A 52,420-nucleotide genomic window follows, 5' to 3' on the forward strand; every position below is an offset into this window, starting at 1 on the left:
GCGAACTCGTCCACGTGGACATCAAGAAACTCGGGAACATCCCCGACGGCGGCGGACACAAGACCCTCGGCCGCCAGGCCGGCCGCAAGAACCGCAGGAACGTCGGCTACAGCTACATCCACACCGCCGTCGACGACCACTCCCGCCTCGCCTACAGCGAGATCCTCACCGACGAGAAGAAGGAAACCGCCACCGCGTTCTGGCAACGGGCCCAGGCCTACTACGCCAGCGTTGGGATCACCGTCGAACGCGTCCTGACCGACAACGGCGCCTGCTACAGGTCACACCCCTGGCGTGACGCCCTCTCGGCAGCCGGGATCACCCACAAGCGAACCCGGCCATACCGGCCCCAGACCAACGGCAAGGTCGAACGGCTGAACCGGACTCTGCTGGACGAGTGGGCCTACGCCCGCCCCTACCGGTCAGAGCAGGAACGACGAGACGCATTCCCACAGTGGCTCCACACCTACAATCACCACCGCGGACACACCGCGCTCGCAGGCAAACCACCCGCCAGCCGCGTCACCAACCTCACTGGGCAATACACCTAGCAGTCGACCCGTCACGGATCAGGACGGCAGCAGCATCGTGGCCGCCGCGGCCGCGCCGATCAGGCCCGCGTGGGTGCCGAGCGCGGCCGGCACCACCGTGAGGTCCCGGACGAAGGACAGGGCCGCGTACGAGGCCAGGTGCCGCCGGATCGGCTCGAAGAGGGTGTCCCCGCTGGCGGCGACCCCGCCGCCGATGACCGCGATGTCCGTCTCGACGAGGGTGGCCGTGGCCGCGATGGCGGCGGCCAGGGCGCGGCCCGCGCGGTCGAAGGCGGCCAGCGCGACCGGGTCCCCGGCCCGAGCGGCGACGGCCACTCCCGCCGCGGAGGCGTCCTGCGTCGGGGTCCAGCCCTGTGCCAACGCCCAGCGGGCGATCGCCGTGCCGGAGGCGATGGATTCCACGCAGCCGTGGCCGCCGCACGCGCACGGCTCTCCGTCGAAGGCCACGCTGATGTGGCCGATGTGGCCCGCGTTGCCCGTGGGGCCGGGGTGGAGCTGGTTGTTCAGGATGAGGCCGCCGCCCACGCCCGTGGAGACGACCATGCACAGCGCGTTCGCGTGGCCCTGGGCCGCGCCCAGCCAGTGTTCGGCGGCGGTCATCGCCACGCCGTCCCCGGCCAGCACCGTCGGGAGCTCCGCCCCGCGCGCCGCGAGTTCCGCCTCGATCCGGGCCTGGACGGGGAACTCCCGCCACGCGCCGATGTTGACCGGGCTGACCGTGCCCCGCGAGGCGTCCACGGGGCCGGCGCTGCCGATCCCGCAGCGGACCGCCGTGGTCCACAGCGGTGACTCGGACAGCTCTGCGACGACCTCGGTCACCGCCGCCATGACCCCGTCCGCGTCGGTCCCGCGCGGGGTCGGGCGGCGGGTCGTGGCCGTCATGGTGCCGTCGGGGTGCACGAGCGCGCCGGCGATCTTCGTGCCGCCGATGTCGATGGCCACCGTCAGCCCGTCGGCCGCCGCGGCGGCGGCTCGCGGTGCGGGGAGGGGGGCGGTGGGGATGATCACTGTGGCGGCTCCAGGAAGGGGTCAGGATTCAGTATGCGCCGGGCGGCGGCGCCGGACTCCCGCGCTGCCTCGGACGTTCGCGCTGCGCGGGACTCCCGCGCGGCGCCGCACCTCCGCGGGGCGCCGCACCTCTGCGCGGCCCCGGCCGGCGCACTCCCCCCTGCCCGACCCGGCCGGCCTGTGCCCAGCCCGGCCGGCTCAGCCGCCGTGGGGTTCGGTGCGCGGGACGCTGACCGTCACCCGCAGCCCGTGCGGCGGGTTCGTCTCGTACGCGAGCGATCCGCCGCCCGCGGCGAGCAGGGCTCGGGAGATGGACAGGCCGAGCCCGGAGCCCTTCACGTTCTGGTGGCGGCCGCTGCGCCAGAACCGGTCGCCCACGCGGAGCAGCTCCTCCTCGGTGAGCCCCGGCCCGCGGTCGGCGACGACCACCTGCACGAGGCTTCCGGCCGCGGAGACCGACACCTCGACCTCCTCGTCCGCGGGCGTGAACTTCAGGGCGTTGTCGATGACCGCGTCCAGGGCGCTGGACAGGGCGACGGGATCCGCCCAGCCGGTGATGGCGCTGCGGCCCGTACCGGTGAGCCGGACGCCCTTCTCCTCGGCGTACGGGCGCCACGCGGTCACCCGTTCGGCCGCGAGCGCGCCGATGTCGGTGAGGCTGATCTCGGCGGAGGCGTGCTCGGCCAGCGCCAGGTCCAGCAGGTCGTCGAGGACCCGGGTCAGACGCTTGCCCTCGGCCCGCACGGAGGCGATCTCCTCGTTCCCCTCGGGCAGTTCGAGGGCGAGCAGCTCGATCCGCAGGAGCAGCGCCGCGAGGGGGTTCCGCAGCTGGTGGGAGGCATCGGCGACGAACGCCCGCTGCTGCTCCAGCACCTCTTCGACGTTGTCCGCCATCTCGTTGAACGAACGGGCCAGTCGCTGGAGTTCCGGCGGCCCGCCCGCGGCCGCGACCCTGGACTGCATGCGCCCGGTGGCGATGCCGTGGGCGGCCGCGTCGAGGGTCCGTACGGGCTTGAGCACCCAGCTGGTCAGCCTCAGGGCCGCGCCGAAGGCGACGAGCATGGCGGCGGCGAGCCCGGCCGCGATGAGCAGCCAGCCCCTCAGGATCCGGCCGCGCATCAGATCGGTGGGTGATTCGGTGGCGACGACGGCGACCACGTCCCCGTCGAGGACGACCGGTGAGGCGACGAGGAGTTTGCCGTGGGTCTGCCAGGGCCACACCTGCGGCGGGTCGTGGCTGCGCCGCCCGGCCAGCGCCGAGTCGAAGGCCTTGCGGCCCTCGCCGGTCTCGGGGAGCTGCCACCAGCCGGGCGCCCTGACCATGGCGTTGTCGTCGCGGTAGAAGATGCCGACGCGGATGCCGTAGAGCTCCTGGTAGCGGGCCAGTTCGAGCTGGAGGGTGTCGCGCCGCTCGTCGGCGCCGGTGGCCCCGGAGCCCTCGGCGTCGATGACGAACTGGGCGAGGGCCGCGAAGCGGGCGCTGTCGTCGATGCGGTCGACGACCACCCGCTGCTGCTGCGCGGCGGCCAGGCTCACGGCCAGCGGCAGACCGAGCGCGAGCAGTACGCCCGCCATGAGGATGACGAGCAGCGGGAGCAGTCGGGCGCGCACGGAGGGGTACCGCTAGGGGGCGGCCGGGGTGACGAGCCGGTAGCCCACCCCGCGGACGGTCTCGATGAGCGCGGGCATGCGCAGCTTCGAACGGAGCGAGGCCACGTGGACCTCCAGGGTGCGCCCGGTCCCCTCCCAGCTGGTGCGCCACACCTCGCTGATGATCTGCTCGCGGCGGAAGACGACCCCGGGCCGCTGGGCGAGCAGGGCCAGGAGGTCGAACTCCTTTCGGGTGAGCGGCACGTCGGCCCCGTCCACGCTGACCCGGCGGGTGGGCAGCTCGATGCTGACGGAGCCGAGGCGGACCAGGCCGGGGGTACCGCCGGCGACGGACTCCTCGGAGGCGCCGGTGCCGGTGCGCCGGGCCACGGCGTGGATGCGGGCGAGGAGTTCGCCGGTGTCGTACGGCTTGACCACGTAGTCGTCGGCGCCCATGTTGAGGCCGTGGATGCGGGAGCGTACGTCGGCCCGCGCGGTGACCATGATGACGGGCGTGGCGGTGCGCTTGCGGATCTTGCCGCAGACCTCGTAGCCGTCCTGGTCCGGCAGGCCGAGGTCGAGCAGGATGACCCCGTAGGGAGTGGCGCAGGGCGGGGCTCCGGCGGGCAGCAGCGCCTGCAGGGCCTCTTCGCCGTTGCGGGCATGGGTGACCTGGAAGCCGTGCCGGGCGAGGATCGCGGACAGGGCGGCGGCGACGTGGTCGTCGTCCTCGACGAGCAGCAGTCTCATGTCGTCCCCCTCTCCTTTTCTCGATCTTCACTTTCCGTGAGGGCCACCCTGCATCCCATGCGGATGCGGAGCCCCGCGTCAAGGGGGTTCCGCTCCGGCGCGCCTTCCGTTATCCACCCGGTACGAGCACATCACCGGCCACGCCGGTGCGGCACACGGAGCGTATCCGGGCGAGGCCGGATCGTTATGCTCAATTCTCCCTCAGATGTGATGACGGTGTGCTCGAGACGTCACTACTGTCCTGCCAACCGAGGAGGACGGAGCAAGAAGCCGATGAGCGGAGTATCAGTGGCCAAGGACGTGCAGGACGCGGTCCCCGCCGCGAACGACCTGGTCGTACTGAGCAACGTCAACAAGCACTTCGGCGCGCTGCACGTGCTTCAGGACATCGATCTGAGCATTGCCCGCGGTGAGGTCGTCGTGGTGATCGGTCCTTCGGGATCGGGCAAGTCCACGCTGTGTCGGACCATCAACCGCCTGGAGACGATCGACTCCGGCACCATCACGCTCGATGGCAAGGAACTGCCCTCGGAGGGCAAGGAGCTGGCCCGGCTGCGCGCCGACGTCGGCATGGTCTTCCAGTCGTTCAACCTGTTCGCGCACAAGACGGTGCTGCAGAACGTGATGCTCGGTCAGGTCAAGGTCCGCAAGACGGCCGCGGCCGCGGCCGAGCAGAAGGCCCGTGAGCTGCTGGACCGCGTGGGTGTCGGCTCGCAGGCCGACAAGTTCCCGTCGCAGCTCTCGGGTGGTCAGCAGCAGCGTGTGGCGATCGCCCGCGCCCTGGCCATGGAGCCGAAGGTGATGCTGTTCGACGAGCCGACCTCGGCGCTCGACCCGGAGATGATCAACGAGGTGCTGGAGGTCATGCAGCAGCTCGCCCGGGAGGGGATGACGATGGTCGTCGTCACGCACGAGATGGGCTTCGCCCGCTCCGCGGCCAACCGCGTCGTCTTCATGGCGGACGGGAAGATCGTCGAAGAGGCCGCGCCCGAGCAGTTCTTCAGCAACCCGCGCAGCGACCGGGCGAAGGACTTCCTGTCCAAGATCCTGCACCACTGAGGGTCTTCTCTGGTAGGCATCCCTAGGCGGATCCCTGCCGGAACAGATCCTGACCGGCCGTCATGCGCCGTTCGCGTCGCTCGTCGTTCAACAACGTCTCATCCGAGGGAAGTTCACATGAAGATTTCCAAGGCCGTTGCGGCCGCGGCCGCCGCCGTCGCTCTCGCCCTGACCGCGACCGCCTGTGGCGGCGGCAGCGACAAGTCCGCCAGTGACGCCGGCGCCTCCGGTGGCACCAAGAAGGACAAGATCGTCATCGGCATCAAGTTCGACCAGCCGGGCATGGGCCTCAAGACCCCCGACGGCAAGTTCACCGGTTTCGACATCGACGTCGCGAAGTACGTGGCCAAGGAGCTCGGCTACGAGCCCGACCAGATCGAGTTCAAGCAGGCCGTCAGCGCCGAGCGCGAGAACCTGATCAAGAACGGCGACGTGAAGCTGGTCGTCGGGACCTACACGATCAACGACAAGCGCAAGACGCAGGTCGACTTCGCCGGCCCGTACTTCCTGGCCCACCAGGACCTGCTGGTCCGCGCCGACGACAACTCGATCACCAAGGCCGAGGACCTCAACAAGAAGAAGCTCTGCTCGGTCACCGGCTCGACCTCGGCGCAGAACGTCAAGACCAAGCTGGCCCCCGAGGCCGACCTGCAGGAGTTCCCCGGCTACTCCGAGTGCCTCACCGGCCTGGAGAACAAGGCCGTGGACGCGCTGACCACGGACGACTCGATCCTGGCCGGCTACGCCGCGCAGGAGAAGAACAAGGGCAAGTTCAAGCTGGTCGGTCTGAAGCTCAGCAACGAGCCCTACGGCATCGGCCTGAAGAAGGGCGACACCGAGCTCCAGACCAAGGTCAACGCCGCCATCAAGAAGATGGTCGCGGACGGCGCCTGGCAGAAGGCCGTGGACTCGAACCTCGGCCCCGCCGGTTACAAGGCCGAGCCTGCCCCGCAGATCACCGAAGGCAGCTGATTCATCGGTGAGGAGCGTCGCCGCCCGCCTGTCACGGGCGGCGGCGCACCTCGCCGGCCATCCTGGGGAGAGCGCAGGGCAACGTGTTCGATTTTCTTGAGTCCGGGCAGTACGACGTGCTCGGAGCCTTCTGGGTGACGGTTCAGCTCACCCTCTACTCGGCCGTCGGGTCCCTGATCTGGGGCGTGCTGCTGGCCGGCATGCGGGTCAGCCCGGTCCCGCTGATGCGAGCCTTCGGCACCGGGTACGTCAATACAGTGCGCAACATCCCGCTGACCCTCCTGATCCTCGGCTGCGCGCTGGGCCTTTACCAGACCCTGGGAATCACGCTCGCCGGCGACGGCTCCAAGGAGATCAACTTCCGCCTCGCGATCCTGGGCCTGATCGCCTACACCGGCACGTTCGTCTGCGAGGCGCTGCGCTCGGGCATCAACACCGTGCCCGTGGGCCAGGCCGAGGCCGCCCGCGCGCTGGGGCTGAGCTTCTTCCAGGTGCTCCGGCTGATCGTGCTCCCCCAGGCCTTCCGGGCGGTCGTCGGACCGCTCGCCAACGTACTGATCGCCCTCACCAAGAACACCACGGTGGCGGCGACCATCGGCGTGGCCGAGGCGGCCCTGCTGATGAAGGAAATGCTGGAGAACGAAACGCAGGCGCTCTTCGCGGTCTTCGCCGTCTTCGCCTTCGGCTTCGTCGTGCTTACCCTGCCCACCGGCCTGCTGCTGGGCTGGGTGGCCAAGCGAGTGGCGGTGAAGCGATGAGCTCCGTTCTGTACGACGCCCCCGGCCCCAAGGCCAAGATCCGCAACTGGATCTACACCGTCGTCTTCGTGGTGGTCGTCGGCCTGGTCCTGTGGTGGGCCCTCGGCCTCATGGCCGAGAAGAACCAGCTCGACGCCGACAAGTGGAGCCCGTTCGTCACCGACAGCCAGGTCTGGACGACGTTCCTGCTGCCCGGCCTCGGTGAGACCCTCAAGGCCGGCCTGATCGCCATGGTGATCGCGCTGCCGCTCGGCGCGCTCCTCGGCATCGCCCGGCTCTCGGACCACGCGTGGGTGCGCGTCCCGGTCGGCACGGTCGTGGAGTTCTTCCGCGCCATCCCGGTCCTGATCCTGATGATCTTCAGCTCCGCGCTGTACGTCATGCTCGGCACGGTCAGCTCCGACCTGCGGCCCCTGTACGCGGTGGTCACCGGCCTGGTGCTGTACAACGCCGCGGTCATCGCCGAGATCGTCCGGGCCGGCATCCTGTCGCTGCCCCGCGGCCAGACCGACGCGGCCAAGGCGATCGGCATGCGCAAGGGCCAGATCATGACGTACGTCCTGGTCCCGCAGGCCGTCACGGCGATGCTGCCCGCGCTGGTCAGCCAGCTCGTGGTGATCCTCAAGGACACCGCGCTCGGCGGCGCCTTCCTGGGCTTCGCCGACCTGATGTCGATGAACCGGCAGATCTCCGCGAACTACAGCAACACCATCGCGACCATGGTCGTGATCGCGCTGATCTACATCGCCGTGAACTTCACCCTGACCACCCTGGCCTCGTGGCTGGAGAAGCGGCTGCGTCAGTCGAAGAAGGGCACGGGCGCCGTGGTCGAGGCCGACGTGGCCGAGGTCGACGCGGGCGGCGCGGCGGGCGTGGGCAAGGCTCCCTGACGCCCGGTCAGTACACTGGCGTGACATGTGTGGTGCGGCGGAAGTCATCCGCCGCACCACACGGCGTTGTCCCGACCTGTGTCACTTGACGCAGGCACCTCCAGTGGGTTGCATACGTTCTGTGATCACATACCGGACACCGGGAGCCACATCATGGACCCGGTGATCGTCGTCGGCGCGGGCCCCGTCGGGCTGTCCCTGGCCCTCGCCCTGGCCGGCCAGGGCGTGCCCTCCGTCGTGCTCGACGAAGGCCCCGGCAAGGAGGAGATCCGCCCCGCCCGCACCGTCGTCCTGCACGCGGACACGGCCGCCATGGCGCACCGGCTGGGCTGTACGACGCTGCGCGACGAAGGGGCGTACTACGCGGCCTGGCGCACCGTGCGCCGCGGCCGGCCCGCCCAGCGGGTCACCTTCGAGGAGCACCCGGCGCCCCTGCACGTGCCGCAGCACGCCCTGACGCGTGGACTGCGCGACTCCGCCGCCGCGCACCCGCTCGTCCAAGTGGTCACCGACAGCAAACTGGACTCCCTGGAGCAGGACGGGCGGGGGGTCACCGCGCACACCCGGGGCGCCGAGACCACGTGGTGGCGCGGGAGTTACCTGGTCGGCTGCGACGGCGCCCGCTCCACCGTCCGCAAGCTCCTCGGCATCCGCTTCCCCGGCCGCACCGCCGTGGAACGGCACGCCGTGGCCGCGCTGCGCACCGAACTGCCCTGGCCCGGCGAGGCCCTGCTGCACCGCAACCCGCCCTCCGGCCCCGCCGAGGTCACCTCGCGGCCGCTCGCCGACGGGGTGTGGCGGCTGGACTGGCTGCTCCCGGCCCGCGGCGAACTCGTCACCCCCGACGCACTCGTGACCCTGATCCGGGACACCCTCGCGGTGTGGTGCGGCGGCACGACTCCCCCGTACGACCTCCTCGACACGGGCGTCCACACCCTGCACCACCGCCTCGCCCGGCGCTGGCGCGACGGCCGCGCCTTCCTCGCCGGGGACGCCGCGCACCTGCTGGGCGCGCTCGGCACCCAGGGCGTCGAGGAGGGGCTGCGGGACGCGGAGAACCTGGCCTGGAAACTGTCCCTGGCCTGGCACCAGGGTGCCTCCGAGGAACTCCTCGACAGCTACGAGGGCGAGCGGCGCACCGCGGTCGCCGCCCGGCTGCGCGCGGCCGACCAGGCGATGCCCACGCTGCGGGCCGGGGGCGCGCTGCGCACCTACCTGCCGGGGGCCGCGCGTTCCGCCGAGACCCTGCTCACCGACGGCCACCTGGGGCGGGGGCCGCTGGGCGCGGAGCCGACGTACGCCCCTCCGATGGCCGTACGGGAGGTCCCGACGGCCACGGAGCCCGGGGGCCCGGTCGCCAACGTCCCGGTGACCGCGCCCGACGGCTCGACGGTGCCGCTGCGCGACCTGCTGGGGCAGGGCCGACTGCTGGTGGTGCTTGTCGCTCCGGGCACCGGGGTCTGGGACCGCCGCCACTGGCTGGGCGCCGGGCTGATGCCCCGGCTCGCGGCGGCGGTGAGCGCCCTGCCGGTCCGCACCGATCTGCTGGTCGCGGACGGCTACCCGGGGGCGCCGGCGCACACCGTGCTCCTCGTACGACCGGACGGGCACCTGGCCGCGACCTTCGCGGGGGTCCGCCCGGCGGAGCTGTACGAGGCGGCGGACGCGGTCCGCGCGGGTGCGCCCTCGGCGCGGCCCGCGCCTCCCCAGGCGACGGCTCCTGCCACGACACCGACATCCGTGGTCGATTGACCGTTTCCGGGACCGCGTGGTTCACTCGCCAAATGACCGGCAACGACGTACGCCTGTGGCGGAGGGTCCATATGGACCTGCTCCGCTATGCGGGCTGCGTGTGTCGCCCTTCCTGCTGATTCGCCCTTACGCCCCTGCGCGCCCCGTGCCGTCCACCGGCCCGCGCGCACTTCCGCGAACCCAGGAACGGTCAACCTCCATGTCTGCACCCTCGTTCTCCCCTGCCTCCACCGAAGTGGCCGGCCCGACGGCCGCCGAGCTCCTCGCGTTCGCGCTGCGCACCGCGGCCGACCGCGATGTCGTCGCCGCGCTCCCCCTCGACCCCGAGGGGCGTACCTGGATCCGGCTGGACGGGCCGGGCGGCAGCGAGGCCTGGCTGATCGGCTGGCCGCCGGGCACCGGCACCGGCTGGCACGACCACGCCGAATCGCGGGGCGCGTTCGCCACCGCGCGGGGCCGGCTGACCGAGCACTCGCTGTCCGTACGGCTCCCCTCGGAAGGCTGGCAGTCCCTGCACCTGGCCTCGGGCGTGGACCGCAGTCGGCGGCTGGGCGCGGGCGCCGGGCGGGCCTTCGGGGAGCACCACGTGCACGAGGTCCTCAACGAGTCCACGACCGAGCACGCGATCTCCGTACACGCCTACTACCCGCCGCTCCCGCTGATCCGCCGCTACAGCCGCAGCGGCCCGGTGCTGCACCTGGAGCACGTCGAGCGCCCGGCGGACTGGCAGTGAGCGCCCCGGTCGGCATCGACGAGCTGCTGGAGCGGGTCCGCGCGGGCTACACCCGTGTCGACGCGCAGGAGGCGTACGAGGCCTCCCGCGCGGGCGCGCTCCTCGTGGACATCCGCTACCAGGCGCTGCGCGAGCGCGACGGCCTGATCCCGGGGGCGCTGGTGGTGGAGCGCAACGAACTGGAGTGGCGGCTGGACCCGCAGGGCAGCCACCGCGCGGCCGAGGCGACGAGTCACGACCTCCAGGTGGTCGTGATCTGCAACGAGGGCTACGCGTCCAGCCTCGCGGCGGCCTCCCTGCACGCGCTTGGGCTCCACCGGGCGACGGATCTGACCGGCGGTTTCCAGGCCTGGCGCACGGCGGGCCTGCCGGTCACTCTTCCCTGACGCCCCCTCCGCGCCGGCCGCGCCGGGGCCTGGCCGGCGGCGGGTGCGGGTCCCGCTGCGCGGAGCGGGTCCCCTACCCGCCCTTCCACCGTTCCCCGGGGCTCCGCCCCGGACCCCGCGCCTCAAACGCCGGCGGGGCTGGAATTGCCCTGCGGGCAATCCAGCCCCGCCGGGCGGGAACTCCAGCCCCGCCGGCGTTTGAGGCGCGGGGGTCCGGGGGCAGCGCCCCCGACAACGGTGCCGCACCCGGACCGGCACCGGCACCCCCCGGCCGGCTACGCCTTGGCCGTGGCCACGTCCACCGGCCGCACCCGGAGCGCCACCCTCCCCGGGAGGGAAGTCGCCACGAGGGCCAGAAGCCCGGCCACCCCCACCACCACCGCGTAGGCCACCGGCAGGACCGCCGGCGCGGCCACGCCCGTCATGCCCACGCTGAACGCGGTCAGCACGGCCAGCGCGATTCCGGACCCCAGCACCGCCCCGATCAGCAGTACGGAGAGGGCCTCCGTCCGCAGCATCCGCAGTACCTGCCGCCGCTGCGCCCCCGCGAGCCTCAGCATCGCGAACTCCCCCACCCGCTCGGCGGTGGACATCGCGAGGGTGTTGACCACCGCGATCGCGGTGAAGGCCAGCACCAGCCCCATAGCCAGCAGGTTGATCTCGGCTCCGGCGTCCTGCCGCTCGGCGCGTGCCGCGTCGGCGTCCGCCGCGGACAGCACGGCCACTCCCGGGTAGGCCTTCACCGCCCCGGCGAGCCGCTCGCGCCCCGTACCCGCTCCCGGCTCCGTCGCCACCAGCACGTTGCTCGCGAGCGGGTTGTCGACGTGCGCGGCGACGAGGCCGTGCGGCAGCGTCAGGTCCCCGAAGCCCAACCCCCGGGCGTACACGGCGGCGACCTTCAGCGTGACCGGGGTTCCGTCGCCGAGCGTCAGCTCCAGCGGGCTGCCCGGCTTCAGGCCGAGTTGGTCGGCGGCGAGTTCGCTCACCGCCGCGTCGCCCTCCCCGAAGCCGGCCAGGCTGCCGCCGGTGACCTCGGGGTCCCAGGTCCGGGTCAGGCCCGCAGGGGTCACGCCCTGTGCGGCGTACTTCGCGAGGCCCACCCGTACGGAGGTGTGGACGATCTCGGTGGCTGCCGCGACTCCGGGCGTACGGCGGATCTTTTCGGCGGCCTCCGGGGTGACGCCCGGACCCTGCGCCGCCAGCACCCAGTCGGCCCGGATGCCCTCGCGGGCCTGCGTCCGGGCCGCGTCCCCGAGGGTCGGGGTGATGAAGAGCACGGTGCAGGTCATGCCGACCAGCAGGGCGAGCGGGGTGACGGCGGAGGCCATGCGGGTGGCGTTGCCGCGCAGGTTCGCGCCCGCCAGGCGGCCGCACGCCCCCGTCAGCTTCAGCGGACCCGCGAGCAGCGCCGTGGCACCTCGTACGAGCAGCGGCCCGAGCAGGGAGACCGCCCCGGCGAGGACCACCACGGCCAGGAAGGTCACCGGGGTGGAGGCCGGCTCGGTGCGCAGCGAGCCGAGTACGACGACCAGCACCGCGCCGCCGGCCAGCAGGAGCAGCCCGAAGACGGTACGGAGCCGGCGCGGCCGGGCCGTCTCGACGGCCGCTTCGGCGAGTGCTTCGGCGGGGCGGATCCGGGAGATGCGCCGACCGGTGATCCGTGCGGCGGCCCAGGCGCCGAGCAGGCTCGCCGCGACGGCGGCGAACATGGGGAAGATTCCGGCGGTGCGCTCCAGGGAGGCCGGGACGACCCCGCTGTCGACGAACCGGCCGTACAGCCAGGCTGCGAGCGGCAGTCCGGCGAAGGCCCCGGCGATGCCCGCGGCCAGGCCGACGAGCAGGGCCTCGCGTCCGATCAGCTGCCGCAGCTGGCGGGAGGTCGTGGCGATGGCCCGCAGGAGGGCGAGTTCGCGGTAGCGCTGCTGGACGGAGAGGGAGAAGGTGCCGACGACGACGAGGATCGCGACGAGGAGCGAGGTGCCGCCCATCGCACCGCCCATGGACACCAGCTTGGTCCGTGCTCCGGCGGCGTCGAGGAACTCGACGGGGCCGCGCTCGTCCCCGGTGCTGACCTGCGCCCCGGTGCCGCGCAGGGCTTGCTCGACCCGTCCTGCCAGCTCGGCGGCGTTCACACCGGGCGCGGGGAGGACCCCGATGGCGCTGATCCGTCCGGCGCGGGCGGCGAGCAGCTGGGCCTCGGTATCGCCGAAGAAGAGCGCGCTCTGCTGGGCGAGGTCCCCGTGGGCTCCCTGTGCGATGCCGCTGACCTGGTACGTCTTCGGCTCGCCGGTCGCCTGCACGGTCAGCTGCGAGCCGGCCTTGAGCCCTGCGCGGGCGGCGAGCGCCCGGTCGACGACGACCTCCCCGCCGCCCTGGGGTGCGCGGCCCTCCACGAGCGTGAAGGGGGTGAGTGCGGCGGAGGTCCAGGCGTGGCCGTACGAGGGCTTCGGCTCGCCGGGGGTCTTGACGAGCGGGACGGCCTGGAAGGTGAGCTCGGGCACGGCCCGCTCGACTCCGGGCACGGCGCGGACCGTGTCCAGGGTGGTGGCGGGCAGCCAGGCCCGCTCGGCGACGGGCTTCGCCTTGTGCTTCGTCTTCGTCTTGCCCTTCTTCTCCTTGACCGTGGTCTCGTGGACGTTCTGGTCGGCGGAGACGAGGACCGGCGTGGCGGCGTAGCGCTCGGTGCCGATCTTTCCGCGGAGTCCCGTTTCCAGGAGGGTGCCGCAGGCGGTGACGAGGGCGGCCGCGCAGAGGAGCGCGACGAAGGCGCCGAGGAAACCGGCTTTGCGGTCCCTGATGGTCCGAAGGGCGTAACGCAGCATCATGCGGTCAACTCTGGCGCCGGGCCCGCCTCCTGACATTGGCGCGTCCCGGCGTCCGCACCCGGGGGTTACCCCCACCCCGGGCGCACCGGATCACTCCCCCGGATACCCGAGCTCGTCGGTGTCATCGGTGTCGTGGGGTTCCTGGCCTTCCGCCTCCAGGGCGCGGCGGACCACCCGCAGGGCCATGCCCTCCGGGTATCCCTTGCGCGCGAGCATCCCTGCGAGGCGCCGGATCCTCTTGTCACGGTCCAGCCCCCGGGTGGCGCGGAGCTTGCGCTCCACGAGCTCCCGGGCGGTCTCCTCCTCCTGGTCGGAGTCCAGCTGCTCCAGGGCCTCCTCGACGAGGGTGGCGTGCACCCCCTTGGTGCGGAGTTCCTGGGCGAGCGCGCGGCGGGCCAGGCCCCGGCCGCGGTGCCGGGACTCGACCCAGGCCCCGGCGAAGGCGGCGTCGTCGATCAGGCCCACCTCCTCGTACCGGGAGAGGACCTCCTGCGACACCTCCTCGGGGATGCCCCGCTTGTGCAGGGCGTCCGCGAGCTGGCGCCGGGTGCGCGCGCTCCCGGTGAGCAGACGCAGGCAGATGGCCCGCGCCTGCTCCTCGGGGCTCTGGGGCGGCAGCTCCTGGCGGCCCTCACGGCCGCCCCGGCTACCGCCGCCCCTTTCCTGCTCCCGCACGGGTCAGCTCTTGGACGCGGCGGCCTTGGCCGTCGTCTTGGCCTTCGTCGCCGGCGCGGGCACGGCTGCCGCAGCGTCGGCCGACGCTGCGGCCGCCTCGTCACCCGCGCCGTCCGTGGCGTCCTTGCGCACGCCGACGCCCAGCTTCTCCTTGATCTTCCGCTCGATCTCGTTGGCGAGATCCGGGTTGTCCTTGAGGAAGTTGCGGGCGTTCTCCTTGCCCTGGCCGAGCTGGTCGCCCTCGTACGTGTACCAGGCGCCGGCCTTGCGGATGAAGCCGTGCTCCACGCCCATGTCGATCAGGCCGCCCTCGCGGCTGATGCCCTGGCCGTAGAGGATGTCGAACTCGGCCTGCTTGAACGGCGGCGCGACCTTGTTCTTCACGACCTTGCAGCGGGTGCGGTTACCGACCGCCTCCGTGCCGTCCTTCAGGGTCTCGATACGGCGGATGTCGATGCGCACCGAGGCGTAGAACTTCAGCGCGCGGCCACCGGTCGTGGTCTCGGGCGAGCCGAACATCACACCGATCTTCTCGCGGAGCTGGTTGATGAAGATCGCGGTGGTCTTGGACTGGTTGAGCGCACCGGTGATCTTCCGGAGCGCCTGGCTCATCAGACGGGCCTGGAGACCCACGTGCGAGTCGCCCATCTCACCCTCGATCTCGGCGCGCGGCACGAGGGCCGCCACGGAGTCGATGACGATCAGGTCGAGGGCGCCGGAGCGGACGAGCATGTCCACGATCTCCAGCGCCTGCTCACCGGTGTCCGGCTGCGACAGGATGAGGTTGTCGGTGTCGACGCCGAGGGCCTTCGCGTACTCGGGGTCGAGCGCGTGCTCGGCGTCCACGAAGGCGACGGTGCCGCCGGCCTTCTGCGCGTTGGCCACGGCGTGCAGGGTCAGGGTCGTCTTACCGGAGGACTCCGGGCCGTACACCTCGATCACGCGGCCGCGGGGCAGCCCGCCGACGCCGAGCGCGATGTCCAGCGCGGTCGACCCGGTGGGGATGACCTCGATGGGGTCGTTCGGCTTGTCGCCGAGGCGCATGACCGCACCCTTGCCGAATTGCCGTTCAATCTGTGCGAGCGCGGCGTCGAGAGCCTTCTCGCGGTCGGTGCCTGCCATGGGTTCCACCCGGTTTGCTTGAGTCGATCGCTTCACGCCATTGACGCTAATGCCTGCCACTGACAATGCGCCTCCACGACCGTTTCGGCTGTGGATAACCCATCAGAATGGATGTTCGATTTCCCTGTCAAGCGAGCCACGCCCGCACCGGCGAACGGCGCCCCAGGGCAGAATCCAGGCCTGTGATCATCAGCGAGCGCGAACTCAACCGGGCCACCCTCAGCCGCCAGCTGCTGCTGGAGCGTGAGCCACTGACCGTTCCCGACGGGCTGCGGCGCGTGGTCGCCCTCCAGGCCCAACACCCTGCCTCGCCCTACGTGGCCCTGTGGAACAGACTCGCCGGATTCACCCCCGCGGAACTCGACGCCGCCTTCCGCGGGCGGTCGGCGGTCAAGGCGACCCTGATGCGGATCACGCTGCACGCCGTGCACGCCGAGGACTATCCGGCCTTCCGCGCCGCGATGCGGCCCACGCTGTACGCCTCCCGGCTCGGCGGCCGCTTCGCCGCCGCCGGGCTGACCCCCTCCGACGCGGACGCACTCCTGCCGGACCTGCTGGCCTTCGCCCGGCGGCCGCGGACCTCGGCGCAGATGCAGGCGTGGACCGGGGAGCGGGTCGGCGCGGAGCGGAAGGACGCGGCGTGGTGGGGGCTGAAGGGGTACGCGCCGCTGCACCACGCCCCGACGGACGCGCCGTGGTCGTTCGGGGACCGCCCGTCCTTCGTCGCGGCCGGGCCCGGCGAAGGCTCCTCCGCGGACGTTCCCGCGAGCCGCGCCGTGGACCCGTACGCCCTGCGCACCCTGGTCCTGCGCTACCTGGCGGGGTTCGGGCCCGCTTCCGTCGCGGACGTCGCGCAGTTCGCCATGGTGCAGCGGGCACCCGTACGCGAGGCGCTCCGCGCCCTGGACGGCGCCGTCGAGGAGCTCCGGGGGCCGGACGGCGTGACGCTGTACGACCTTCCGGGCGCCTCCCGGCCGCCCGCCGAGACCCCCGCTCCGCCCCGGCTCATGGCCATGTGGGACAGCATCCTGCTGGCCTACGCCGACCGCGGCCGGGTGATACCCCCGGACTACCGCCCGCTGGTGATCCGGCGCAACGGCGACGTACTGCCCACCCTGCTGGTGGACGGCCACGTCGCCGGCGTGTGGCGGCCGACGGACCGCGGCGTCGAGGCCACGGCGTTCCACCCCCTCGCGCCCGCCGTCTGGGACGGGCTCGCCGAGGAGGCCCGGTCACTGACCGCCTTCCTCGGCGACCGCGAGCCGGCGGTCTACGGCCGCTACCACCACTGGTGGGCGAAGCTTCCGGAGGCCGAGGTGCGGATGCTGTGAGGCCGTGCCCCGTCCGGCCCGCCCGGTCAGGGGGAGAGCGCGGTTCCGAGCGAGGCCGCGCCGATGGGTTTCGGCGCGCCCTCCTCGTAGAAGACGTCGAGCGCCGTGATCGTGAAGCCCGCCTCCTTCAGCATGCCGACGGTCGGCCGGGTGAGGTGACAGCCTCCGAAGAGACGCTTGTTGAGCGGTTCGAGCCGTCGCTGCCACCGGCGCACTCGCTCGTCCTCCTCCGGGGCGAGGCCGTGTTCGACGAAGTGCAGGGTCCCTCCGGGCTTCAGTACGCGCCGCAACTCCCGCAGGGCCGCTCCCGGGTCGGGGACGGTGCACAGGGTCCAGGTGCACAGGGCGGTGTCGAAGGCGCTGTCCTCGAAGGGAAGTGACTGGCCGTCGAGTCCGGCCCGCCGCACCGGGATCCGCGAGGCCTTCACGCGGTCGGCGGCCAGTTCCCACCCGAGGTCGGAGGGTTCGACGGCGGCCACGCCCGTCACCTCCGGCGGATAGAAGGGGACGTTGTGTCCCGAGCCGAATCCGATCTCCACGACCTCGCCCCGCAGGCCCTCGCAGACCCGGCGGCGCAGCGGCCGTGCCTGCTTGACCCCGCAGGCGAGGTTGATGATCCGCGGCAGGATCCGTTCTCCGTAGAACCCCATCTCGGCCTCCGTGTCCGTTTCAGCATGGCACCGCGGGCCCCCGGATGCCCGCCGTCGCCGCACGTCCCGGACAATCGTGGATCCGCATCGGTCTTGAGGGGACGGCAGTACGTGAACAGGGTGGGGAACGGGAAGGCGCGCCGTACGGCGGCGGTCGCGCTCGGGACGGCGGCGGTGCTGGCCGGGGCCGTGGCGTGCGGTGGGGCGGGCGGGTCGGACGGGGACGCCAAGGCCACGGCGGCGCCCACGAACACGGCCACGACCGCGACCGCGACGGCCGGCGGCCCCGCGGGGCCGGGCGCCGAGCGGCTCAAGGCCATGGCGCTCACCGCGGGCGAGAAGGCGGGGCGGTACGAGGCCTCGGAGCCGATCCTGGACGAGCCGATGAGCGAGCTGTACGACGCGCAGCCGGCGGCCTGCGGGCCGCTGACCAGCCTCGGCAAGGCCGGCCACACGGCCCAGGCCTACGCCAAGACCGGTGTGCCCGGGGAATGGCAGGCGGTCGACACCGAGATCCTGCTGCGCTCGTACGCGGACGGCGGTGCGGCCTCGGCGATGAAGAGCCTGGCCGAGGCCGGCCGGCAGTGTGCGGGCGGGTACACCGAGGAGCGCGGCCTCGCGACGGCGAAGGTCCTCAGGGTGGAGCCGGTCAAGGCTCCCGCGCTGGGCGACGAGGCGCTCGCCTACCGCATCGTGACGCAGGACGTGAAGGACAAGGAGATCTCGCTCTACGACTACCTGACGGTGATCCGCTCCGGGTCGGTGACCGTCTCCTTCCGGTCGGACGTCATCGACACGAAGGACTTCGGCGGGGTGCCCGAGGAAGTGGTCGCGGCCCAGTGGGAGAAGTTCTCGAAGGCCGGGGGCGCGGCCGCGGGCGCGGGGGCGGGCGCGGGCTCGTAATCGCCCACCGACCACGAAGTGACAACCGGCGGTTGACAGTCTCTGACTGTCAACCTAGGGTTGCACCTATGACGAACCCTTCGGTGGAACCCGTTCGCATGACCAATCCGGTCCGCCTCGACGATCTGATCGCGGCCATCAACAAAGTCCACACCGACCCCCTGGAACAGCTCAGCGACGCCGTCGTCGCCGCCGAGGCGCTCGGGGAGGTCGCCGACCACCTCATCGGCCACTTCGTGGACCAGGCCCGCCGCTCCGGCGCCTCCTGGACCGACATCGGCCGCAGCATGGGCGTCACCCGCCAGGCCGCCCAGAAGCGCTTCGTCCCCAAGGCCGACAAGGAGGGCGACGCCGCCCTCGACCCCAACGCGGGCTTCGGCCGCTTCACCCCCCGCGCCCGCAACGTCGTCGTGACCTCGCAGAACGAGGCCCGCGCCGCCGGCAGCCCCGAGATCGGCACCGCGCACCTGATCCTGGGCCTGCTCGCCGAGCCCGAGGGCCTCGCGGCCCTCGCCCTGCGCGCCCAGGGAGTCGCGGAGCAGGACGTCCGCGCCGCCGCGACGGCAGCGCTGCCCCCGGGCCGGGAGGACCTTCCCGCCCTCATCCCCTTCGACGCGTCCGCGAAGAAGGCCCTGGAGCTCACCTTCCGCGAGGCCCTGCGCCTGGGCCACGCCTACGTCGGCACCGAGCACGTCCTGCTCGCGCTGCTGGAGCAGGAGAACGGGGAGGGCGTGCTCAGCGGTCTCGGCTTGGACAAGGACGCCGTCGAGGCGGCCGTCACCGAAGCCCTGGCATCCGTACTCGGCGGCGCGGACGGTCCGTAGCGGCGGCCGCGCCCTCCGTCAGCTCGTACCGCTTCACGTACGCACCGAGGAAGGCCTGCAGCGTGGCGACGGCCGGGATCGCGATGAGCGCCCCGACCGCGCCCAGCAGGGCGGTGCCCGCGATGACCGATCCGAAGGCCACGGCCGGGTGGATGTCGACGGTCCTCGACGTCAGCTTCGGCTGGAGTACGTAGTTCTCGAACTGCTGGTAGATCACCACGAAGCCGAGGACGTACAGCGCGTACCAGGGATTGACGGTGAAGGCGATCAGCATCGGCAGCGCGCCCGCCAGGTAGGTGCCGATGGTGGGGATGAACTGGGAGACGAGCCCCACCCACACCGCGAGCGCGGGCGCGTACGGCACTCCGAGGACCACCAGCACGATGTAGTGGGCGATGCCGGAGATCAGCGCCATCAGCCCGCGCGAGTAGAGGTACCCGCCGGTCTTGGCGACGGCGATCTCCCAGGCCCGCAGCACCTCGGACTGCTTGGCGGGCGGCAGTACGGAGCACAGCGCGCGGCGCAGCCTCGGTCCGTCGGCGGCGAAGTAGAAGGAGAAGAGCCCGATCGTCAGCAGCCTGAAGAGTCCGCCGAGCACGGTGGCGGACACGTCGAGCACGCCGGTCGCGCTGTTCTGCACGTACTTGCGCAGCCAGTCGGAGCGCAGCAGGCTCTCCTGGATCTCCAGCCGGGAGAGCTCGGTGTGGAAGGTGGAGTTGATCGAGTCGATCACCGAGTCGAGGTAGCGGGGGAAGCCCTCGACCATCTCGACGATCTGCCCGGCCAGCATGGAGCCGAGCAGGGCGAGGAATCCGGCGGCCGCGACGAACACCCCGAGGAACACCAGGAAGGTGGCGAACCCGCGGCGCATGCCGCGGGCCGCCATCCTGGCCACCGCGGGTTCGATCGCGAGCGCGAGGAAGAACGCGATCAGGATGTTGACGAGCAGGCCGATCAGCTGGTGGAAGGCCCAGCTGCCGAGCTGGAAGCAGGCGACGAGGGCCAGTACGAGGACCACCGCGCGCGGCAGCCAGCGCGGCATCCGCGCCTCGTCCCCACCGGGGGCCGCGCCGCCCGGCGGGCTCCCGTACCCACCGGCGCGGCCTCGCGGCCCGGGCATGCGGGGGTGCGCCGCGTGCGCGTCGGCCGCACTCCCGCCGGCCGGGCCGTCGGTGCCCGCCGGGGCGGCAGCCGGTGTCGGCACCGCCCGCCCGGGCGAGGGTGCGCCCTCGGCGCCTGGGGACTGGTCGGTGTTGTCTTCGGTGGCTGCCACCCGGCCAAGTCTGGCCCACCCGTGGCCCGGAGCACGAAACGGTGGCCGAGCCGCGGGGCGTCAGCGCAGCGAGGCGGGTACGTCCATCGCCGAACACACGGCGCGCCACACGTCCTTGGTCTCCCAGCCCGCGTCCAGCGCCTGGTGGACGGTCCGCCCGCCGAGCTCCGTCATGACGTGGTCCCGCGCGAAGGAGTCGGCGTAGCCCTCGCCGAAGTGCTCCGCCATCCGCTCCCAGAAAATCGTCAACCGCATGCCCCCAGTATCCCGCCCCGGGAGAGTGCACCGGTCGCGTTCGTCCCTCCACCGTGCGTCACGGCGTCCTACGTTGCACGCATGCCCGGAGACGAAGGTCCTTCGCCGACCTCACCGACCCCACTGGCCCGCGCGGAGCAGTTCATCTGGCTCACGGCCCGGGTCCTGGAGCAGCGGCGGTTCGCGTTCCACTTCCTCGGCGGCGACGCCGACGCGGTGGACACCGCCCTCGGCTCCTACCTGAACGGCGACGGCGGCTACGGCCACGCCCTCGATCCGGATCTGCGCGGTCCGCTCAGCCAGCCCCTGCACACCGCGCACGCGCTGCGGGTGCTGGACGGTCTGGGCCGGTGCGGCGGGCAGCGCATCGAGCGGCTCTGCCGCCACCTGACCCGGGTGTCCACCCCGGAGGGTGCGCTTCCGGTGGTCTTCCCGGCCCCGCGCTGCTATCCGGCGGCGCCGTACCACCCGGTGCACGACGATCCGCCGGGCGAGCTGGTGACCACGGGCCCGGTGGTCGGGGTGCTGCACCGCAACCAGGTCTGGCACGCGTGGCTGTTCCGGGCCACGGACTTCTGCTGGGACCGGGTCGAGAGCCTGCGCCACGCGCATCCGTACGAGCTCCAGGCCGCGGTGGCCTTCCTGGACGGCGCGCCCGACCGGGCCCGCGCGGCGGCGGCCGCGGACCGGCTCGGGCGGCTGGTGCGCGAGCGGGGGCTCGCCGTGCTCGATCCGGGGCGGTGCGAGGAGTACCCGCTGGCCCCCGGCTACGCGCCGGGCGAGCGGCTGTTCCCGTACGACTACGCGCGGCGGCCCGAGTCCCTGGCGCGGGGCTGGTTCACCGACGAGGAGCTGCGCCGCTCGCTGGACTTCCTGGCGGCCGAGCAGCAGCCGGACGGGGGCTGGCCGGTGCGCCGCAGGGCCTGGGCGCCGGGCAGCTCGCTGGAGCGGCGGCCGATCGCGACGCTGGAGGCCCTGCTGACGCTGCGGGCGTACGGGCGCCTGCCGGCGCCGGTCAGCCGCCCAGGGCCCGGACGCCCGCGGTGACGACGACGGCGGCCGCGACCACGAGCAGGAACGGGGCCCGCAGCAGCAGTGCGAGTCCGGCGGCGGCGAGCCCGGCGGCCCGCGCGTCGAGGACGAGCTCGTGCCCGGTGGCGAAGGTCTGCTGGGCGGTGAGCGCGGCGAGCAGGGCGACCGGGAGCAGCGCGGAGAGCTTGCGCACCAGCGGCCGTTCCAGGGCCCCGGCGGGGACGAGGAGTCCGGCGAGCTTGACGGCGTAGCAGCCGAGGACGGTGATGCCGATGGCGATCCACACGTTCATGCCGTTCACGAGCGGCGTCCCTTCATCCAGAGCACGACGGGGGCGGCGAGGGCCGCGATCAGCACGGGCACGCCCGCGGGCAGCACCGGGAGGAATCCGAGTCCCAGCACGAGCGCGAGGGCGGCGACGGCCCGTTCGGTGGCGGTCTTCAGCATCGGAGCGAGGAGGGCCAGGAACACGGCGGGCCCGGCGGCGTCCAGTCCCCACGCGTTGGTGTCGCCGATGGCTTCGGCGCCGAGCGCGCCGAGCAGGGTGGTGAGGTTCCACAGCACGTAGAGGGCGAGCCCCGTGACGCCGAAGCCGAGCCGGGCCGACCTGCGGTCCTGCTGCGCGAGTGCCACGGCGGTGGTCTCGTCGATCACCCAGTGCGCGGCGAAGGGGCGCAGTGCGCGCGGCAGCGCGAGCAGCTGCGACAGCCTCAGGCCGTAGAAAGCGTTCCGGGTCCCGAGGAAGAAGGCCCCGGCGGCGGCGGTGAAGGGGTTGCCGCCCGCGGCCAGCGCTCCGACCAGCGCGAACTGGGAGGCGCCGGTGAAGACGAGCAGGCTGAGCACGCAGGCCTGGAGGGTGCTGATCCCGGCCCCGGCGGCGGTCACCCCGAAGGCGAACCCGGACAGCCCGACGGCCACGCCGACCCCGAGCGCGTCCCTGACCACGGCAGCCCGCGGCCGCCCTTCCGCTGCCGCTCGCGTCTGCGGCTCTTTGATCGTCATCTGCTTTCCCACACCCCGAAACTAGGCGGGGGCGGGGTGAGCGGTCTTGTACGTTCTTGCGCGCCCCGGGTCGGTCCCGCCGCCGCGGCGGCTCGCCGAGCGGTTCGGTGAGCCCGTCCCCGAGCCGCCACGTGGCGCAGGGGGCCGGTGGGGCGAAGCCCGGCGTTCCGCCGGATCCGGCCGCGCGAACTCCGCCGCCGGCAGCGAGCGCTCTGGCCCGGCGGTGAGCGCTCCGGCCCGGCGGTGAGCGCTCCGGCCCGGCGGTGACCCGGCGGCCGCCGGCGCCTCGGCCGGGCCGGTCGGGTCGTGCCCGAGACCTTCCCCAGCCCGGGCTCGCCGCGCCGGGCGAATTCCGCGCGCTGCCGCAGGGCCGGCTCGGCGAGCTCCTCGGGCGGGGTGCGGGGCATCGGCCGGTGCTCGACGGCCCCCGGTGTCCATGGGCGGGGCCTAACCGGCGCGCTCCCGCCGGTAGGCGCCCGGTGGGACTCCCACGATCCGGGTGAAGTGCCGGTTCAGGTGCGGCTGGTCGGTGAAGCCGACCGTCACGGCCGCCTCCGCCGGCGGGGTGCCCGCGTCGAGGAGCCGGCGGGCCCGGCGGACCCGGGCGTCGGTGAGCCAGGTGTGCGGCGGCATGCCGTACCGGTCCCGGAAGGCCCGCAGCAGGGCGAAGGGGCTGGTCCCCAGTGCGGCCGCCAGCTGTTCGAGGGAGGGCGGGTCGGCCATGCGGTCCTCCAGGACGGCGCGGGCGGCTTCCGCGTCGGCGCCGCCCGTGCCGCGGACCGTGCGGGCCGGCAGCGGTCCCGCGTGCCGGGTCAGCATCCGCGCGACCACGGCACGCAGCATCGTGTCGGCGGCCAGCGCGTTCCCCGCCTCGGCGGCCCGGTGCACCTCGGTGATCGTCCGCGAGGCCTGCGGGTCGGCGACCATGTCGGCCGTGAAGCCGGGCGTGCCGCGCAGGGTGCCGATCTCGGCGGCGACCTCGGCGATCAGCTCGCGGGAGGGGTAGAGGGTGGCGTAGGCCCAGCCCTCGGGCACCCCGGCGCGCGCGGTGTGCGCCACTTCGGGGTTGATCAGGACCACGCTGCCCGGCCCGGCGCGCAGTACGTGGCCGGGGAGGCCGATCTCCTCGATGCCGCCGGTGACGGCCGCGATGACGTACCCGTCGTGCGCGTGGCGCGGGAAGGTGTGGCGGACGTAGTGGGCGCGCAGCAGGTCCAGCCCGGGGAGCTCCGGGTACTGCCAGTGCCTGGCCCACTCCCGGCGTCCCTCGTCCGCGTCCGTCCCCATCCCCCCATTCTGCGCCTCACCCTGCGGGGGTGTTTCCCCAGGTCCGGCCCGTTGTCAGTGGCGGGGTGCACGATGGGGGCATGTCCGGCTCCGCGCTCGATTCGTTCTCCCCCGCGACCCGCTCCTGGTTCACGGGGGCCTTCGTCAGGCCGACCTCCGCCCAGGAGGGCGCCTGGCGGGCCATCTCGGAGGGGTCGGACGTGCTCGTCGTCGCGCCCACGGGCTCCGGGAAGACGCTGGCCGCGTTCCTCGCCGCGCTCGACCAGCTCGCCTCGACCCCGCCGCCCGCCGAGCCCCGCAAGCGCTGCCGCGTGCTGTACGTGTCTCCGCTCAAGGCCCTCGCCGTGGACGTGGAGCGCAATCTGCGCAGTCCGCTGACCGGGATCCGCCAGGAGTCGGTGCGGCTCGGGCTGCCCGAGCCGGAGATCCGGGTCGGGATCCGTTCGGGCGACACCCCGCCCGCCGAGCGCCGGGCGCTGGCCACCCGCCCGCCGGACATCCTGATCACCACGCCCGAGTCGCTGTTCCTGATGCTGACGTCGTCGGCGCGCGAGGCGCTCACCGGGATCGAGACGGTGATCCTGGACGAGGTCCACGCCGTCGCGGGGACGAAACGCGGGGCGCACCTCGCGCTGTCCCTGGAGCGGCTGGACGAGCTGCTGCCGCGCCCGGCCCGCAGGATCGGGCTGTCGGCGACGGTCCGGCCGGTGGACGAGGTGGCGCGGTACCTGGCGCCGCGCGGCAAGGTGGAGATCGTCCAGCCGCCGTCCGCGAAGGAGTTCGACCTGTCGGTGGTCGTCCCGGTGCAGGACATGGGCGAATTGGGCGGCTCTCCCGCGAGCGAGGGCAAGGAGGGCGGGGACAAGCCGTCGATCTGGCCGCATGTGGAGGAGCGCATCGCGGATCTGGTGCAGGCGCACCGTTCGACGATCGTGTTCGCCAACTCCCGCCGTCTCGCGGAGCGGCTGTGCAACCGGCTGAACGAGATCGGGTACGAGCGGGCGATGGGCGAGCGCCTGCCGGAGGGGGCGCCTCCCGCCGAGGTCATGGCCCAGTCGGGCGCCGCGCACGGCGCGCCTCCGCTGCTGGCCCGGGCGCACCACGGTTCGGTCTCCAAGGAGCAGCGGGCCCTGGTGGAGGAGGACCTGAAGGCGGGCCGGCTGCCCGCCGTGGTCGCCACCTCCAGCCTGGAACTGGGCATCGACATGGGCGCGGTGGACCTGGTGGTGCAGGTGGAGTCCCCGCCGTCGGTGGCTTCCGGGCTCCAGCGGGTGGGCCGGGCCGGGCACCAGGTCGGTGCGGTCTCCACGGGGGTGGTCTTCCCGAAGTACCGGGGCGACCTGGTGCAGGCGGCCGTGGTCACCGAGCGGATGCGCACCGGTTCGATCGAGTCCCTGCGCATCCCCTCCAATCCGCTCGACGTCCTCGCCCAGCAGTTGGTCGCGATGACCGCGATGGACACCTGGCAGCTGGACGACCTGCTCGCCCTGGTGCGGCGGGCGGCCCCGTTCGCGGCGCTTCCGGAGTCGGCGTTCACGGCGGTCCTGGACATGCTGGCGGGCCGCTACCCGTCGGACGCGTTCGCCGAGCTGAGACCGCGGGTGGTGTGGGACCGCGTCGCGGGGACGGTCACGGGCCGGCCGGGGGCCCAGCGTCTCGCGGTCACCTCCGGCGGCACCATCCCGGACCGCGGCCTGTTCGGGGTGTTCCTCGCCGGGTCCGACCCGAAGAAGGGCGGCGGTCGGGTCGGGGAGCTCGATGAGGAGATGGTCTACGAGTCCCGCGTCGGGGACGTGTTCACGCTGGGCACCACCTCGTGGCGGATCGAGGACATCACCCGTGACCGGGTCCTGGTCACGCCGGCCCCCGGGGTGCCGGGGCGGTTGCCGTTCTGGAAGGGCGACCAGTTGGGTCGCCCGCTCGAACTGGGCCGTGCGGTCGGTGCGTTCCTGCGCGAGCTCGGCGGGCTGTCCGGGGAGGACGCGCGGCTGCGGCTGCTGGCGGCGGGCCTGGACGCCTGGGCCGCGGAGAACGTGCTGGCGTATCTGACCGAGCAGCGCGAGGCGTGCGGGCACGTGCCGGACGACCGGACGATCGTGGTGGAGCGTTTCCGCGACGAGCTGGGCGACTGGCGGGTCGTCGTCCACTCCCCGTTCGGCGCGCAGGTGCACGCCCCCTGGGCGCTGGCGCTGGGCGCCCGTCTCGCCGAGAAGTACGGCATGGACGCGCAGGTGATGCACGCGGACGACGGGATCGTGCTGCGCCTGCCGGATGCGGACCTGCTGTCCATGGACCTCCTGGACCACGATCCCACCGCTTCGGCCTCGTTCGAGTTCGATGACGAGCAGGCTCCGCTGGGCGCCGCCGACGTCGCCTTCGACCACGGCGACGTCAACCAGATCGTCACCGATCAGGTGGGCGGCTCCGCCCTGTTCGCGTCCCGATTCCGCGAGTGCGCGGCGCGTGCCCTGCTGCTGCCGCGCCGCAGTCCCGGCAAGCGGACCCCGCTCTGGCAGCAGCGGCAGCGCGCCTCGCAGCTGCTCCAGGTGGCCTCCGAGTTCGGTTCCTTCCCGATCGTGCTGGAAGCCGTACGGGAATGCCTCCAGGACGTCTTCGACGTGCCCGGGCTGACCGAGCTGATGGGTGACATCGAGGCGCGCCGGGTCCGGTTGGTGGAGGTCACCACTCCGGAGCCGTCGCCCTTCGCGCGTTCCCTGCTCTTCGGCTACGTCGCGCAGTTCCTGTACGAAGGTGACTCGCCGCTCGCCGAGCGCAGGGCGGCGGCGCTGTCGCTGGACTCCCGGCTGCTGGCCGAGCTGCTCGGGCAGGCGGAGTTGCGCGAGTTGCTCGACGCGCAGGTACTGGAGGAGCTGGAGCGGGAGCTGCAGTGGCTCACGGAGGACCGGCGGGCCAAGGACGCCGAGTCGGTGGCCGACCTGCTGCGGCTGCTGGGGCCCCTGACCGATGCGGAGCTGGCGGAGCGCGGCGCGGATCCGGGCTGGGCCCCGGGCCTGGCGGCGGCGCGGCGGGCGATCCGGGTCCGGATCGGGGGCGCCGACCACTGGGCGGCGATCGAGGACGCGGGCCGGCTGCGGGACGCGCTGGGCACGGCGCTGCCGGTGGGCGTGCCGGAGGCGTTCACCGAGCCGGTGAAGGATCCGTTGGGCGACCTGCTGGCCCGGTACGCGCGCACCCACGGGCCGTTCACCACGGCCGCCGTCGCGGCGCGCTTCGGCCTGGGCCCGGCGGTGACCGAGGGCGCCCTGAACCGGCTCGCGGCGGCGGGCCGGGTGGTGCAGGGCGAGTTCCATCCGGCGGGCATCGGCCAGGAGTGGTGCGACGCGGCGGTGCTGCGCAGGCTGCGGCGCCGTTCGCTGGCGGCGCTGCGGCAGGAGGTGGAGCCCGTTCCACCGACCTCGCTGGCCACGTTCCTGCCGCAGTGGCAGCACCTGGGCGGGGCCCTGCGCGGCATCGACGGCCTGGCCCGGGCGGTCGAGCAGTTGCAGGGCGCCCCGGTACCGGCGTCGGCGCTGGAGCGGCTGATCCTCCCGTCGCGGGTCGCGGGGTACTCCCCGTCCTTGCTGGACGAGCTGACGACCAGCGGCGAGGTGGTCTGGGCGGGCGCGGGAGCCCTGCCGGGCAAGGACGGTTGGATCTCCCTCTATCTGGCGGAGGCGGCCCCGCTGCTCCTGCCGCCGCCGCACCCGCTGGAGCTGGGCCCCCTGCACGAGGCCGTGCTGGACGCCCTGGCCGGGGGGTACGGGCTGTTCTTCCGCCAGCTCACCCAGATGGTGCGCGACCGGCATCCCGAGGCCTCGGACCTGGACCTCTCCTCGGCCGTCTGGGATCTGGCCTGGTCGGGCCGGCTCACGAACGACACGCTGGCCCCGTTGCGTTCCCTGCTGGGCTCGGGCCGTACCGCGGGCTCGACGGCCCACCGGGCGCGGCGGACGGTGCCGCGCGGCCGGTACGGCACGCTGAGCGCGACGGTGTCCCGTACCGGCCCGCCCACGGTCTCGGGGCGCTGGTCGCTGCTGCCGTCCCAGGCCCCCGACCCGACGCACCGGGCCCACGCCCTGGCGCGGACCCTGCTGGACCGCCACGGGGTGGTGACCCGGGGCGCGGTGGCGGCGGAGGGCGTGGAAGGGGGCTTCAGCGCGGTGTACCGGATCCTGTCGGCCTTCGAGGACAGCGGGCAGGCCCGGCGGGGTTATGTGGTCGAGGGGCTCGGCGCGGCGCAGTTCGCGATGGACGGCGCGGTGGACCGGCTCCGTGCGGCCGAGCGCACACCGCCCCCGCTGGCGGCGGTGGTGCTGGCCGCCGCCGATCCGGCGAACGCGTACGGTGCGGCGCTGCCCTGGCCGGAGCCGCCTGCCGGGGCCACCCACAAGCCGGGCCGGAAGGCGGGCTCCCTGGTGGTCCTGGTGGACGGTGAGCTGACGCTGTATCTGGAGCGCGGCGGGAAGACCCTGTTGGCGTGGCCGGAGCCCTCCGACCCGCGCCTGGCGGCCGCGTTGGATGCCCTGGCCGCGGCGTCCCGCACGGGCACGCTCCCGGCCCTCACCGTGGAACGGATCAACGCCGCCGCCTCCCTGACGTCCCCCCTGGGTCGCGCCTTGGAGTCGGCCGGCTTCCACGCCACCCCGAGAGGGCTGCGCATGCGCTCGTGACGTGGTCCGACCGTGGCGTTCGGGTATCGGGAGGGACTCGAATGTCTTGGGCATGTCACAGGACCGTCGCCGACCGACTCCCGGACTGGCAGAGCCACTTATTCATCCCTTACAAAGATGATCACAGGCATCGCGTTGACGATGCACAGTCATGGGGGAGAAGAAAAGTGAGCACCATCAGCATGCGCAAGTCCACCCTGGTCGCCGTCGGTCTCGCGGTCGCGGGCACCATGGCCCTGACGGGCTGCAAGAACGGGAACGAGGACCCGGCGGCGCCGTCCGCGCCGAGCTCGTCCGCCCCCACGGGCGCCCCGGCCAGCCCCTCGGCCGGCGGCTACAGCGAGGCCCCGGGCGGTGCGGCCAGCCCGTCCGCCGGCGGCTACAACGAGACCTCGGGCGGCACGGGTGGCGCGGCCGGCGCCGCGGCCAAGCCGGGCCAGACCTTCAAGCTGGGTGAGACCGCGACGGTTCCGTTCGACTCGGGCAACACCAAGGGCGGCACCATCGCCCTGACCGTCACCGCCGTCGAGCAGGGCAACCCCGCCGACCTGGCTCCGCTGAACCTCGGCGACAGGGTCAAGGGCATGGTCCCCTACTACGTCCGTTACACGGTCAAGAACGTCGGCACCGTGGACCTCTCGTTCACCTCGGTGAGCCACATCAAGGGCCTGCTCCCGGACGGCAGCGAGGCGCAGGGCGTGTCGGTCATCGGCAAGTTCGAGAAGTGCAAGGAGGAGTCGCTGCCGAAGGGCTTCACCAACGGCCAGACGCAGCAGGAATGCGCGATCGCGCTGGCCCCGTCCGCGCAGACGAAGGTGACCGGCGCCCAGTACTGGAACAACCCCTACATGAGCAAGGGCAAGGAGCTCAGCTGGAAGTGACGGGACGGCCCATCAGGCCCTCCGCCTTCCCACCGCGAGCCCCCGCGACGGCACCCCGTCGCGGGGGCTCGCCCCTTTGCGCACGGGCTCCCCCGTCAGCGCATCACCTTGATGCCGAACCGGGCACCCCCGAGCGCGAACTGGATCGCGCTGTGCATGTGGGAGTACATCTCCATGCCGCGCGAGCAGACGAGCGGACCGAGGTCGAGCACGTCCTGCCAGCCGTAGGCCCGCAACAGGGCGGTGACCTCCGCCTTGGCGTCGTCGTGGTCGCCCGCGACGAACATCGTGTGGTCGCCGCCCGCCACGGACTTCGGGTCGACGGCGGTCTGCTGCTCCTGGGTGACGCACGCCTTGACCACCCTGGCCGCGGGGACGGCGCGCTGGATCCGCTCCCCCAGGCTGTCGTGGTCCACCGGGTCCAGTGCGGGCATCACCCCCCAGGGGGTGGGCCACGGGTGGGCCTGCTCGGGGTTGTAGACGAACGGGACCGCGTAGTCCATCAGGGTCTTGCCGGCCAGGTGCCGGCCGATCCCGCTCAGCACCCGCACCGCGTTGGCCCCGTCGATCCCGTTGATGACGAAGTCGGCCGCGGCCGCGGCCGCGTCGAAGTTCATGAGCTCGATGTCCGGGTATGCGGCGGCCCACTGCCCGAAGGGATCGATGCCCATGAAGTCGGGTTCGGAGCGGCCCAGGGTGGCCTGGGTGTCCCGGGTGCCGACGTACACCTGGTGTCCGAGCTCCAGCAGCCGGGCCGCGTGCGCGCGACCTCCACCCCCGGTGCCGAGAACTGCGACCTTCATGCGGATGCTCCGTTCTGCGCTGGCGGATCCCCGTAGGCAGAGCCTCGCGAGGAATCCGTCCCGTCCGAGGCCGGACACACTGACCCACCCGGTACGCATCCCCCACCTGGCCGATCGCACGAGGCGGGCCACCGACCGGGCCGCCTGGTCGGACGCGAGCTTCGGCCGGGACGCCTTCGGGCCGCTCGCGGTGTCGACGTGGATGTGGTCGCGGTCGGCGCCGGCCCTCAGCAGGGCGTCGATCTGATGATCGGGGTTCCGGTCGTCCGTCGACACCGCCGAGCCGGTCGGCTAGCTCGGGCAGACCGCGGCCTCGATGTGGGCGAGTTGGGCGGCGAGGATCTCTTCGAATGCGGCGCCGCGGTCTGCCCCGAGGGGGCGGACGTCACGGGCGAAGTAAGCCAGGGCGGGGAAGCGTTCGGGGTCGGCGCCGAGTACCGCGACACGGAACAGCTCCATGCCCTGTTCGTGCTCTTCCGGGGTGATGGTGCTGACCCCGGCCTCGGAGGCGATCAACGCGGCGATGAGGACCGCGATCCGGTGGTAGTGCGCCGGGATCTCCTCGTCGGGCAGTCCCGACGCGCGCAGAGCCTGCAGTGTCTCTTCCACGACCAGCCGGGAACCGGCGCCGCCTGACGCATACCGTCCCCAGACCGTGGCGAGCTGGGGCTGCCGGCCGAAGGCCTCTCTCACGCGCAGGGCCAAGGCCGTGATGCGCTGCTTCCAGTCGCCCTCGGGGCGATAGCCGTCCATGGCGGCCAGGAGGATCCGGTCGGCGACCGCGCGCAGCAGTTCGGTCTTGCTGCGGAAGTGCCGGTAGAGGCTGGAGGAATCCGTCCCGAGCACCGCGGCGAGCTTGCGCACGCTGAACGACTCGGCGTCGCTCGTGCGGAGCAACTCCGCTGCCGCATCCAGGATTTCCTCGGTGGACCAGCGCCTTCGGCCTGCCATTTCGCCCCTCTCGTCGGACTCAGCCTAGCCTATGCACTTGCTGTTGCACGCACCGCGTGCATCAATAGGGCATGAGCGTGCCGAGCGACCCGGCAGCAGGCGGGTCGACATGCCACGTGTGCCCTGTCACCCGGGTGGGGCGACCGATGTGGATCTCACCCCGAGCAATGCGAAAGGACGCATGACGTGAGGAAGTTACTGGAGCCCGCGGCGCTGGACGCCGCCATCGAGAATGTCCACCGCGCCGGGATGCCGGGACTGTTCGCCGAGGTGCGCGACGGCGACCAGGTATGGCGCGGCGCCGCCGGGGTCGCCGATGTCGCCACCGGCCGCCCCGTCACCGCCGACATGCGGCACCGGGTCGGCAGCATCACCAAGACCTTCACCGCCGCCGCGGTTCTACAGCAGGTCGAGAGCGGTCGGATCGGTCTTGACACGCCGATCGGCCGGTACCTTCCGAGGTTGGTTCCCGGAGAACGCGGTGGCGCGATCACGGTCCGGATGCTGATCAACCACACCAGCGGCCTAGCCGAGTACTTGCCGTACGCCTATCCCTCCTTCAAGGCGTTCCCCGACCTCGCCGGCACCGGCCCCCAGAGCATGGACGACCACCGGTTCACGCGGTTCGACCCCACCGAACTGATCGAGATGGGAGTCACCGCACCTGCCGTCGGCGTCCCGGGCGGCACGCCGGGGGTGTACTCCAACACCAACTACCTGCTCCTCGCCCAACTCCTGGAGCAGGTGACCGGCACCATGGCCGAGCAGTACATCACCCGGAACGTCATCGAGCGCGCCGGGCTCCGGGACACCGAATTCCCCGACGGGCCGAACATCGACGGGCCGCACTCGCAGCTCTACGAGGCGTGGTTCGGCATGATCGACCCGCCGCGCGACTACAGCGTCTTCGACATGTCCTTCGCGGGCCCGGCGGGCTCGCTCATATCGACCGTCACGGACCTCAACCGCTTCTTCGGCATGCTGATGGCCGGCGAGATCGTCAGCCCGTCGTCCCTGGCGCAGATGCAACGCACCGTCCCGGTCGTCTCCCAGGAGCTGAAGACGATCGACTACGGCCTCGGCCTGCACCCGATGAAGGCTCCCGGTCAGGGCACCTTCTGGGGAAACGGCGGCACGGTCTGGGGTGGTGGAGCGCTATCCATGATCCGTGCCGACGGCAAGCGGCAGATGACCGTCGCGGTGAACCTGCAGAGGTGGAACAGGTTCGACTCGTCCGGCAAGCCTCAGCCCCATCCCATCGACGACGCGCTTGCGGCTCTCTACCGCGTGGCCATGTACGGCTGACCGGGCCGGAGGGTGTCCGCCAGGGGCCGGGGCGGGGGCGGGGGCACCGTATGCCGCCCTGCGCCGCGCCCTGGCCGAGCGAGGCGGCCACGGCCGACCATGTCGGCGCCCATGCACACAACCCACCAGATGAACTCGCGGAATGGATGTCTCGGCATGACCACTGCCCCGATCGATCTCTTCTCCTCCTTCATCCGCTTTGACCACACTGGCCAGCTGCGCGCCGAGCAACCCGTGTTCGACTCCGAGCGGGACGGCTGGCAGTTGATGACCTTCCACGTGGAGACCGACGCCGACGTGCACGGCGACCATTGGGAGATCCACACCGAGGCGGACGAACTCGTGTCCTGCCTCACCGGCGGGATACGTCTCTGCTTCCGCCCGGAGCAGCCGGGAGGGAAGGAGGAGGAGATCAAGCTGGCGGCCGGAACGGCGGCCATCGTCCCGCGCGGGCGATGGCACCGCATCGCACTGGACGGCCCCAGCGACATCATGTCCGTGACCCTGCCGCGTGGTAGCCGCCTGGAGAGGCGGACCGAAGCCTAGCCAGGCCTTACATCCGTTCCTCGTCCACAACGGCGCTCGCCACCGCCCGCCGCCGTCCGTGCCCACCGATCGCCCACCAGCCTCGCCGAGCGCGCGACCGGGCAACACACGGCTCTGCACGCAGCGACCGGTACCGCGCGGGGCCCGGAACTCGACCCCAGGCCGACAAAAGGGGGCGGGCCGACGGAGTCATGAGCAGGTGACTCCGCCGGCCCGCCCACAACTCCACGGGCCCCGCGCCCACCCGTCGTCCCTCTCCTCGTCGCCGTGCGGGTCGCGCAGCTGCCGCAGGCCCCGACCGGCACCGGCAGCCGGGTGAAGGCATACCGGCCCAGGAAGTCGCCGACCAGGCAAAACCGGCACGTCACCGCATCGGAATCAAGGTCGTCCCGCTACCGCTGATCTCCGTGCCGTTACTCCCCGAGGGCCGACCCCACCCACCCACGGCCGCGGGAACCCCCGCCCTTCGACGCCCTCCACTCCGCCCGGAGGCGGAGAATGGGGGCATGCCCGAAGGAGACAGCATCCGCCGCGTCGCGGACCGGCTGCACGCGGCCCTCGCCGGGAAGCCCCTCACCCTCAGCGACCTGCGCGTCCCCCGCTTCGCCACCGCCGACCTCACCGGCCGCGTCACCCTCGGCGTCACGCCCCGCGGCAAGCACCTCCTCACCCGCTTCGAGGGCGGCCTCACTCTGCACAGCCACCTCCGGATGGACGGCGCCTGGCACGTGTACCCCGCGGGAGAGCGCTGGCGCGGCGGCCCCGCCCACGAGGTCCGGGCCGTCCTCGGCACCGCCGACCACACCGCGGTCGGCTACCGCCTGCCCGTGCTGGAACTGATCCGCACCGCCGAGGAGGACCGTGCCGTCGGCCACCTCGGCCCCGACCTCCTCGGTCCGGACTGGGATCCCGCCCTCGCCGCCGCCAACCTCCTCTCGGCCCCCGAGCGCCCCCTCGGCGAGGCCCTCCTGGACCAGCGCAACCTCGCCGGGATCGGCAACATCTACAAGGCCGAGCTCTGCTTCCTCGCCCAGGTCACCCCCTGGACCCCGGTCGCCGCCCTCCCCGACCCCGGAACCACGCTCCCCCGGCTGGCCGCCGCCGCCCACCGCCTGCTCGCCGCCAACGTCGGCGACACCCATCGGCGCCGCAACACCACCGGCAGCCGCCGCCCCGGCCAGGAGCTGTTCGTGTACGGACGCACGCACGCCCCCTGCCTGCGCTGCGGCACGCCCGTCCGCGAGGCCCCGCAGGACGGCCGGCCCACGTACTGGTGCCCGCGCTGCCAATCCGGCCCCACCGCCTAGTTGACGCACCGTCAGATCCGCTCGTACGGTCCCGGCATGCCCACACCCACAGCCTCGTACGACCTCACCGGCCGCACCGCCCTGGTCACCGGCGCCGCCAGCGGCATAGGCCGGGCCACCGCCGTCCTCCTCGCCGCCGCGGGCGCGCACGTCCACTGCGCGGACCGCGACGAACAGGGCCTCGCCGAAACGGCCGCCCTCGCCGCCAAGGCGGGCGGCGACGCCACCGCCCACCCCCTCGACGTCACCGACCGGGAGGCGCTGCGCGCGGCCGTAGCCGCGGCCGGCCCGCTCGACATCGCCGCCGCGATCGCCGGGATCATGCACAGCAGCAGCGTCCTGGAGACGGCCGACGAGGACCTCGACCGGGTCCTCGACATCAACTTCAAGGGAGTCCTGCGCACCTGCCAGGAGGCCGCCCGCGCCATGATCGCGGCGGGCCGGCCCGGTTCCATCGTCACCATGGCCTCCGGCGCCGTGGACGCCGCCCAGCCCGGCCTGCTCTGCTACAGCGCCGCCAAGGCCGCGGTGGTCCAGCTGACGAAGACCCTCGCCACCGAGGCCGGCCCGCACGGCATCCGGGTCAACGCGGTCGCGCCCGGCTGGATCCGCACCCCGATGACCGGTCGGCACAGCCCCGAGGTGCAGGAACAGACCGAGGCGATGATGGTCCGCATGTCCCCGCTGCGCCGGGTCGGCGAGCCGGAGGACATCGCCCAGGCCGTGCTCTACCTGGCGTCGGACGCCTCGTCCTTCATGACGGGCCAGATCCTTCGCCCGAACGGTGGAGTGTCGATGCCCTGGTAGCGGATTCGACGGCAGTGCCTGACGGCCCCGGCCGAGCCCTCCGCACCGGGCGCGGCACACAGTGCACCGGCAGCAGCCCCAGCCCCCATCCGCCCACGGCCACCACGCCCTCGACCGGCCCGGCCTGCGCCGGTACGAGCACCAGCCGCAGTACGGCCCACCACCACAGCAGCCCCACCGTCAGGGCCAACGCCAGGGGCAGTCGCGGTAACCGCCGCACGACTGCCTCCCAGGGGCCGGGACCCGGACGGCCCCATCCTCCCGCACCCCCCGCGAGCCCGCACCCAGAACGGCCGGGAGCCCCGTCCGGTGCTCAACGCACCGGACGGGGCTCCGGCCACACTCACGAACCGACGTGCTCGCTCACGCGGCTACGACATTCACCGCTTCCGCAGGCGCCTTGATGGTCACCCGCTCCGGGCCCGCGACCGAAGTCATGGAGACCGAATTGAGCATCGGGCGTACCGGCACACTCACCGGTTCGCTTGCCGCGGCCGACTGTGCCAGCTCGGCCAGCGACAGTTCATCGCTGACTTCGCGCATCAGCTCGGACATCCGTACGTCCAACGCGTCGCAGATCGCGGAGAGCAGCTCGGAGGATGCCTCCTTCTGCCCCCGCTCCACCTCGGAGAGATAGCCGAGCGAAACTCGGGCCGACGAGGAGACTTCGCGCAGAGTACGGCCCTGGCGCTGGCGCTGCCGACGCAGCACGTCACCCAGCAGGCGACGGAGCAGAATCATCGGTGGCTCCCTCCTCTGACCGTGTAGCCGCATCCTTCACGCCCCACCGTACCGCCTCGCGCCGCGGCCGTGCGGGGAGCGATGTCGTGTTCACTCAGGGCTGCAAACATCAAATCCCCCCGTTCTGTTCCGTATCCTGCCTCCGCGCATTCTCACGGAGTTGGCTTGAGAGAAGTTCGAGCACTGTGCGTGCACTCTCCCTACGGATTTCCGCACGGGAGCCGTTCAACCTCAGCCGAGCCGTTTTCCTGCCCACCGGACCGTCCACGGCGACGAAGACGGTGCCCACCGGCTGTCCGTCCTGCGGGTCGGGACCGGCCACTCCGGTGGTCGCGATCCCCCACGAAGCACCGAGCACCCGCCGCACTCCGGCCGCCATCTCCCCCGCGACCTGCGCGTTCACCGCACCTTCGGCCGCAAGCAGCCCCGCGTCCACTCCCAGGACCCGGTGCTTGAGCTCCGTGGCGTACGCCGTGACGGAGCCGCGGAAGGACCGGGAGGCCCCGGGGACGGCCGTGAGCTCGGCGGCCACCATGCCGCCGGTCAGGGACTCCGCCACCGCGAGGGTCTCGTCACTCTCCGCGAGCAGGCGCAACACTTCCGTCGCCACCGCGACGGCACGCGCACCGGATTCCGCCCCCACGGAATTCCCGGTGCTCTCCCCCGCCACCCCTGTCACGCCGAGGCCCGCTCCGCCGCGAGACCCTTGCGGCGCAGTACGACCGCCTGCCGGATGTAGTCCAAACCGGTGAGGACGGTCAGCACCACGGCGAGCGCCATCACCCAGAAGCGCATCGTCGCCAGCGCCCCGGTCAGAGCGAGCACGTACATGCCCACGGCGGTGCCCTGGGCGAGGGTCTTCATCTTGCCGCCCCGGCTGGCCGGAATCACCCCGTAGCGGATCACCCAGAAGCGCATCAGCGTGATCCCGAGCTCCCGGCCCAGGATCACCCCGGTCACCCACCAGGGCAGGTCGCCCAGCCAGGACAGGCAGATCAGCGCGGACCCCATGATCGCCTTGTCGGCGATCGGGTCGGCGATCTTGCCGAAGTCCGTGACCAGGTTGTACGTCCGGGCCAGGTGCCCGTCGAAGATGTCCGTGATCATGGCGACGGCGAACGCCGCCCACGCCCACGCCCGCCAGACGGGGTCGTACCCGCCGTCGGCCAGCAGCAGGAGGACGAACCCCGGCACGAGCACGAGCCTGATCATCGTCAGGATGTTGGCGATGTTCCACAGGCTGGCCTGATTGACGGCCGCGGCCCCCAGCTTCGCGCCGGGCGCCGGCCGGCGGCCGGTCCCGCCCGCCGCAGATGCCGGGACTCCGGTCATCCGGCCGCCTCCTCGAGTTCCAGGCCCAGCGGCTCCGCCACGAGGTCCACGCCCAGGGTTCCGACCACCTTCGCCGTGACGATGCGCCCGGGGACCAGGCCCGTGCTGTCCGTGAAGACGACCTGGCCGTCGGTCTCCGGCGCCTGGTGCGCGGCGCGCCCGTAGGCGCCGACCTCGTCCTCGTCCTCCCCGCCGACGGCCTCGACGGACTCGACGAGCACCTCCAGGGTCTCTCCGATCCGCTCCTCCGCGCGCTGCGAGGTGAGCTCCTCGGCGAGCCGCTGCATGTGCGCGAGACGCTCGGCGATCGTGTCCTCGTCCAGCTTGTTCTCGTAGCCGACGGCCTCGGTGCCGTCCTCGTCCGAGTAGCCGAAGACGCCGATGGCGTCGAGGCGGGCGTGGGTGAGGAACCGCTCCAGCTCCGCGAAGTCGGCTTCCGTCTCGCCGGGGAAGCCGACGATGAAGTTGGACCGCACGCCGGCCAGCGGGGCCTTGGAGCGGATGGTGTCCAGCAGCTCCAGGAAGCGGTCGGTGTCACCGAAGCGGCGCATGGCGCGCAGCACGTCGGGGGCGGAGTGCTGGAAGGACAGGTCGAAGTACGGCACGACCTTGGGGGTCGAGGTCAGTACGTCGATCAGGCCCGGGCGCATCTCGGCGGGCTGGAGGTAGCTGACGCGGACGCGCTCGATGCCGTCCACGGCGGCGAGCTCGGGCAGCAGGGTCTCCAGCAGGCGGATGTCGCCGAGGTCCTTACCGTACGAGGTGTTGTTCTCGGAGACCAGCATGATCTCCTTGACGCCCTGCTCGGCGAGCCAGCGCGTCTCGCCCAGCACGTCGCTGGGGCGGCGGGAGATGAACGAGCCGCGGAAGGACGGGATGGCGCAGAAGGAGCAGCGCCGGTCACAGCCGGAGGCCAGCTTGACCGAGGCCACGGGGCTCTTGTCGAGGCGGCGGCGAAGCGGCGCGCGCGGCCCGGAGGCGGGCGCGAGGCCCTCGGGGAGGTCCGAGGGGGCGGCTGCGTCGTCGGGGGCCTGGGCGTGTCCGGGCAGGGCCACCGCGGTGTCCTGGCGCTCGGCCGGGCTGATCGGCAGCAGCTTGCGGCGGTCGCGCGGGGTGTGGGCCTCGACGCTGCCACCGTTGAGGATGGTCTGGAGGCGGTTGGAGATGTCGGCGTAGTCGTCGAAACCGAGGACTCCGTCGGCCTCGGGGAGCGCTTCGGCGAGTTCCTTGCCGTAGCGCTCGGCCATACAGCCGACGGCGACGACGGCCTGGGTCTTGCCGTGATCCTTGAGATCGTTGGCTTCCAGGAGGGCGTCTACGGAGTCCTTCTTGGCGGCTTCGACGAAGCCGCAGGTGTTGACGACGGCTACGTCCGCATCGGCGGCGTCCTCGACGAGCTCCCAGCCATCCGCCGCCAAGCGGCCTGCGAGCTCCTCCGAGTCCACCTCGTTACGGGCGCAGCCAAGAGTGACAAGGGCGACGGTACGGCGTTCGGGCATGGACTCAAGACTACTTCGTCCCGGCGCCGACCCCGGCCCCAAGTCCCCTTACATCAAGATCCCCGGGGTGCGGAAGGGCACCCCGGGGATCCGGATCAAAGCGTTCCGCCCTAGGGCGGACCGGGCTCAGCCCGCCTGGGGCTGATTCTGGAGCGGGTCCTGCTTGGTGTATGTGAGACGTTCCACCTGGCCCGACTGGAAGTCGTCCTTGATCTCCTTGCCGTTCACGAACAGCTTCACGGCCCCGGCGTCGCCGAGCACGAGGTCGACGGACTCCTTGTCCGTGAAGGTCTTCGACTCGCCCTGCGCGAGGGTGCCGTCGAAGAGCAGCCGGCCGCTGTGGTCCTTCGCGGAGATCCAGCTCTCGCCCTTCTCGGCCGTCAGGACGACCGTGACGAGGTCCTTCGGTGCCGCGGCGATGGCGCTGTCCGAAGGCTCCGGCTTGGGCGCCTGCGGGGTCTGCTGGGGCTGCACGGCGGGCTTTCCGCCGCTCTGCTTGGGTGCGGGCTTCGGTGAGGCGGAACCTTCCGCCACGGGCCGCTTGCCCTTCTCGTCGCCGCCGCTGAACGCGGTGAAGCCGACGAAGCCGATCACGGCGACGATGGCCGCGACCATGGCGGCGGTCCAGTTGGGCCGCTGCCGCTCGGGGCGGATCCGCTCGGCTTCGAACATCGGCGCGGCGGGGGTGGGTGCCGGCCGGCCGCCGTGGGCCGCGTCGTAGCTCTCGATCAGGGGTGCCGGATCGAGGTGCACGGCGCGGGCGAGCGTACGGATGTGACCGCGGGCGTAGACGTCGCCGCCGCACCGCGTGAAGTCGTCCTCTTCGATCGCGTGCACGATCGGGATGCGCACGCGGGTGGTGGAACTGACCTCGTCGACTGTCAGCCCGGCGGCGATCCGGGCCTTCTTGAGGGCCGTCCCGATGGACGGTCCTTCGACGGTACGTTCGACGATGCGGTCCTCGGACCGGTCGTCGGTCGAAGGCCGCTTCTCTTCGGGGGAGTTGGAGTTGCCGATGGACACGAGGGCGCCTTTCGAGCGTGTAGCCACCTGCTGGATGTCCAGTCTAGGGGGGTGACGAAAGGGTGGAGCAACCGGAGGGTGCACTTCCTACGCCATCCGAATGGCGAGGGAAGCTCCCCTCCGTTCAACTTGACGCGGGGCCAAGGGAAACGGTTGCCCGCCGTTTGCTTACGGTCCGGTCTCGCCTCGGATGACGGCGAGCACGGCGTCCAGCTCGTCGGCCTTGAGCAGGACGTCGCGCGCTTTCGAACCCTCGCTCGGGCCGACGATCCCCCGCGATTCCATCAGGTCCATGAGCCGGCCGGCCTTGGCGAAACCCACGCGCAGCTTGCGCTGGAGCATCGAGGTGGAGCCGAACTGGGTCGAGACCACCAGCTCCGCCGCCTGGCACAACAGGTCCAGGTCGTCGCCGATGTCCTCGTCGATCTCCTTCTTCTGTTTCTGCCCGACGGTGACGTCGTCCCGGAAGACGGGCGCCATCTGGTCCTTGCAGTGCTGCACGATCCCGGCGATCTCGTCCTCGGTGACGAAGGCGCCCTGGAGGCGGACGGGCTTGTTCGCGCCCATCGGCAGGAACAGGCCGTCGCCCTTGCCGATGAGCTTCTCCGCGCCCGGCTGGTCGAGGATGACCCGGCTGTCGGCCAGCGAGGAGGTCGCGAAGGCGAGCCGCGAGGGCACGTTCGCCTTGATCAGACCCGTCACCACGTCCACCGAGGGCCGCTGGGTCGCGAGCACCAGGTGGATGCCGGCCGCGCGGGCCAGCTGGGTGATGCGGACGATCGAGTCCTCGACGTCGCGCGGGGCCACCATCATCAGGTCGGCCAGCTCGTCGACGATCACCAGCAGGTACGGGTAGGGGCTGAGCTCGCGCTCGCTGCCCGGCGGCAGCTTGATCTTGCCGTCCCGGATCGCCTGGTTGAAGTCGTCGATGTGCCGGTAGCCGAAGGCCGCCAGGTCGTCGTAGCGCAGGTCCATCTCGCGCACGACCCACTGGAGGGCCTCAGCGGCCCGCTTGGGGTTGGTGATGATCGGCGTGATCAGGTGCGGGATGCCCTCGTACGCCGTCAGCTCGACCCGCTTGGGGTCGACGAGGACCATCCGCACGTCCTCCGGCGTGGCCCGGACCATGATCGAGGTGATCAGGCAGTTGATGCAGGAGGACTTGCCGGAGCCGGTGGCGCCGGCCACCAGCACGTGCGGCATCTTCGCGAGGTTGGCCATGACGTAGCCGCCCTCGACGTCCTTGCCGAGCGCCACCAGCATCGGGTGGTCGTCCTCGGCCGCGTCCGCGAGGCGCAGTACGTCACCGAGGTTGACCATCTCCCGGTCGGTGTTCGGGATCTCGATGCCGACCGCCGACTTGCCCGGGATCGGGCTGATGATCCGCACGTCCGGCGAGGCCACGGCGTAGGCGATGTTCTTGGTCAGCGCGGTGATCCGCTCGACCTTGACCGCCGCGCCCAGCGTGACCTCGTACCGGGTGACGGTCGGGCCCCGGGTGAAGCCGGTGACGTCCGCGTCGACCTTGAACTCGGTGAACACGTTGCGCAGCGAGGCGACGACCGCGTCGTTGGCGGCGCTGCGGGTCTTGCCGGGCCCGCCCTTCTCCAGCAGGTCCAGCGAGGGCAGGGAGTACGTGATGTCGCCGCGCAGCTGGAGTTGTTCGGCGCGCGGCGGCAGCGGCTGGGTCTCGGGCGGGGCCTTGGTCAGATCGGGCACCGACAGCGTCCCGGAGGCCGCGGCGGTCGTGGCGTGCGGCGCCTCGGCCGGAGCGGACGCGGGAGCCGCCTCCGGTACGGGGCGCTCCTCGCGGGCGGGCGGCACGGGAGCGGTGATCTCCACACCCTCCCGCTCGGGCGTGATCCCCTGGGTGAGATCGGCGACGAGGGGCGAGGGCGGCATCCCGCCGTAGACCACCCCGTCCAGCGCCGCGGCGGCCGCGGCGGCCACGTCCACGGCGTCCATCTCCCGGTCCATGGACGGCCGGGCCCTGCGCGGGCGCCGGCGCCGGGCCAGCGCCTCCTCCTCGGCCGCGTCCGCGGGATCGCCGGAGCCGGCGGCCGCGCCCGTCCGGGCCCGCCACTGCTCTGCATCATGACGGTCCCGCCGGTCCCGCCGGGCCGGGGCCCCGTCCTCCTGCTCCCCGTAGCCCTCGTCGTACTCGTTCGGGGCGATGATCCCGAGTCGGATCCCGAGCCGGCGCAGCCGCTGCGGGATCGCGTTGACCGGGGTCGCGGTGACCACGAGCAGCCCGAAGACGGTGAGCAGCACCAGCATGGGCACGGCCAGCGGCGCGCCCATGGTGAAGATCAGCGGCTTGGAGGCGCCCCAGCCGATGAGCCCGCCCGCGTTCTGCATGGCGGTGGTGCCCTCGTCGCGGCCGGGGGCACCACAGGCGATGTGGACCAGTCCGAGCACGCCGATGACGAGGGCGGAGAGGCCGATGCCGATGCGGCCGTTGGCGTCGGTCTGTTCGGGGTGGCGGATGAAACGTACCGCCATCACGCCGAGCAGGATCGGCACCAGCAGGTCCAGCCGCCCGAAGGCCCCCGTGACCAGCATGGTGACCAGGTCCCCGACGGGCCCGCTCAGATTCGACCAGGTTCCGGCGGCGACGATCAGCGCGAGGGCGAGCAGCAGCAGCGCGACGCCGTCCTTGCGGTGGGCGGGGTCGAGGTTCTTGGCCCCGTTCCCGATGCCGCGGAAGACCGCGCCGACCGCGTGCGCGCAGCCGAGCCACACGGCGCGCACCAGCCGCAGCACACCCCCGGTCGGGGAGGGCGCGGGCTTGGCCGCGACCTTCTTGACCGGGGCGCGCTTGGCCGCCGCGGCCTTCTTGGCGGGCGGTTTGCGCGCGGGAGCCGCCTTCTTCGCCGGCGCCGTCGTACGGCCGGTGCGGCTCTTCGCGGTGCCCGCGGTGCTCGGGGAACCCTTGCCGGACGTACTTGAGGCCATGGGCCCGAGGTTACCGGTGCGCGCCCTGGTGGACACGCGTGCCCACCCCTTCACCCGTTCGTGTCGCGTGCCCCGTAGGCTCTTTGACGCCCCACCAAACCTGACGAAGCCTCAGCCCGCGCCTCGGGGCGGCTTCACGGCACCCGGGCGCGCGTCGGCGCCTCGGCTCCCGCAGCCGGCCCGCGCCCGGGTCCCGACCGGGGCGCGGCGCGGCGGCGGCGTCCCGGCTCAGCCCTGGGCGGGCAGCACCGCTCCCCCGGTACCGGGCTCCAGCGCGTCCAGGGCCCTGCGCAGTCCGGTGAGCTTGCGCTCCAGGTGCGCCGCGGTCGCCACCACGCCCGCGTCGGCCGAATCCTCACCGAGTTGCTTGGTCAGCGCCTCGGCCTGTTCCTCGACGGCGGCGAGCCGCGCGGAGAGCTCGGCCAGCAGTCCGGCCGTCTCCCTGCTGCCGTCGCCGTTGGAACCGCCGCCCTCCAACTGGAGCCGCAGCAGCGCCGCCTGCTCCCGCAGCTTGCAGTTCTTGGTGTACAGCTCCACGAACACCGAGACCTTGGCCCGCAGCACCCACGGGTCGAAGGGCTTGGAGATGTAATCCACCGCACCGGCCGCGTAGCCGCGGAACGTGTGGTGCGGACCGTGGTTGATCGCGGTGAGGAAGATGATCGGGATGTCCCGGGTCCGTTCCCGCCGCTTGATGTGCGCGGCGGTTTCGAAACCGTCCATTCCCGGCATCTGCACATCCAGCAGGATGACCGCGAAATCGTCCGTCAGCAGCGCTTTGAGCGCTTCCTCCCCCGACGACGCCCGGACCAGTGTCTGATCGAGCGCGGAGAGGATGGCCTCCAACGCCAGCAGATTCTCCGGCCGGTCGTCGACCAGGAGGATCTTGGCCTTCTGCACCATGCCCTGTCCTCCTCGCCCCGGCATGGGGCCTCCCCGGCTCAAGGCTCCGGCCTGTCCGCCGGGCCCCGCCCCAGAGGACGGCATCCTTACGCCGTCCGTCCTTGTGCCGGTCATCGTAGCCCCAGTCCCGAGATCGCCACACCCTGTCACCAAGATGTCACTGTGCACGATGCGGAAACGTGGTGGGAGGGCAGAAGGTTCCCCTCTGCGCCTCCCGATCACGCCCGCACATTGATCACTTTCCGCGCATGTGCCCTTCCATGACCGACAGTAGGTAGTCGGGCTCGACCGGCTTGGTGACGTAGTCGGACGCACCGGACTCGATGGCCTTCTCCCGGTCGCCCTTCATCGCCTTGGCGGTGAGCGCGATGATGGGCAGCCCCTCGAACTGCGGCATCTGCCGGATCGCGGCCGTCGTCGCGTACCCGTCCATCTCCGGCATCATGATGTCCATCAGCACCACGGCCACGTCGTCGTGCGATTCCAGGACCTCGATGCCCTCCCGCCCGTTCTCGGCGTAGAGCACCGCCAGCCCGTGCTGCTCCAGCACGCTCGTCAGCGCGAAGACGTTGCGCACGTCGTCGTCCACGATCAGCACCCGCTCGCCCCGGAAGTCGTACGCCCGCGGCGGGACCGGGAGCGCCTCCTCAAGGCCCCACGCGTCGGCGTCCGGCTGGCCCGGCACCTCCGTCCGCGGCAGCGGCTCGGGCAGGCTCTTGCGCCGCCGCCGGAACAGCGCCGAGGAGCCCTGCCCCGCCGGCTCGGCGGCGGGCAGCCCCGGCCGCGCATGCTGCGCCTGCGCCGCCGGTACGGGGACGGACGCGGCCGGGGCCTGCGGCAGCGCGGGCCGCGCCCCGTCGACCGGCCTGCGGTACAGCTCGCCGCGGGCACCGCCGGGCGTGGGCGGCGCGTACCCCTGCGGGGGCAGCTCGCTCGGGTGCAGCGGCAGGTACAGGGTGAAGGTGGAGCCGCGGCCGGGCTCGCTGGCCGCGTGGATCTCCCCGCCGAGCAGCCGGGCGATCTCCCGGCTGATCGACAGCCCCAGGCCCGTGCCGCCGTACTTGCGGCTGGTCGTCCCGTCGGCCTGTTTGAACGCCTCGAAGATCACCAGCATCTTGCTCGCCGCGATCCCGATGCCGGTGTCGGTCACCGAGAAGGCGATCAGGTCGGCGTCCGCCTCCCGCAGCGAACCGGCCTCCAGCAACTGCTCCCGGATCGCCGTCGGCACGTCGGTCCCGGCCGGCCGGATCACCAGCTCCACGGCGCCCGTGTCGGTGAACTTCACCGCGTTCGACAGCAGGTTGCGCAGCACCTGGAGGAGCCGCTGCTCGTCGGTGTGCAGGGTCGCCGGCAGCTCCGGCGAGACCCGGACCGAGAAGTCCAGGCCCTTCTCCGCGGTCAGCGGCCGGAAGGTGGCCTCCACGTAGTCGACCAGCTGCACGAGGGCGATCCGGGTCGGCGAGACGTCCATCTTCCCGGCCTCGACCTTCGACAGGTCGAGGATGTCGTTGATCAGCTGGAGCAGGTCGGAGCCGGCCCCGTGGATGGTCTCGGCGAACTCCACCTGCTTCGGCGAGAGGTTCTCGTCCGCGTTGTCGGCGAGCAGCTTCGCCAGGATCAGCAGCGAGTTGAGCGGGGTGCGCAGCTCGTGCGACATGTTCGCCAGGAACTCGGACTTGTAGCGCATCGAGACCGCGAGCTGCTCGGCGCGCTCCTCCAGGACCTGCCGGGCCTCCTCGATCTCGGTGTTCTTCACCTCGATGTCCCGGTTCTGCCGGGCCAGCAGCTCGGCCTTCTCCTCCAGCTCCGCGTTGGCGGCCTGGAGGGCCTTCTGCCGGTTCTCCAGTTCGTCGGACCGCTCGCGCAGCTGCTCGGTCATCTCCTGGGACTGCTTGAGCAGCATCTCCGTCTTGGAGTTGACGCTGATGGTGTTGACGCTCGTGCCGATCATCTCGGCGATCTGGCTGAGGAAGTCCTTCTGGATCTGCGTGAACGGGGTGAAGGACGCGAGCTCGATGACGCCGAGCAGCTTGCCCTCGAAGAGCACCGGCAGCACGATCACGTGGGCCGGCGGCGCCTCGCCGAGCCCCGAGGAGATCTTCAGGTAGCCGGGCGGGGTGTTCTCGACCAGGATCGTCCGCTTCTCCTCGGCGACCGTGCCGATCAGCCCCTCCCCCGGCCGGAAGGAGGTGGGCACCTGGCCCCCGGCGTACGCGTAGCTCCCGCGCATCCGCAGCTCGTACGAGCCGTCCGTGCCGCCCTCCGTCCCGATCTCGGTGGTGCCGCCGGCCGGCAGGGCGAGGAAGAAGGCGCCGTGCTGCGCGGAGACCACCGGGGTCAGCTCGCTCATGATCAGCGAGGCCACGTCGTCGAGCTCCCGGCGGCCCTGCATCAGGGCGGAGATCCGGGCGAGGTTGCCCTTGAGCCAGTCCTGCTCCTTGTTGGCCAGGGTGGTGTCGCGCAGGTTGACGATCATCGTGTTGATGTTGTCCTGGAGGACCTGGATCTCGCCCGCCGCGTCCACGTCGACCTTCAGGCTCAGGTCGCCGCGGGTCACCGCGGTGGCCACGGCCGCGATGGCGCGCACCTGCCGGGTCAGGTTCCCGGCCATCTCGTTCACCGACTCCGTCAGGTCCCGCCAGGTGCCGTCGACGTCCCGGACGCGCGCCTGGCCGCCCAGGATGCCCTCCGTACCCACCTCGCGGGCGACTCGGGTCACCTGGTCGGCGAAGGACGACAGCTGGTCGACCATCGTGTTGATGGTGGTCTTCAGCTCCAGGATCTCGCCGCGCGCGTCGATGTCGATCTTCTTGGTCATGTCGCCCTTGGCGATGGCGGTCGTGACCATGGCGATCTGGCGCACCTGACCGGTGAGGTTGGAGGCCATGAAGTTCACCGAGTCGGTGAGGTCCTTCCAGGTCCCCGAGACGCCCGGCACGTGCGCCTGCCCGCCGAGCCGGCCCTCCGTGCCCACCTCGCGCGCCACGCGCGTGACCTCGTCCGCGAAGGAGGAGAGGGTCTTCACCATCGTGTTGACCGTGTCGGCGAGCTGGGCGACCTCGCCGCGGGCCTCGACCGTGACCTTCTTGGTCAGGTCGCCGTTGGCCACCGCCGCCGAAACCTGGGAGATGTTGCGCACCTGCGAGGTCAGGTTGTTGGCCATCAGATTGACGTTGTCGGTCAGGTCCTTCCAGATGCCGGTCACACCGCGCACCCGTGCCTGACCGCCCAGGATGCCCTCGGAACCCACCTCGCGGGCCACCCGGGTCACCTGCTCCGCGAAGGAGGAGAGCTGGTCGACCATCGTGTTGACGGTGGTCACCAGCTCCAGGATCTCGCCCTTGGCGTCGACGGTGATCTTCTTCGACAGGTCGCCCATGGCGACGGCGGTCGTCACCTCGGCGATGTTGCGCACCTGCGAGGTCAGGTTGTTCGCCATGAAGTTGACGGACTGGGTGAGGTCCTTCCAGGTGCCGGAGACCCCCTTCACCTCGGCCTGCCCGCCCAGGATGCCCTCGGTGCCCACCTCGCGGGCCACCCTCGTCACCTGCTCCGCGAAGTTCGAGAGCTGGTCGACCATCGTGTTGAGGGTGTTCTTCAGCTCCAGGATCTCGCCGCGCGCGTCCACGTCGATCTTCTGCGACAGGTCACCGCGCGCCACGGCCGTGGCGACCTGCGCGATGTTGCGCACCTGCGAGGTCAGGTTCCCGGCCATACCGTTCACCGAGTCCGTCAGGTCACGCCACACACCGGCCACGCCGGGCACTTGCGCCTGACCGCCGAGCCGGCCTTCCGTACCCACGTCCCGGGCCACCCGGGTCACCTGCTCGGCGAAGGCCGAGAGCTGGTCGACCATCGTGTTGATGGTGTTCTTCAGCTCCAGGATCTCGCCGCGCGCGTCCACGTCGATCTTCTGCGACAGGTCACCGCGCGCCACGGCCGTGGTCACCTGGGCGATCTGGCGCACCTGGGACGTCAGGTTGCCGGCCATGAAGTTGACGGAGTCGGTGAGCTCCTTCCAGGTGCCGGACACCCCCTCGACCCTGGCCTGGCCGCCGAGGCGGCCCTCCGTGCCCACGTCCCGCGCCATCCGCGTGACCTGGTCGGCGAAGGACGACAGCTGGTCCACCATCGTGTTGACGGTGTTCTTCAGCTGGAGCATCTCGCCGGAGACGTCCACGGTGACCTTCTGCGACAGGTCGCCGTTGGCCACCGCCGTCGTCACCTGGGCGATGTTGCGGACCTGTCCGGTGAGGTTGCGGAAGGCGGTGTTCACCGAGTCGGTGAGGTCCTTCCACGTACCCGCCGCACCCGGCACCTGCGCCTGGCCGCCCAGTTCACCCTCGACGCCGACCTCGCGGGCCACTCGCGTCACTTCGGCACCGAAGGACTGGAGTTGGTCCACCATCGTGTTGACGGTGTTCTTCAACTCCAGCATCTCGCCGGCCACGTTGACCGTGACCTTCTGCGACAGGTCACCGTTCGCGACCGCCGTCGTCACCTGCGCGATGTCCCGCACCTGCGTGGTGAGGTTGCGGAAGACCGTGTTCACCGAGTCGGTGAGGTCCTTCCACGTACCCGCCGCGCCCGGCACCTGCGCCTGACCGCCGAGCAGGCCCTTGGCCCCGACCTCGCTCGCCACGCGCGTGACCTCGTCCGCGAACGTCCGCAGCGTTTCGGTCATCTGATTGATCGTTTCGGCCAGCTGCGCGACCTCGCCCCGCGCGCTCACCCGGACCTTCTGCGACAGGTCGCCGTTCGCGACCGCCGTCGTCACCTGTGCGATGCCGCGCACCTGGGCCGTCAGGTTGCCGGCCATGGTGTTGACGGAGTCGGTCAGGTCCTTCCACACGCCCGCGACCCCGGGCACCTTCGCCTGGCCGCCCAGCTCGCCCTCCGTGCCCACCTCGCGGGCGACACGGGTCACTTCGGAGGAGAAGGAGGACAGCTGGTCCACCATCGTGTTGACGGTGTTCTTCAGCTGGAGCATCTCGCCGGCCACGTGCACCGTGACCTTGCGCGACAGATCGCCCTTGGCGACCGCCGTCGTGACGAGAGCGATGTCACGCACCTGAGCGGTGAGCCGGTACGCCATCGTGTTGACGGAGTCGGTCAGATCCTTCCAGGAACCGGACATTCCGCGCACCTGGGCCTGACCGCCGAGCTTGCCCTCGGTACCCACCTCCAGCGCCACGCGCGTCACCTCGTCGGTGAACGCGGACAACTGGTCGACCAGGTTGTTGACCGTACGCCCGACCTTCAGGAACTCCCCGCGCAGCGGATGCCCCACCCCCTCGGGTGCCTGCGTGCGCAGGTCCATCCGCTGGTCCAGGTCGCCCTCGGCCACCGCCGACAGCACCCGGCCCACCTCTGACACCGGCCGCGCCAGGTCGTCCACGAGCTGGTTCGAGGCGTCGATCGCGGCGGCCCAGGAGCCCTCGCAGGCACCCGTTTCCAGCCGTTCGCTGAGCTTGCCCTCGCGGCCCACCATCCGCCGGACCCGGGAGAGCTCCCCGGTCAGGTGCAGATTGCGGTCGGCGACCTCGTTGTAGACGGCGGCGATCTCCGCCATCACGCCTTCGCCGGACACCGTCAGGCGCTTGCGGAAGTTCCCGTCCCGCATCGACACCAGGGCCGTGAGCAGCCGGTTCAGAGCGGCGGTATCGACTTCGATCGTGTCGCCGCGCCGCGGACGCCCTCCCTTGGGCCGCGTCCCTGTACGCCGCACCGCTGCGCCAGACTCCACCGTGTCCCTCCCGAAAGGGTCGACCGCCGTTCCACCGGACACCTGACTCCTCACGAGCCGGTTCCGCAAGCCTGCCCAGTGTTTCACCCTGGCCGAACCCGGCCATAACACTTCGGCACCATCGCATACCCGCCGTACCCTCCGGGTGGATTCCCGGACGACGGCACCATGCCGACCGCGAAGGTAAGTAACCTGGCACTCGATGTCCAACCGCGTCGAAGGAGACTCGTGATCACGGCACGGGCGGCTGCCAGTTTCGATCCCGTCGGGCGATCCGTCGCCGCCGCTCGCGCGTTCGTCCGCGATACGCTGCAGGGCTGGGGCTTCGCGGACATCGTCGACGACGCCGTGGTCCTCACCAGTGAGCTCGTCACGAACGCCGTGGTCCACGCCGGGACCCGGGCCGAGGTCCTGTGCCTGCGCTCCGGGGACGGCGTTCGCGTCGAGGTCGCCGACCGCTACCCGGAGCGGGAGCTGCCGCTCCAGCACCCCGGCGAGCGCCCGTACGCCGACCCCGACCGCGAGAACGGCCGCGGCCTGATGCTCTGCGCCGCCCTCGCCACCCGCTGGGGCGTCGAGTACACGGCCACGCACAAGCACGTGTGGTTCCGGCTCGACCTCCCGGACCGTCCGGTCGGTACCCGCTCCGCCGGCCCGGTCGTGCCCGACCGGCTGCTCCCCCTCGCCGACAGCAGGGTCCGCGTGGCCGTCCTCCAGATCGACTCCGCCGACTGCATCAGCGCCTGGAACGAGGACGCCGAGCACATCTTCGGCTACCCCGCGGAGAAGACCGTGGGCCGCCCGCTCGCCGAGCTCGCCGCCTGGCCGCAGACCCCCGGCACCGGAACCGGCATCGCCGAGGCCCTGCGGCTGTCGCGCTGGGAGGGCAGTTACGGGCTCCGCGGCTCGGACGGCCGTGTCATCCCCGTCTACGCCTCCCACCTGCGGGTCCGCGACGCGCACGGCGAACCGTCCATCGTCTGCCTCCTCGTCCACGACGACGAGCGCGCCCTGCTCCAGACCCCGGCGCGCACGCCCGCCGCCGACGGCGGCCAGCTCACCGAGCCCCGCCCCGTGGACCCGTTCGAGGTCTTCATCGGCTCTCCCGCCCCCGACGACCTCGACGCCCTGCTCCAGCGCACCGTCGAGCGGGCCCGCGACCTCCTCGACGCCGACTCCGCCTTCCTCCTCCTCGCGACGGACGACGAAACGGAGCTCGAGGTCCGCGCCACCACCGGCCTGCCCTCCACGCGCCAGCGTTTCGCCCGCGTCCCCGTCGAGGCCGGCACCAACCGGTACGGCTCCGCCCGCATGCCCGCCGTCCACGACGACCTGACCGTCGTCCCCGGAGCCGTCCCGCTCCTGGAATCCACCGGCATGCGCTCCGCCGTCACGGTCCCCCTCAAGGTCGAAGGCCGGCTCACGGGCTCGCTCGGCGTGGCCGCCGAGATCCCGGGCCGCTACACCAACGAGGAGGCCCTGCGCCTCCAGTTCGCCGCCGACCGCATCGCCCTCGCCGTCGAATCCGCCCGCCTCGGCGAGCTGGAACGCCTGCGCCGCGGCTCCCTGTCCTTCCTCGTCGAGGCCTCCGACCTGCTGGCCGGCACCCTCGACCGGGACCAGACGCTTGCCCTGATGGCCCAGATGACCGTCCCGACGCTCGCCACCTGGTGCGCCGTCTACACGATCGCCGACCAGTCCTCCGACCCGTACCTCTCGTACGTCCTCCACGAGGACGAGGAGCGCATCGACGCCCTCAAGGCCCTGCTCTCCCGGGTCAGCCCGCCCGAACCGGTCCGCGAGGCCGGCGCCCGCCCCTGGCCGGAGACCTCCCTCGCGGTCGGCGGCGAGACCGTGGTCCTCCCGCTCCTCGCCCGTAACCGTGTCATCGGACTGCTCACCCTCGGCAAGCCGTCCGAGGAGCACTTCCGCCAGGAGATCCTGGAGCTCGCCGAGGACCTGTCCCGCCGGGCCGCCCTCGCCCTGGACAACGCCCGCCTCTACTCCGAGCGCACGGCGATCAGCCGCTCCCTCCAGCGCAGCCTGCTGCCGCCCGGCTCCCCCGCCATCCCCGGCATGGAGGTCGAGGTCATCTACCGCGCGGCCGGCGAGGGCAACGAGGTGGGCGGCGACTTCTACGACGTCTTCCCGATCCGCGACGGCGCGTACGGCTTCGCCATCGGCGACGTCTGCGGCACGGGCCCCGAGGCTGCCGCCGTCACCGGCCTCGCCCGGCACGCCCTGCGCCTCCTGGCCCGCGAGGGCCTCGGCGGACCGGCCGTCCTGCAGCGCCTCAACGCGGCCATCCTCGACGAGGGCGCCCGCAGCCGCTTCCTGACCCTTCTCTACGGCGAGCTGCACCCCCAGCCGGACGGCGGGGCCCTGATGAAGGTCGTCTGCGCGGGGCACCCGCTCCCGCTGCGCCTGCGCCCGAACGGCGAGGTCCTGGCAGCCGCCGAGCCCCAGCCGCTGCTGGGCGTCATCGACGACCTCGACCTCTACGAGCAGACGCTGACCCTCGACCCGGGCGACGTGCTGCTGTGCGTCACGGACGGGGTGACGGAACGCCGCGAGGGCACCCGCATGCTCGGCGACGACGGCCTCACGGAGGTCCTCACCACCTGCACGGGCCTCACCGCGGGCGCGGTCGCCTCCCGGGTCCTGCGGGCCGTGGAACGCTTCGCGGCGGAACCCGCCTCGGACGACATGGCCATCCTCGCCTTCCGGGTCCCGCACCAGCGCACGGGCGACTGATCACCGCCGCGGCAGCCGCGGCGACACGATCATGAATGACGGTGCGGCCATCTCCGTGGCCCAAGGGGGCGCGGCTCCCTCTCCGGCACCGCGGTCGCTGCTGCCGCCCTCCGGTACGGGACTCGACTCGATGAGCGCCGGCGACGACGTGGAACCGGCACCGGCATCGTCGGCCGGGGCCGTCACGACCCGGAGGACGAAGCGCCGGATCCATGCGATGTTCGTGTTCACGTTCATGAGAGGGTCCTTCCTCGGATCGAGGAACCCCGTGCCTCGGGCTCCCGTGAACCCATTGCGCCCCGAGGCGCGACCCTGGTCATGGCCCGGAAAGTCGGGACTTGACAGACACCACAAACGCAGAAAGGCCCCCGCCACAAGGCGGGGGCCTTTCTCTTTGGAGCCCTTTAACGGAATCGAACCGTTGACCTTCTCCTTACCATGGAGACGCTCTACCGACTGAGCTAAAAGGGCGGGTTGTTCGGCGGCGTCCTACTCTCCCACAGGGTCCCCCCTGCAGTACCATCGGCGCTGAAAGGCTTAGCTTCCGGGTTCGGAATGTAACCGGGCGT

General features: G+C 72.1%; 43 protein-coding genes, 1 tRNA gene and 1 rRNA gene. 20 read left to right on the plus strand and 25 right to left on the minus strand.

What is annotated here, in order from left to right; genetic code table 11:
• Positions 1-551 (plus strand): IS481 family transposase (locus tag ACIQ5Y_RS37295; RefSeq protein ID WP_403891133.1); only part of this gene is annotated, 551 nt, incomplete at its 5' end.
• An 18-nt stretch (positions 552-569) separates the two neighbouring features.
• Here ACIQ5Y_RS37295 and ACIQ5Y_RS37300 read toward each other — a convergent pair.
• From ACIQ5Y_RS37300 to ACIQ5Y_RS37310, 3 genes are all read right to left on the minus strand, one after another.
• On the minus strand, positions 570-1,559 hold the full coding sequence (locus tag ACIQ5Y_RS37300; RefSeq protein WP_403891136.1) for an ROK family protein: 990 nt from the start codon (positions 1,557-1,559) through the stop codon (positions 570-572).
• Between the two features lie 198 nt (positions 1,560-1,757).
• The gene (locus ACIQ5Y_RS37305; RefSeq protein WP_403891140.1) at positions 1,758-3,170 is read right to left on the minus strand and encodes an ATP-binding protein; all 1,413 of its coding nucleotides are present in this window, start codon (positions 3,168-3,170) and stop codon (positions 1,758-1,760) included.
• A gap of 12 nt (positions 3,171-3,182) precedes the next feature.
• Positions 3,183-3,899 carry a response regulator transcription factor gene (locus ACIQ5Y_RS37310; RefSeq protein ID WP_403891143.1) on the minus strand — a complete coding sequence of 239 codons (717 nt, stop codon included), beginning with the start codon at positions 3,897-3,899 and terminating at the stop codon, positions 3,183-3,185.
• A gap of 273 nt (positions 3,900-4,172) precedes the next feature.
• Between ACIQ5Y_RS37310 and ACIQ5Y_RS37315 the strand changes: the two genes are divergently transcribed.
• From ACIQ5Y_RS37315 to ACIQ5Y_RS37350, 8 genes are all read left to right on the plus strand, one after another.
• Positions 4,173-4,958, plus strand: a complete 786-nt coding sequence (locus ACIQ5Y_RS37315; protein WP_403891146.1) for an amino acid ABC transporter ATP-binding protein — start codon at positions 4,173-4,175, stop codon at positions 4,956-4,958.
• A 117-nt stretch (positions 4,959-5,075) separates the two neighbouring features.
• A complete protein-coding gene (locus tag ACIQ5Y_RS37320) occupies positions 5,076-5,930 on the plus strand; it encodes a glutamate ABC transporter substrate-binding protein (protein WP_403891149.1) in 855 nt (284 codons plus the stop codon).
• Between the two features lie 83 nt (positions 5,931-6,013).
• Complete coding sequence (locus tag ACIQ5Y_RS37325; RefSeq protein ID WP_403891152.1) at positions 6,014-6,688, plus strand: amino acid ABC transporter permease; 675 nt, start codon at positions 6,014-6,016, stop codon at positions 6,686-6,688.
• Positions 6,685-7,578 carry an amino acid ABC transporter permease gene (locus ACIQ5Y_RS37330; protein WP_403891154.1) on the plus strand — a complete coding sequence of 298 codons (894 nt, stop codon included), beginning with the start codon at positions 6,685-6,687 and terminating at the stop codon, positions 7,576-7,578. Before ACIQ5Y_RS37325 ends, ACIQ5Y_RS37330 begins: the two co-directional genes overlap by 4 nt.
• A 153-nt stretch (positions 7,579-7,731) precedes the next feature.
• A complete protein-coding gene (locus tag ACIQ5Y_RS37335) occupies positions 7,732-9,330 on the plus strand; it encodes an FAD-dependent monooxygenase (protein WP_403891156.1) in 1,599 nt (532 codons plus the stop codon).
• Between the two features lie 32 nt (positions 9,331-9,362).
• On the plus strand, positions 9,363-9,449 hold the full coding sequence (locus ACIQ5Y_RS37340; RefSeq protein WP_311318651.1) for a putative leader peptide: 87 nt from the start codon (positions 9,363-9,365) through the stop codon (positions 9,447-9,449).
• Positions 9,450-9,529: 80 nt separating this feature from the next.
• Complete coding sequence (locus tag ACIQ5Y_RS37345) at positions 9,530-10,063, plus strand: cysteine dioxygenase (RefSeq protein WP_403891159.1); 534 nt, start codon at positions 9,530-9,532, stop codon at positions 10,061-10,063.
• Positions 10,060-10,449 carry a rhodanese-like domain-containing protein gene (locus ACIQ5Y_RS37350; protein WP_403891161.1) on the plus strand — a complete coding sequence of 130 codons (390 nt, stop codon included), beginning with the start codon at positions 10,060-10,062 and terminating at the stop codon, positions 10,447-10,449. The genes ACIQ5Y_RS37345 and ACIQ5Y_RS37350 overlap by 4 nt, the downstream gene beginning before the upstream one ends.
• Positions 10,450-10,724: 275 nt before the next feature.
• Here the strand turns inward: ACIQ5Y_RS37350 and ACIQ5Y_RS37355 are convergent, their stop codons facing one another.
• The 3 genes from ACIQ5Y_RS37355 to recA all read right to left on the minus strand — a co-directional run bounded on the left by ACIQ5Y_RS37355 (position 10,725) and on the right by recA (position 15,071).
• The gene (locus ACIQ5Y_RS37355) at positions 10,725-13,274 is read right to left on the minus strand and encodes an FtsX-like permease family protein (protein ID WP_403891164.1); all 2,550 of its coding nucleotides are present in this window, start codon (positions 13,272-13,274) and stop codon (positions 10,725-10,727) included.
• Positions 13,275-13,364: 90 nt separating this feature from the next.
• On the minus strand, positions 13,365-13,949 hold the full coding sequence (gene recX, locus ACIQ5Y_RS37360) for a recombination regulator RecX (protein ID WP_403891167.1): 585 nt from the start codon (positions 13,947-13,949) through the stop codon (positions 13,365-13,367).
• Positions 13,950-13,952: 3 nt separating this feature from the next.
• Positions 13,953-15,071 (minus strand): recombinase RecA, encoded by a 1,119-nt coding sequence (gene recA / locus ACIQ5Y_RS37365; protein WP_403891169.1) that lies wholly within the window; start codon positions 15,069-15,071, stop codon positions 13,953-13,955.
• Positions 15,072-15,253: 182 nt separating this feature from the next.
• Here recA and ACIQ5Y_RS37370 point away from each other — a divergent pair, with 182 nt between their 5' ends.
• Positions 15,254-16,402: a winged helix DNA-binding domain-containing protein gene (locus ACIQ5Y_RS37370; protein WP_403891172.1), complete on the plus strand. Its 1,149-nt coding sequence runs from the start codon at positions 15,254-15,256 to the stop codon at positions 16,400-16,402.
• A gap of 26 nt (positions 16,403-16,428) precedes the next feature.
• Here ACIQ5Y_RS37370 and ACIQ5Y_RS37375 read toward each other — a convergent pair whose 3' ends face one another.
• Positions 16,429-17,052: a class I SAM-dependent methyltransferase gene (locus ACIQ5Y_RS37375; RefSeq protein ID WP_403891174.1), complete on the minus strand. Its 624-nt coding sequence runs from the start codon at positions 17,050-17,052 to the stop codon at positions 16,429-16,431.
• A 111-nt stretch (positions 17,053-17,163) separates the two neighbouring features.
• Here ACIQ5Y_RS37375 and ACIQ5Y_RS37380 point away from each other — a divergent pair, with 111 nt between their 5' ends.
• Both ACIQ5Y_RS37380 and ACIQ5Y_RS37385 read left to right on the plus strand, forming a co-directional pair.
• Positions 17,164-17,955: a hypothetical protein gene (locus tag ACIQ5Y_RS37380; RefSeq protein WP_403891177.1), complete on the plus strand. Its 792-nt coding sequence runs from the start codon at positions 17,164-17,166 to the stop codon at positions 17,953-17,955.
• 68 nt (positions 17,956-18,023) lie between these two features.
• A complete protein-coding gene (locus tag ACIQ5Y_RS37385; RefSeq protein ID WP_403891179.1) occupies positions 18,024-18,779 on the plus strand; it encodes a Clp protease N-terminal domain-containing protein in 756 nt (251 codons plus the stop codon).
• Here ACIQ5Y_RS37385 and ACIQ5Y_RS37390 read toward each other — a convergent pair.
• Together ACIQ5Y_RS37390 and ACIQ5Y_RS37395 are read right to left on the minus strand one after the other, a co-directional pair.
• The gene (locus ACIQ5Y_RS37390; RefSeq protein ID WP_403891228.1) at positions 18,733-19,821 is read right to left on the minus strand and encodes an AI-2E family transporter; all 1,089 of its coding nucleotides are present in this window, start codon (positions 19,819-19,821) and stop codon (positions 18,733-18,735) included. The genes ACIQ5Y_RS37385 and ACIQ5Y_RS37390 overlap by 47 nt on opposite strands.
• A gap of 291 nt (positions 19,822-20,112) precedes the next feature.
• On the minus strand, positions 20,113-20,307 hold the full coding sequence (locus ACIQ5Y_RS37395; protein WP_030010745.1) for a DUF3046 domain-containing protein: 195 nt from the start codon (positions 20,305-20,307) through the stop codon (positions 20,113-20,115).
• A gap of 81 nt (positions 20,308-20,388) precedes the next feature.
• Between ACIQ5Y_RS37395 and ACIQ5Y_RS37400 the strand changes: the two genes are divergently transcribed.
• On the plus strand, positions 20,389-21,354 hold the full coding sequence (locus tag ACIQ5Y_RS37400; protein ID WP_403891181.1) for a hypothetical protein: 966 nt from the start codon (positions 20,389-20,391) through the stop codon (positions 21,352-21,354).
• On the opposite strand, the gene ACIQ5Y_RS37405 is transcribed toward ACIQ5Y_RS37400, so the two are convergent.
• The 3 genes from ACIQ5Y_RS37405 to ACIQ5Y_RS37415 form a co-directional block, all read right to left on the minus strand.
• Positions 21,323-21,631, minus strand: a complete 309-nt coding sequence (locus ACIQ5Y_RS37405; protein ID WP_403891231.1) for an AzlD domain-containing protein — start codon at positions 21,629-21,631, stop codon at positions 21,323-21,325. The genes ACIQ5Y_RS37400 and ACIQ5Y_RS37405 overlap by 32 nt on opposite strands.
• A 5-nt stretch (positions 21,632-21,636) precedes the next feature.
• Positions 21,637-22,341 (minus strand): AzlC family ABC transporter permease, encoded by a 705-nt coding sequence (locus tag ACIQ5Y_RS37410; RefSeq protein ID WP_403891183.1) that lies wholly within the window; start codon positions 22,339-22,341, stop codon positions 21,637-21,639.
• Positions 22,342-22,788: 447 nt separating this feature from the next.
• Positions 22,789-23,628 carry an AraC family transcriptional regulator gene (locus ACIQ5Y_RS37415; RefSeq protein ID WP_403891186.1) on the minus strand — a complete coding sequence of 280 codons (840 nt, stop codon included), beginning with the start codon at positions 23,626-23,628 and terminating at the stop codon, positions 22,789-22,791.
• Between the two features lie 80 nt (positions 23,629-23,708).
• Between ACIQ5Y_RS37415 and ACIQ5Y_RS37420 the strand changes: the two genes are divergently transcribed.
• The gene (locus tag ACIQ5Y_RS37420) at positions 23,709-28,298 is read left to right on the plus strand and encodes an ATP-dependent helicase (RefSeq protein ID WP_403891189.1); all 4,590 of its coding nucleotides are present in this window, start codon (positions 23,709-23,711) and stop codon (positions 28,296-28,298) included.
• Positions 28,299-28,465: 167 nt separating this feature from the next.
• Positions 28,466-29,179 carry a hypothetical protein gene (locus ACIQ5Y_RS37425; protein ID WP_403891192.1) on the plus strand — a complete coding sequence of 238 codons (714 nt, stop codon included), beginning with the start codon at positions 28,466-28,468 and terminating at the stop codon, positions 29,177-29,179.
• Positions 29,180-29,274: 95 nt separating this feature from the next.
• Here the strand turns inward: ACIQ5Y_RS37425 and ACIQ5Y_RS37430 are convergent, their stop codons facing one another.
• Positions 29,275-29,982 (minus strand): NADPH-dependent F420 reductase, encoded by a 708-nt coding sequence (locus ACIQ5Y_RS37430; RefSeq protein WP_403891194.1) that lies wholly within the window; start codon positions 29,980-29,982, stop codon positions 29,275-29,277.
• Between the two features lie 291 nt (positions 29,983-30,273).
• Entirely contained in the window at positions 30,274-30,933 is a 660-nt protein-coding gene (locus ACIQ5Y_RS37435) for a TetR/AcrR family transcriptional regulator (protein WP_403891196.1), read from the minus strand.
• Between the two features lie 249 nt (positions 30,934-31,182).
• On the opposite strand from ACIQ5Y_RS37435, the gene ACIQ5Y_RS37440 reads away from it, so the two are divergent.
• From ACIQ5Y_RS37440 to ACIQ5Y_RS37455, 4 genes are all read left to right on the plus strand, one after another.
• Positions 31,183-32,238: a serine hydrolase domain-containing protein gene (locus tag ACIQ5Y_RS37440; RefSeq protein WP_403891234.1), complete on the plus strand. Its 1,056-nt coding sequence runs from the start codon at positions 31,183-31,185 to the stop codon at positions 32,236-32,238.
• A 156-nt stretch (positions 32,239-32,394) separates the two neighbouring features.
• Positions 32,395-32,784 carry a cupin gene (locus ACIQ5Y_RS37445; protein WP_403891199.1) on the plus strand — a complete coding sequence of 130 codons (390 nt, stop codon included), beginning with the start codon at positions 32,395-32,397 and terminating at the stop codon, positions 32,782-32,784.
• Positions 32,785-33,290: 506 nt separating this feature from the next.
• Positions 33,291-34,091, plus strand: a complete 801-nt coding sequence (locus ACIQ5Y_RS37450; protein ID WP_403891202.1) for an Fpg/Nei family DNA glycosylase — start codon at positions 33,291-33,293, stop codon at positions 34,089-34,091.
• A gap of 36 nt (positions 34,092-34,127) precedes the next feature.
• Positions 34,128-34,898, plus strand: coding sequence for an SDR family NAD(P)-dependent oxidoreductase (locus tag ACIQ5Y_RS37455; protein ID WP_403891205.1), 771 nt, complete (start codon positions 34,128-34,130; stop codon positions 34,896-34,898).
• 363 nt (positions 34,899-35,261) lie between these two features.
• Here the strand turns inward: ACIQ5Y_RS37455 and ACIQ5Y_RS37460 are convergent, their stop codons facing one another.
• The 8 genes from ACIQ5Y_RS37460 to ACIQ5Y_RS37495 all read right to left on the minus strand — a co-directional run bounded on the left by ACIQ5Y_RS37460 (position 35,262) and on the right by ACIQ5Y_RS37495 (position 49,097).
• Positions 35,262-35,639 carry a helix-turn-helix transcriptional regulator gene (locus tag ACIQ5Y_RS37460; RefSeq protein ID WP_328927975.1) on the minus strand — a complete coding sequence of 126 codons (378 nt, stop codon included), beginning with the start codon at positions 35,637-35,639 and terminating at the stop codon, positions 35,262-35,264.
• A 109-nt stretch (positions 35,640-35,748) separates the two neighbouring features.
• Positions 35,749-36,282 carry a CinA family protein gene (locus tag ACIQ5Y_RS37465; protein ID WP_403891208.1) on the minus strand — a complete coding sequence of 178 codons (534 nt, stop codon included), beginning with the start codon at positions 36,280-36,282 and terminating at the stop codon, positions 35,749-35,751.
• A gap of 32 nt (positions 36,283-36,314) precedes the next feature.
• Entirely contained in the window at positions 36,315-36,971 is a 657-nt protein-coding gene (pgsA, locus tag ACIQ5Y_RS37470; RefSeq protein ID WP_403891210.1) for a CDP-diacylglycerol--glycerol-3-phosphate 3-phosphatidyltransferase, read from the minus strand.
• Complete coding sequence (rimO, locus tag ACIQ5Y_RS37475) at positions 36,968-38,470, minus strand: 30S ribosomal protein S12 methylthiotransferase RimO (protein WP_403891211.1); 1,503 nt, start codon at positions 38,468-38,470, stop codon at positions 36,968-36,970. Before rimO ends, pgsA begins: the two co-directional genes overlap by 4 nt.
• A 126-nt stretch (positions 38,471-38,596) precedes the next feature.
• Positions 38,597-39,493, minus strand: a complete 897-nt coding sequence (locus tag ACIQ5Y_RS37480; RefSeq protein WP_403891237.1) for a helix-turn-helix domain-containing protein — start codon at positions 39,491-39,493, stop codon at positions 38,597-38,599.
• 168 nt (positions 39,494-39,661) lie between these two features.
• Positions 39,662-42,448: a DNA translocase FtsK gene (locus ACIQ5Y_RS37485; RefSeq protein ID WP_403891214.1), complete on the minus strand. Its 2,787-nt coding sequence runs from the start codon at positions 42,446-42,448 to the stop codon at positions 39,662-39,664.
• A 228-nt stretch (positions 42,449-42,676) separates the two neighbouring features.
• Positions 42,677-43,351, minus strand: coding sequence for a two-component system response regulator (locus ACIQ5Y_RS37490; RefSeq protein ID WP_403891216.1), 675 nt, complete (start codon positions 43,349-43,351; stop codon positions 42,677-42,679).
• A gap of 235 nt (positions 43,352-43,586) precedes the next feature.
• The gene (locus tag ACIQ5Y_RS37495) at positions 43,587-49,097 is read right to left on the minus strand and encodes a HAMP domain-containing protein (protein WP_403891219.1); all 5,511 of its coding nucleotides are present in this window, start codon (positions 49,095-49,097) and stop codon (positions 43,587-43,589) included.
• Positions 49,098-49,265: 168 nt separating this feature from the next.
• Between ACIQ5Y_RS37495 and ACIQ5Y_RS37500 the strand changes: the two genes are divergently transcribed.
• Positions 49,266-51,851 carry a SpoIIE family protein phosphatase gene (locus ACIQ5Y_RS37500; protein WP_403891222.1) on the plus strand — a complete coding sequence of 862 codons (2,586 nt, stop codon included), beginning with the start codon at positions 49,266-49,268 and terminating at the stop codon, positions 51,849-51,851.
• On the opposite strand, the gene ACIQ5Y_RS37505 is transcribed toward ACIQ5Y_RS37500, so the two are convergent.
• The 3 genes from ACIQ5Y_RS37505 to rrf form a co-directional block, all read right to left on the minus strand.
• Positions 51,852-52,088 (minus strand): hypothetical protein, encoded by a 237-nt coding sequence (locus ACIQ5Y_RS37505; RefSeq protein WP_403891225.1) that lies wholly within the window; start codon positions 52,086-52,088, stop codon positions 51,852-51,854.
• Between the two features lie 158 nt (positions 52,089-52,246).
• Positions 52,247-52,322: transfer RNA gene (locus ACIQ5Y_RS37510), tRNA-Thr, on the minus strand.
• Positions 52,323-52,327: 5 nt separating this feature from the next.
• Positions 52,328-52,420, minus strand: a 5S ribosomal RNA gene (rrf, locus tag ACIQ5Y_RS37515); the annotation flags it as partial.

The organism is Streptomyces sp. NPDC096339, from assembly GCF_044762985.1.
Taxonomy (GTDB): Bacteria; Actinomycetota; Actinomycetes; order Streptomycetales; family Streptomycetaceae; genus Streptomyces.

Bases quoted from the DNA above. Each gene is read 5' to 3' on its own strand.
- recA (WP_403891169.1), bottom strand. From the start codon at position 15,071: ATGGCAGGCACCGACCGCGAGAAGGCTCTCGACGCCGCGCTCGCACAG.
- ACIQ5Y_RS37320 (WP_403891149.1), top strand. From the start codon at position 5,076: ATGAAGATTTCCAAGGCCGTTGCGGCCGCGGCCGCCGCCGTCGCTCTC.
- ACIQ5Y_RS37390 (WP_403891228.1), bottom strand. From the start codon at position 19,821: ATGCCGCGCTGGCTGCCGCGCGCGGTGGTCCTCGTACTGGCCCTCGTC.
- ACIQ5Y_RS37435 (WP_403891196.1), bottom strand. From the start codon at position 30,933: ATGGCAGGCCGAAGGCGCTGGTCCACCGAGGAAATCCTGGATGCGGCA.
- pgsA (WP_403891210.1), bottom strand. From the start codon at position 36,971: ATGACCGGAGTCCCGGCATCTGCGGCGGGCGGGACCGGCCGCCGGCCG.
- ACIQ5Y_RS37415 (WP_403891186.1), bottom strand. From the start codon at position 23,628: ATGGGGACGGACGCGGACGAGGGACGCCGGGAGTGGGCCAGGCACTGG.
- ACIQ5Y_RS37315 (WP_403891146.1), top strand. From the start codon at position 4,173: ATGAGCGGAGTATCAGTGGCCAAGGACGTGCAGGACGCGGTCCCCGCC.
- ACIQ5Y_RS37505 (WP_403891225.1), bottom strand. From the start codon at position 52,088: ATGAACGTGAACACGAACATCGCATGGATCCGGCGCTTCGTCCTCCGG.
- ACIQ5Y_RS37460 (WP_328927975.1), bottom strand. From the start codon at position 35,639: ATGATTCTGCTCCGTCGCCTGCTGGGTGACGTGCTGCGTCGGCAGCGC.
- ACIQ5Y_RS37310 (WP_403891143.1), bottom strand. From the start codon at position 3,899: ATGAGACTGCTGCTCGTCGAGGACGACGACCACGTCGCCGCCGCCCTG.
- ACIQ5Y_RS37445 (WP_403891199.1), top strand. From the start codon at position 32,395: ATGACCACTGCCCCGATCGATCTCTTCTCCTCCTTCATCCGCTTTGAC.
- ACIQ5Y_RS37355 (WP_403891164.1), bottom strand. From the start codon at position 13,274: ATGATGCTGCGTTACGCCCTTCGGACCATCAGGGACCGCAAAGCCGGT.
- ACIQ5Y_RS37420 (WP_403891189.1), top strand. From the start codon at position 23,709: ATGTCCGGCTCCGCGCTCGATTCGTTCTCCCCCGCGACCCGCTCCTGG.
- ACIQ5Y_RS37450 (WP_403891202.1), top strand. From the start codon at position 33,291: ATGCCCGAAGGAGACAGCATCCGCCGCGTCGCGGACCGGCTGCACGCG.
- ACIQ5Y_RS37455 (WP_403891205.1), top strand. From the start codon at position 34,128: ATGCCCACACCCACAGCCTCGTACGACCTCACCGGCCGCACCGCCCTG.
- ACIQ5Y_RS37385 (WP_403891179.1), top strand. From the start codon at position 18,024: ATGACGAACCCTTCGGTGGAACCCGTTCGCATGACCAATCCGGTCCGC.
- ACIQ5Y_RS37440 (WP_403891234.1), top strand. From the start codon at position 31,183: ATGCCGGGACTGTTCGCCGAGGTGCGCGACGGCGACCAGGTATGGCGC.
- ACIQ5Y_RS37405 (WP_403891231.1), bottom strand. From the start codon at position 21,631: ATGAACGTGTGGATCGCCATCGGCATCACCGTCCTCGGCTGCTACGCC.
- ACIQ5Y_RS37395 (WP_030010745.1), bottom strand. From the start codon at position 20,307: ATGCGGTTGACGATTTTCTGGGAGCGGATGGCGGAGCACTTCGGCGAG.
- ACIQ5Y_RS37340 (WP_311318651.1), top strand. From the start codon at position 9,363: ATGACCGGCAACGACGTACGCCTGTGGCGGAGGGTCCATATGGACCTG.
- ACIQ5Y_RS37430 (WP_403891194.1), bottom strand. From the start codon at position 29,982: ATGAAGGTCGCAGTTCTCGGCACCGGGGGTGGAGGTCGCGCGCACGCG.
- ACIQ5Y_RS37335 (WP_403891156.1), top strand. From the start codon at position 7,732: ATGGACCCGGTGATCGTCGTCGGCGCGGGCCCCGTCGGGCTGTCCCTG.
- ACIQ5Y_RS37490 (WP_403891216.1), bottom strand. From the start codon at position 43,351: ATGGTGCAGAAGGCCAAGATCCTCCTGGTCGACGACCGGCCGGAGAAT.
- ACIQ5Y_RS37375 (WP_403891174.1), bottom strand. From the start codon at position 17,052: ATGGGGTTCTACGGAGAACGGATCCTGCCGCGGATCATCAACCTCGCC.
- ACIQ5Y_RS37345 (WP_403891159.1), top strand. From the start codon at position 9,530: ATGTCTGCACCCTCGTTCTCCCCTGCCTCCACCGAAGTGGCCGGCCCG.
- ACIQ5Y_RS37410 (WP_403891183.1), bottom strand. From the start codon at position 22,341: ATGACGATCAAAGAGCCGCAGACGCGAGCGGCAGCGGAAGGGCGGCCG.
- ACIQ5Y_RS37500 (WP_403891222.1), top strand. From the start codon at position 49,266: ATGCCGACCGCGAAGGTAAGTAACCTGGCACTCGATGTCCAACCGCGT.
- rimO (WP_403891211.1), bottom strand. From the start codon at position 38,470: ATGCCCGAACGCCGTACCGTCGCCCTTGTCACTCTTGGCTGCGCCCGT.
- ACIQ5Y_RS37485 (WP_403891214.1), bottom strand. From the start codon at position 42,448: ATGGCCTCAAGTACGTCCGGCAAGGGTTCCCCGAGCACCGCGGGCACC.
- ACIQ5Y_RS37330 (WP_403891154.1), top strand. From the start codon at position 6,685: ATGAGCTCCGTTCTGTACGACGCCCCCGGCCCCAAGGCCAAGATCCGC.
- ACIQ5Y_RS37400 (WP_403891181.1), top strand. From the start codon at position 20,389: ATGCCCGGAGACGAAGGTCCTTCGCCGACCTCACCGACCCCACTGGCC.